Origin of the sequence: Streptomyces glomeratus, assembly GCF_021462825.1 — a bacterium.
In the GTDB taxonomy this organism is placed as follows: domain Bacteria; phylum Actinomycetota; class Actinomycetes; order Streptomycetales; family Streptomycetaceae; genus Streptomyces; species Streptomyces glomeratus.
Genome location: NZ_JAKEEB010000022.1, coordinates 57,672 through 114,231, shown reverse-complemented (window position 1 = coordinate 114,231; position 56,560 = coordinate 57,672). Strand labels below are relative to the sequence as shown.

Here is a 56,560-nt window from a genome sequence, read left to right as displayed (position 1 = left end):
GGCGCGGGCCGCGAGGACCAGGTTCTCCAGGGCGAGCGCATCCTGCTCGGCGGGGTCGACGCCCTCGACCCGGTTGCCGTACAGGGCGTTGAGGGCCTTGCAGCCCAGGGAGGCGGCGAAGCCGGCGGCCACGTCGATGTTGGCGCGGAACCTGTCCGACTCCTCGCCCGGGATCGACAGGGCGCCGCGGTCGGGTCCGGGCAGCCGTCCCGCGTAGAAGTTCAGTCCCGTCAGCTGCACGCCCGCGTCCTCGACGGCCTTCCTCAGGGCGTCGAGCTCGGACTGCCCGGGTGTGGGGGAATCGGTCCAGGGCCACCACAGCTCGACCGCCGCGAAACCCGCTGCGGCGGCGGCCGCGGGGCGCTCCAGGAGCGGGAGTTCCGTGAAGAGGATCGACAGGTTGACGTTGAAGCGCTGGTCTGCGAATCCCATCGGGGGCGGCGCTCCCTTCTGTGGGTGATCCGAGTCGCTTCCGTAATGTGGAATATATCTTCTACTTCATGGAAGGCTGCCGGTGATCGGACCCTACTGTCAAGAGCGCTCACGAAAATGTGCCCCCGCGCGGCCTGCGCGGGGGCACATCGGAGGCGAACGCCGGGATACTCCGGTGACGGTCAGAGGGCGTCGACGGCACTCACCTTCCAGCCCGTGGACGTACGGGCCAGTGTCATCCGCACCCGGTTCAGATCGAGGCGGGACCCCGACACCTGCGTGCTCCGGGTGACCTGATTGACGAACAGCAGCACGACGACCTTGTCCGGTGCGGCCGACACGACGGAGACCGCCGGGGTGCCGCCGCCCGAGGGCGCGGCCACCGTCGCCTTCACCACGCCGTGGTACTTGGCGGCGGTCGGCCCGACCACCGTCTTCGTCGTCCTGAGGTACTGGTCCCGGAAGGCGCCGGTCAGACAGGTACGGGCGCGCGCGAAGTCCCGGTCCAGATGCCGGTAGTCGTACGACAGCACGACCGGAGCCGCCTTGAGTGCCGCCGTGACCGCCTGGCGTCGCGCCTGCTCGGCCTGCTGACCCTGCCGGTACCGCCACCCGAGCACGGCGGCGGTGACCAGGCCCGCCACGAGCACGACGCACAGCACCGCGGTGAGCAGTCTGCGGGCGTCCCGACGCGGAGGAGTGCTCTTTTCGGGGATCTCGGAGGCCTCGGGAGTCCCGGGGGTCCCGGGGATGTCGGGGATCTCGGGGATCTCGGGCTCCGGTGGGTCGTCCCAGCCGTCCGCCGGGGGATCGATGAGCAGGGTGCGCCCGGACGGGGCCTCCTCCGCCGGGCCGGTGGAGGTGGGGGCACCACGCTCGGGGCGCGCCGGCCGCTCGGCGCGCTTGGCCGCCGCGCGGGCGGCCGCGGTCATCGTGCGGCGGGCCGGGGAGCCGGTGCCGCGGATGCGGGAGGTCGGGTTCGCCACGGTGTCTCTCCTCACTGGTGGGTCAGCCCACGAACTCGACGTCGGAGGTCAGCCAGCGGCCGTGCTCGCGCACGAGGTCGAGCTGGAGCCGGTACGTGCGCGACTGTCCCTCGGGAGCCGCGGTGTTGGTCACCTTGCTGTCGGCGACGACCAGGACCCGGGCCGAGTGCGCGTCCGACCGCACGATGCCCGCTTCCAGGATCTGTCCCTCGGACACCGACTTGTTCCGGGCGACGAGCTGGGTCAGCTCCTGGGTCTGCGCGGCGAACTGCTTCCTGAAGTCACCGGTGGCGTCCTTGAGCACGTTTCCGCTGTCGCGGTCGTAGTGCCGGTAGTCGAGCGAGGTGAAGTTCAGCGCCGACTGGCGGGCCGCCGCGAGAATGTCCTGGCGGCCCTGGTCCACCGCTCGCTGGTCCGCCAGCCGGACACCCAGCCAGACCGACAGCGCGCTTGTCATGACCGTCGCGGCGACGAGCGCCGCCGACAGCGCTCTGCGGCGCCCTCTGTTCCCGCGACCGGTCTTCATGCCATCGCTGTTCATGTCATCGCTGTTCATGTCGTCGGTGTTCGTGTCGTTGGTGTTCAAGCCGCCGGTGTTCACGTCATCGGTGGTCACGCCACCGGTATCCATGTCATCGGTGTTCAGGCCATCGGTCCCACGAGCAGCCATTGCCACGACTCCTTTCCGAAGACGGTCTGTTCGCCGCCCGTCGAGCCGATCTCGACGGGCCTTCCGTCCGGGCCGGTCGCGGTGCCGGTCTCCGGGTCGTACGGGGTGACGTACGCGGCCCGGCCGGGCCCGTCCCCACCGGCCGACGCACCAGGCGCGTTCTGGGCTCCGCGCACCGACGTCCTGCCGCCCCGCGGTGCCGTGCACCGCGCCTCGGTGTTCGCCGGACGTGTGCCGGTGTCCGAGGGATCGCGCCGCTGGGTGCCGTAGCCCTGGGTGCAGGGCGCAGGGTCGTCGGCGTTCACGGTGAGCCCGAAGTGGAAGGTTCCGTCCCCGGGGACGACGGTGTAGCTGCCCGCGACGGTGAGCGGGAGGGTGACCAGGGCCTGTTCCACGCCCGGCAGCCGGGCCACCGTGACCTGGCCGCCGCTGATGAGGTTGGCCAGCAGGACCGGCAGGTCCGCTCGCGTGGACTTCAGCAGGGAGTCGAGCTGCTCCGCGGCGGGTGCCCCGTTGCCGATCAACCGGCGCAGATCGCCGTCGTCGGCCTTCAGCTCCCCGGAGAGCGCCGCCAGATCGCGGGAGAACGACTTGATGGCCGAGCCCTTGTCGGCCTGGGTCTTGAGCACCGTCCGCGAGTCCTCGATCAGCGACACGGTCTGCGGCAGGGAGTCGGACGCCGACTCGACGAGCCGGTTGCCGGAGTCGACCAGACGGCTCAGCCCTGGTCCGGTGCCGGAGAACGCCTTGCCCAACTCGTCGACCGTGGTGCGCAGATCGTCCTTGCCGACAGAGTTCACCAGCCGGTCCAGGCTGAGGACGAGGTCGGTGACCGGGAGCGGCACCCGCGTGCGGCCGCGCGGGATCGGGCTCCCGTCGAGCAGATAGGGGCCGCCCGAGTGCCGGGGCTGGAGGTCGACGTACTGCTCGCCGACCGCCGACCGGTTGGCGACCACCGCCAGTGTGTCGGCCGGGATGCGGGGAGCGCCGTCCTCGATCTTCAGCGGCACCGACACCCCGGAGCCGTTCAGCCGCAGTTCGCCGACGCGGCCGACGGGCACCCCGCGATAGGTGACCTCCGCCCCGGGGAAGATGCCCCCCGAGTCGGCGAAATCGGCCGTCACGGTGTAGCCGCCGCCGAGCAGGTCGTCCGTCAGGCCCGTGTACCGGCCGCCCACGTAGGACACGCCCAGCGCGGTGACGGTCGCGAAGGCGAGCAGCTGGGCCTTGACCGTACGTGTGATCACGGCTGTATCCCCTTCAGCATGAGCTCCGCGAGGGCCAGGTCGACCCCCGGCGGGAAGCGGCCCGTATCGCCCAGGGCGGCGTAGCCCGCCGTGCACACCGGCGGGCACAGCACATCGCCCCCGCCCGCGGGCGCCGAGGGCGAGGCGGGGGCGCTCGGCACCTTCGGCAGGCCCGGTGTGCCGGGCGGCGCCGTGGGCAGCGGAATCTTCGGCACGTCCGGCAGCGAGGGAGTGGGGACCGGCTGCTTCCCGGATCCGCCGCCCTTGCCGGGCTTGCCGGGCTTGTCGGTGAGGTTGCCGTAGACGCCCGCCAGATCGAGGTCCGCGGTGATTCTGAGGTTGACGTAGTCGCCCTTGACGGCGTCCGCCGCGTTGCGCGGGAACGGATAGGTCGTCAGCAGCTCCAGGGCGTTGGGCAGGTCGTCGCCGGCCTTGTCCAGCTGCTCCAGGATCGGCCGCAACTGCCTGAGGTCGGCGACCGTGTCGTCTCGCGAGGCGTTGACGACCCTGGTGCCGGTCGTGCCGAGGTTCGACAGGGCCGTGAGCATCTTGGTGAGGTCGCGGCGCTGGTCTGCGAGGACTTTCAGGGCGGGCGGAATGGACTCGACGGCCCCGGCGATCGTCCTCCTCTCCGCCCCCAGCCGCTTGGCCAGCCGGTCGATGCCCTCGAGGGCGCGGACGATGTCGTCGCGCTGCCGGTCGAGGCCGCCGAGGAACGTGTCGAGCTGCTTGAGCAGGGATGCGACCCGGTTCTCGCGTCCCTCCAGGGCCTTGTTCAGCTCCACGGTGATCGTCTTGAGCTGCGCCACGCCGCCGCCGTTGAGAAGCGCGGACAGCGCGGACAGCACCTCCTCGATCTCCGGGTTGCGGCCGCTGCGGGACAGCGGGATCACGGCGCCGTCGCGCAGCCGTCCGACGGCCGTGGTGCCGGCCGGCGCGGACAGCGCCACGTACTTCTCGCCGAGCATGCTGGTCTGCCTGAGGTCGGCGACCGCGTTGGCCGGGAGCTTCACCGAGTCCGCCACGCGCAGTCGTACCCGCGCATGCCAGCCGTCCAGCTCCACCTTCTCGACCGCGCCCACGGTGACGTTGTCGACCTTGACCGCAGACTGCGGCACCAGGTCGAGCACGTCCCTGAACTCGACGGTGACGTGGTAGGCGTGGCCGTCGGCCGCGGCGCCTCCGGGGAGCCGGACGTCGTACCAGCCGTTGACGTCGCATCCGCACAGCAGCAGCGAACCGGCCGCCGTCCACGCGACCACCCGCGCCCTGCGTATCGCGCTCATGCCCGGGCCCCCAGGATTCCGCCGAGCGTCCGGTCGACCGAGCCGGTCCCCGACGGGGCTGCCGGAATCTCCGGCAGCGCGTCGAAGAGCTGCCGCAGTTCCTTGCAGCCGGGGCTCTTGCCGTTGTCGTCCCCGGTCGTCCTCAGCAGGGAACACAGCAGGGACGCGGGGTCCTGCGGGCTCTGCGGGTTGTTGCGGGTGTCGAGGGTGCCGGCGGACGGGTTGTAGGCGTTCTGGAGGTTCGACAGTCCTGTGGGAGCGACGGTCAACAGCTCCTCCAGTGCGGCCCGTTGGGTGACGAGGACCTTGGTGACCTTGCTGAGGTCCTCGACGTTCGAGGTCAGTGCCTTCTTGTTGTTCTTCACGAAGTCGGACACATCGCCGAGCGCCGCGGCCAGGTGCCGCAGCGCCGCCCTCAGGTCCGCGCGCTCCCCGGCGAGCTGCTCCGCCACCCGGGCGAGGCTGTCGTCGAAGGACCGCACGCTCTTGTCGTCGGCCGCCAGCGCGGCCGTGAACACCTGGAGGTTGCGCAGGGTGCCGAACAGGTCGCCCCGCCCGTCGGACAGCGTGGTGACCGCCTGCGAGAGGTCCTCGACCGTCCGGTTGAGGTTCGTGCCCTGGCCCCGGAGGTTGTCCGCGCTCACGCCGAGCAGCCGCGACAGGGCCCCGTCCTTGTTCGCGCCCTTGGGGCCGAGCGCCTCGGCCGTGGTGTGCAGGCTGTCGAAGATCCGGTCCAGTTCCACCGGGACGGCCGTGCGCGACTCGGGGATGACGTCGCCGTCCCGCAGCACCGGGCCCTTGCGGTACACCGGCAGCAGCTGCACATAACGGTCGCTGACCACCGAGGAGTTGATGATCGCGGCCTGTGCGCCCGCGGGGACCCTGCGCCCCTCGTCGTACTCCAGCTCCACCCTCACCCGGTCCCCCTCCGGCGTGATCTTCTCGACCTCGCCGATCCGGACACCGAGGACACGGACGTCCGAGCCGGGATAGATGCCGACGGTGCGCGGGAAATACGCCGTCACGCGTACGGTGCCGGAGCGCGGCCACAGCACGACGGCCAGCGTGGCGGAGACCGCGAGCACGGTGAGCAGTGCCAGGACGCGGACTGTGCGGAAGCGTTCGGTCATCGCGAGCCTCCCGTCCGCGGCACGACCGGAGCGGCGACCATGTTCTGGACGTAGGAGTCGAACCAGCGGCCGTTGCCCAGGGTGTTGGTGAACAGCCGGACGTAGGGCGCGAGCAGTTCGACGCTGCGGTCCAGGCTCGCCTGGTTGCGTTCGAGCATCGTGACGAACGTGTCGAGGTTCCTCAGGGCCGGCCCGATCTCCTTGCGGTTGTCCTCGACCAGACCGGAGAGCTGGATGCCCAGCAGGGCCGAGCTCTTGAGCAGGGCGTGGATCGCCTCGCGCCGCCTGCTGATCTCCTTGAGCAGCTTGTCGCCGTCCTTCACCAGCGCCGAGAAGTCCTCCGTGTGCGTGGCCAGCACCTTGGTGACCCCGTTCGCGTGGTCCAGGAGTTCTTGGAGCGCCTCGTCGCGCGAGGCGATCGTCTTGGAGATCCTCGACAGCCCGCTGATCGACGCCCGCACCTCCGCGGGCGAGTCCTGGAAGGTGGTGGAGAGGGTGTCCAGCGCCTTCGCCAGCCGCTGGGTGTCGATGTCCTCCGATGTGGTCGTCAGGTCGCTGAACGCCTGTACGACGTCGTACGCCGGCACCGTCCGCCGCAGCGGTATCTCGCTGCCCGGCTTCAGCCGGCCGGGACCTTGCGGGGTCAGTGCGAGGTACTTGGCGCCGAGGATCGTCTTGACCCGGATCGCCGCGCCGGTCCGGGTTCCGAAGGCCGGGTCGCCCTTGATCTTGAAGGTCACCTTGACGTGGTCGCCGTCCAGGTCGACGCCGTCGACCTTGCCGACCTTGACCCCGGCGATCCGCACCTCGTCGCCCGGCTTGAGGCCGCCCGCCTCCGAGAAGGCCGCGCTGTAGGTCCGGCCGTCGCCGATCAGCGGCAGGCTGTCGGCGTTGAACGCGGCGACGGTCAGCAGGGCGAGGACGGTGAGGCCGACAGCGCCGGCCACGACCGGGTTCCTGCCCGGACCACCGCCGGCAGACGCCCCCGGGCCCGGTCGCCGCAGCCGGATCCGCGGCAGCCTCGGCGGCAGGATGTGCACCCTGACCAGAGGCTCCGGGCGCCGCGGCCGGGTGCCGGGCCGCAGCAGCCGCGGCTTCGGCAGCCGGGGCAGCCGAGGTGGCAGTACGCGCACCTTGATCAGGGGTTCGGGACGCCGGCTCCGGCGCGGCGCGAAGCGTGTGCTCATCCGCCGCACCTCGCCTGCGCCACGTGCAGCTCCGGGGTGAGCACCTGCTTCGTCCTCGGCAGCACGACGCGGCCGTCGAAGTCGCAGAGGTAGAAGTTGAACCACGAGCCGTAGGACGCCGTCCCCGTCAGCTCGTCGAGCTTGTTCGGCAGCCGCTTCAGGGTGCCCTCCACGGTCTTCTCGTTCCTGTTCAGCGTTCCGGTGAGATCGGTCAGCCCGGCGATGTCGTCCTTCAGCGGCGGACGCGCGTCCTTCAGCAGGCCGGAGGTGGCCGCGGTGAGGTCGCCGATGCCGGCGAGCGATTCCCCGATGGGTTTGCGGTCGGCGGACAGCCCGGAGATCACCCGTCGCAGCTGTGTGATCAGCCCGGAGAACCGGGCGTCCCGCCGGTCGAGCGTCTCCAGCACGGTGTTCAGGTTGTCGATCACCGAGCCGATCAGCCGGTCGCGGTCGGCGAGCGTCGTGGTGAGCGACGCGGTGTGCGCGAGCAGGCTGTTCACCGTGCCGCCCTCGCCTTGGAGGGTCCTGATGATCTCGGTGGCGAGCTGGTTGACGTCGTCCGGGCTGAGCGCGGCGAACAGCGGTTTGAACCCGTTCAGCAGCGCGTTGAGGTCAAGCGCCGGCCGGGTCCGGGACAGCGGGATGGTGCCGCCGGGCCGCAGCCGGGTGCCGTCGCCCGCGCCCTCGGTCAGCGCGATGTACCGCTGTCCGACCAGGTTCCGGTAGCGGACGACCGCGCCGGTGCCGGTGAGCAGCGGGCGGTCGGCGGTCACGGTGAAGGTGACCTCGGCCAGCGTCCGGTCCTTGATGCGGATGTCCTGGACCTGGCCGACCCGTACCCCGGCCACCCGGATGTCGTCGCCCTGCTCCAGCCCCGTGACGTCGCTGAACACCGCGTGGTAGGTGTCCTTCGGCGTCAGCGAGATGTTGACGATGGTGGCGGCGAGCAGAGCCGTCGCCGCGATCGTCACCAGTGCGAAGAGGCTGAACTTGACCAGCGGTGCCGCGGTCCGGCGGGCTGCTGTCGTCCTCATGCGACGCTCACCGCCGTTCCGCGGGCCAGCGGCCCGAACAGCAGGGTCGCGACGGGCGGCACCCGGTCCGCGGGCACGCCCATGACGGGGGCCACCAGCGAGCCGACGGCCCGCTGCTCGGCCCGGGTGGCGGACACATCGACACCTCCGGGCAGTGCGCCGTCCGAACCACCGGACGACGTACCGTCGTTGAGCTTGGGTTTGGGGCCGGGCACCTGCGGATGCGGCAGTCCCCGGCAGTCGGGCCCCGACCGCTCCGCATAGCGCGGCTCCTCGCCGGGCCGGTACGCGCCCTGCGGGCGGACCACCTCGAGGCTGATCCGCATCTCGCCGCCCCGGAACGCGCCCTCGGAAGCCTTCTCCTGCCGGACCAGGCCGTCGAGGAGGCAGGGGTACTCGGGTGAGTAGCGGGCGAACAGCTCCAGCGTGGGGCGGGAGACCCGGCCGAGGGTGATCAGCCGGTCACCGTTCTCGTCGAGGAAGTCCCGCCCGGTGTCCGCGACGGTCGCGGTCGTGTGGAGCGCGGCGGCCAGCCGGTCCCGCTTCTCGACGAGGGTGCGGCTGGTGGTGACGGTATTACGCAGGATGCTCATCAGATCGGGTGCGGCGTCGCCGTAGACCCGGGCGACGTCGGCGAAGCGCGAGATGTCCTCCTCGAGGGAGGGCAGATGCGGGTTGAGGCGGCGTAGATAGGCGTCGACCCGGGTGAGGTTGTCGCCGATCCGGTCGCCGCGGCCCTCCAGCGCGGTGGCGAACGCCGACAGCGCGGCATTGAGTTCACCCGGCTTGACGGTCTGGAGCAGCGGCAGCAGGTCGTTCATCAGCTGCTGGACCTCGATGCCGACCTTCGTGCGGTCCTGGGTGATGACGTCCCCGGCGCGGACGGGGCGGGCCGTGGAGCCGGGTGGTGGCACGAGGTCGACGTACTTCTCGCCGAACAGCGTCTTGGGCAGCAGCCGGGCGTGCACGTCCGACGGGATGGAGGTGACGTACCGCGGCTTCAGCGCGATGTCGAGGGTCGCCTTCGTGCCGTCCGCATGCACCGCGCGGACCTCGCCGACCAGCAGCCCGCGCAGCTTGACGTCGGCGCGTTCATCGAGCTGGTTGCCGAGGCTGTCGGCCTGCAGCGTGATGCGCACGACCGGAGTGAACGCCTGCTGGTAGGCGGCCACCGCGAGCGACAGCAGCAGCGCCAGCAGGGCGATGAAGACGATGCCGTACAGCCTGAGTCTCAGCGCGCGCACCGGCCTCACCCCGCGATCCGGACGGTCGTGTTGGCGCCCCAGATCGCGAGGCTCAGGAAGAAGTCCAGGACGTTGATGGCGACGATCGACGTCCGCACCGCGCGGCCCACCGCGACGCCGACGCCGGCCGGGCCGCCGCTCGCGTGGTATCCGTAGTAGCAGTGCACCAGGATGATCAGGGCGGCGAAGACGATCACCTTGCCGAACGACCAGAACACGTCCACCGGCGGCAGGTACTGGTGGAAGTAGTGGTCGTACGTTCCCGTCGACTGCCCGTAGTAGCCGGTCGTGATGGTACGGGCGGCCAGGTACGACGACAGCAGCCCGATCACGTACAGCGGGATCGCGGCGACGAACCCGGCGATCATCCGGGTCGTCACCAGGAACGGCAACGAGGGGACGCCCATCACCTCGAGCGCGTCGGTCTCCTCGCTGATCCGCATCGCGCCGAGTTGCGCGGTGAACCCGGCCCCCACGGTCGCGGACAGAGCGAGACCGGCCACCAGCGGGGCGATCTCCCGCGTGTTGAAGTACGCCGACAGGAACGCCACGAAGTTGGAGGTGCCGAGCTGGTTGAGGGCCGCGTAGCCCTGGAGGCCGACCTCGGTGCCGGTGAAGAAGGAGAGGAAGGCGATCACGCCGACCGTGCCGCCGACGACGGCGAGCGCGCCGCGGCCGAAGCTCACCTCGGCGAGCAGCCGCAGGATCTCCTTCTTGTAGCGGCGCAGGGTGCGGCCCGTCCACGCCAGCGAGCGTCCGTAGAAGGACAGCTGTGTGCCCAGCTCCTCCAGGGAGCGCAGGGGGCGGTCGAGAAGTCTTTGAGGTCCCATGCACTTAACCCCTCTGCGGGACGACCTGGAAGTACACCGCGGTCATCACGAAGTTCGTCACGAACAGCAACATGAAGGTGATCACCACTGACTGGTTGACCGCGTCGCCGACGCCCTTGGGGCCGCCCTGCGCGTTCAGTCCCTTGTAGGAGGCGACGACCGCGGCGATCGCCCCGAACACCAGCGCCTTCAGCTCGGCCGCCCACAGGTCCGACAGCTGGGCGAGCGTGGTGAAGGAGGCCAGGTACGCGCCGGGTGTGCCGTTCTGGAGGACGACGTTGAAGAAATAGCCGCCCGCCACGCCCACGACCGACACCAGGCCGTTGAGCAGCACCGCCACCACCATCGAGGCCAGCACGCGGGGGACGACGAGCCGGTGGATCGGGTCGATGCCGAGCACCTGCATCGCGTCGATCTCGTCCCGGATCTTTCGCGCCCCGAGGTCGGCACAGATCGCCGTGCCTCCCGCGCCCGCGATGAGCAGCGCGGTGACGATCGGCGAGGCCTCGCGCAGCACCGCGAGGACGGAGGCGGCGCCGGAGAAGGACTGGGCGCCGAGCTGCCGGGTCAGGCTGCCGATCTGCAGCGCGATGACCGCACCGAACGGGATCGAGACCAGAGCCGTGGGCAGGATCGTGACACTCGCGACGAACCACGCCTGCTGGATGAACTCCCGCGCCTGGAAAGGCCGTCGGGGCAGGGCCCGTACGACGTCCAGCGCCATCAGGAACAGATTGCCGGAGTGCCGCAGCGCTCCGGCCGGGGACAGTCTCATGCGCCGGTCACCTCCTTCCGGCGCAGTTCTGCCTCCCGTCCGGCGATCGCCTGCCACCGGGGTGGCCGGGTGATACCGGGTCCAGGCAGCAGGCGTGGAGTGATCTCCCGGCTGCCGGGGGTGTCCGGGTGCGCGCTGTCGCCGAGCTGTGCCAGCTCCTGCTGGACCTGCGCGGCGTCCTTCTCCTCCGCCATGCCGATCGGCCCCTGCATACGGCCGTTCAGGAACTGGCGCACGACGGGCTCGTCGCTGGTCAGCAGCTGCTCGCGGGGCCCGAACATCACCAGCTCGCGCCGGAACAGCAGCCCGATGTTGTCGGGCACCTGGCGGGCGGAGGCGATGTCGTGGGTGACGATCAGGAAGGTCGCGTCGATCTGCGCGTTGAGGTCGACGATGAGCTGGTTCAGATACGCCACGCGCACCGGGTCCAGGCCCGAGTCCGGCTCGTCGAAGAGGATGATCTCCGGATCCAGCACGAGCGCGCGGGCGAGACCGGCCCGTTTGCGCATACCCCCGGAGATCGCGCCGGGAAGTTTCTCCTCGGCGCCGATCAGCCCGACCATGTCCATCTTCTCCAGCACGATCCGCCGGATCTCGCTCTCGGACTTGCGGGTGTGCTCGCGCAGCGGGAAGGCGATGTTGTCGTAGAGGTTCATCGAGCCGAACAGCGCGCCGTCCTGGAACAGCACTCCGAACAGCTTCCGCACCTCGTACAGGTCGTGCTCACGCAGCTTCGTGATGTCCCGGCCCGCGACCTTGACCGAGCCGCGGTCGGGCCTGAGCAGCCCGACGAGCGTCTTGAGGAACACCGACTTGCCCGTCCCCGAGGGGCCGAGCATGACCGATACCTCCCCGGCAGGGAGCGTCAGCGAGACGTCCTGCCAGATGACCTGGTGACCGAAGGACTTGGTCAGCCCTTCCACACAGATCTCGACACCCATCCGGTCCACCCTTCGTCCGCCTCAGCAGCTCGACATCTGCTCTACGGGGAGGGGCGGGGCGTCCGTCGCGCCGGGGACGAGATTTTTTCCGGACGGTCCGGGACTTTTCCCGGACGTGTCGACCGCGGGCTACGGCAGCTTCACCGAAGGCGTGCTCGGAGTGGGCACGGAGTGCGGAACGGACGGTACGGCGCGGACGGCGGGGAGCGAGGGGGCCGGGGGAACCGACGGGAGCGCTGAGGTGACCGGTGTGTCCGGCAGCTCGGGTACGTGGGGCACCTGTGCGGCGAGCCCCGGCTCCGGCAGGTCCGGCAGGGGGGAGACCTCCGGCAGGGAGGGCACGGACAGCGGCAGCACCGGTCCGTCGCCGTGCGACCGGCCTTCCTTCCGTACGGCCGTCGTCGACCTGGTGGCCGAAGGCCGGTGTGCCTCCGAGCCGCGCGCCCGGTCGGTGCTGTCGGGCCGGAGCACGTATGCGCTGGGGGACTGGGCCGGTCGTGGAGCCGGGCCGTGCGGGCTCCCACCCGCGTCGAGCGTCTGCGGCAGGATGAATCCGGCCACCACCAGGGTCGCCGCCGTCGACGTGACGGCCACGGCGTGCGCCTTCCCACCCCCGCGCGGCCGCCCGCGCCCGAGCAGGAACAGCGCGAACCCGAGCGTCCCCGCCAGCGAGGCGCGCAGCGTCCTGCGCGCGCGGGCCAGCAGGGACTCGACGGTCCGGTAGCTCAGCCCCATCCGCACGGCGACCTGGCCGACGTCCAGGTCCTCGGACTTCAGCCGCAGAGCCTCCGCCTGGCGGGCGGGCAGCTCCCCGCTCCGCACGGCCAGCCACTTGGCCTCGGCCCGGTCGCACACCGCCTCCTCGACGGGGACCGGGCCCGGCGCGATCAGTGTGGGGCTGGTGCGCACCTCGGCCTCGCGGTTGACCTGACGGTACCGGTCGACGCACAGCCGCATCGTGACGGTCGTCAGCCAGGCGCCGAGGCGCTCGTCGTCGAGGTCGGGGCGCTCGGCGGCGCGCAGCATCGCCTCGTGCACGGCGTCCTCGGCGTCCTCGAGACTCATCGAGCGGCGCCGGGCCACCTTGAGCAGTTGCTCGCGGTGGCTCCACATCCGCTGCCACCGCTCGTGGGCGGCCGGTATCTGCACAGACACGGCCGCTTCGGTCTCCGTAGGCATGTCCGTAGCCATGAGGGCCCCTTTGCGCTCACCCGCCGGTACCGCACCGCCCGGCGGGTGGCGACATTACCGCCCGGTATCCGCGGTTGTGGAGGGGGAGGAGTCCATTGTTTCCTCTCTGTTGCTGGTCAGCGGGCCGCCGGGCAGCACGCTGCCGGGCAGCCCGACGCCCGGGAGGGTCGGCACGGGCAGCGCCGGCTCCTGAGTCTCCCGCGGCACGACCGTCGTGTGCGAGGGGGTGGGCGAGGGCGTGGCAGGCGCCGCGGACGGTGTGCGGGACGGGCCCTCGGCCGGGCGGCGATGGGACGGCTTCGGTGTGGGCCTCGGTGTGCCCGGCCGGGAGGGATCCGGTCGGGGAGTGGAGACGCCGGGCAGGTCGGGCACCACGCGGTGCCCGTCGAGGAAGTACGTGTACCAGGCCCGGACCGTGCGCAGATAGGCCTCCGAGTGGTTGTAGCCGAGGATCGCCCGGTCCAGGTCGGCCGGGTCGGAGAGGTCGCGTCCGCCGGCGCACAGATAGCGTCCGGCGGCGAGCGCCGCGTCGTAGACGTTGTCCGGGTCGGCCCGTCCGTCGCCGTTGCCGTCCACGCCCCAGCGGGCCCAGGTCGACGGGATGAACTGCATCGGGCCGACCGCGCGGTCGTACATCGCGTCCCCGTCGTACGCACCGCCGTCGGTGTCCGGGACGACGGCGAAGGGGCCGCCGGTCAGCCGGGGCCCGAGGATCGGCGTCACGGTCGTGCCGTCGGCGGTGACCCGGCCGCCCCGCGCCTGTCCGGACTCCACCTGGCCGATCGCGGCCAGCAGCTGCCACTTCAGCCGGCATCCGGGTGCGCTGCGCCCGAGCTCGGCCTCGGCCCGCCGGTACGCGGCGAACACGGTCCGCGGCAGCGCGCCGCCCGTCACCGACGTCGGTGCGTTCCCCTTCGGCTCCCCGGCCGCCCGCCGCAGGGGCGGGAGTTCCGTGCGGTACGGGGTGTCGCCGGACACGCTCGGGCCGTGCTCGGCCGGTGCCGCCCGCCGGGCGGCTCCCGATTCTCCGGCCGAGACCGCCACCGAAGCCTGGGACGCGGTCAGCGCCGCCATCGCCGCCGCCGCGATCGCCGTACCCCTGGCACCTCTCAGTGCCCCTTTGAATGCGCGCACTGCCACCGTGCGGTCCCTCCCTGTGTGAATGCGGTCGTCTGCTCTACGTGGCCGGGCGACCGGTCCGTCGCGGGAAGCGGGGCGGATCGGGGGACGAATTCGGCGAGCCGAGTCGGGGGCGGACTCGGGGGGCGGACTCGGGGGGCTCGGGGGCGGTTTCAGGCGGCCGGGCCGGCGGGCGCGTCCGTTAAGGTCTCACCAAGCGGCCGGGGCGGTCCGGCCCCGGCGGCGGACCTGGCGGAACGCGCGGGTCGGAGCAGATGCCATGGGGGCGCAATGCGATTGAGAGTGGAGTTCACCACCGAACCCTTCGATCTCGACGAGGCCCCCGCGCACGCGCTGGTGGCCCGGGAGGTCGTCGAGGCGGCCGACCTGGACGCCGTGGACGTCGGCCCGTTCGGCAACACCGCGGAGGGCCGGGCCGACGCGGTGCTCACCGCCGTGGACGCGCTGCTGCGGAAAAGCCTGGAGGCCGGTGCCACCCGGATCTCGTTGCAGGTCAACGTGGTCGGGGAGGCCGAGAGATGACCCGGGCGGGGGACGAGCCCTTCATCGCGGCCGTGAAGCCGCTCATCGACGCGATAGGCGGCGAGATACTGCCGCCGGACCAGGCCGGTCCCGACGACGTCGTGCTCGCCTGGGAGGGCGCCGACGTCGTCGCCGTACGGCTGCCGCAGCTCGCCGACTCGCTCGACCACATCCTCGCCGCGATGGAGCGCAAGCGCGGCAAGCCGCTGGCCGAACTGGACCGCAAGGCCAAGCAGGAGGTCGTACGGGCTCTTGAGGCGCGTGGCGCGTTCTCCGTGCGCCATGGCGTCGAGACGGTCGCGAGCGCCCTCGGCGTGAGCCGCTTCACCGTCTACAACTACCTCAACCGCGAAAAGTCCTGACCAGACTCGGCGCGCTCCGTGCGCACCGTGTGCGGCGAGCCGCCGCCCGGCATCCGGGCGGCGGCTTTTGCCACTCCCAAATTTTCAACAAAGTGTTGACGGTGTCCTGGCGGAGGGCGTTAGCTGTTCGCAGCCCGTTCCGCCCCAAGGCCACGGAGGCACTCGTGACGTCGACTTCCACGCCGCCGGGCCTCGTCCGGTTCAACGCCCTCCAGGAGCGCGCGGCCGCCGCCGTCCTCCACGAGGTGTGCGCCTCCACGGCATGGGTCCGGCGGCTGCTCGCCGCACGCCCCTACCGCACCGCCGACGAGCTGTACGCCGCCGGCGACGCGGCCATGACCGAGCTGACCACCGCGGACCTGGAGGAGGCGATGGCCGGCCACCCGCCGATCGGCCGCCCGAAGCCGGGCGACCCCACGTCGGTCCGGGAGCAACGCGGAATGGCCGGCGCCTCCGAGGAGCTCAGGGCGGAGATGCTCGAACTGAACCTGGCGTACCAGGAGAGGTTCGGGCACGTCTTCCTGATCTGTGCGACCGGGAGGACCGCAGAGCAGATGCGCGACGCGGTCAAGGAGCGGCTCGGCAACGCGCCGGAACAGGAACGGGAGATCGTCCGCGCCGAGCTGGGGAAGATCAACCGTATCCGGCTCACCCGACTGCTCCACACCGCCTGAAGAGGTCACCGTATGAGCACCGAGACCACCGCCTCCGTGTCCACGCACATCCTGGACACCAGCGTCGGCCGTCCCGCCCGGGGCGTCGCCGTCCGGCTCTCCGCCCGCCCGGGCCGGGAAGCGGACTGGCAGGCGCTCGGCGGCTCCGCGACCGACGCGGACGGACGGTGCAAGGACCTCCCGGCCCTGCCGGAGGGAACCACCCACGTTCGCCTCGACTTCGCCGTCGAGGCGTACTTCGAAAGGTTCGAGAAGAAGCAAGCCGATGCGCAGCAGGACGCCCCCGCGAATCGGGACAGCGGTACCACCGGAGCGTTCTTCCCGGAGGTGACGGTCACGTTCACCGTCGTGCCGGGCGAGCACTACCACGTACCGCTGCTGCTCACCCCGTTCGGCTACTCCGTTTACCGAGGGAGCTAGCTATATGACCGTCAACTCCCGCCCTGCCCGCCCTGTGGTTCTGGGCCAGAACCAGTACGGCAAGGCCGAGAACCGAGTCGTCAGGATCACGCGGGACGGCGACACCCACCACATCAAGGACCTGAACGTGTCCGTCTCGCTCTCCGGCGACATGGACGAGGTCCACTACTCCGGCTCCAACGCCCATGTCCTGCCGACGGACACCACCAAGAACACGGTGTACGCGTTCGCCAAGGAGCACGGCATCGAGTCCGCCGAGCAGTTCGGCATCCACCTCGCCCGCCACTTCGTGGCGTCGCAGGGACCGATCCACCGGGCCCGCATCCGCATCGAGGAGTACGCCTGGGACCGGATCGAGCACGCGGGGCGGGGCGCGCACTCCTTCGTCCGCAGGGGCCAGGAGACCCGCCTGACGCAGATCACCCACGACGGCTCGTCCTGGGAAGTGGTCTCGGGCCTGAAGGACCTCACCGTGATGAACTCGACCGACTCCGAGTTCTGGGGCTATGTCAAGGACAAGTACACGACACTGCCCGAGGCGTACGACCGCATCCTGGCCACGTCCGTCACCGGCCGCTGGCGCTTCAACTGGAGCGACGACGCCCAGGAGACGCCTGACTGGGACCGGTCCTACGAGGAGACGAAGCAGCACCTGCTCCGAGCCTTCGCCGAGACCTACTCACTGTCGTTGCAGCAGACCCTGTACCAGATGGGCGCGCGCATCATCGAGCACCGCGACGAGATCGACGAGGTCCGCTTCTCGCTCCCGAACAAGCACCATTTCCTGGTGGACCTGGAGCCGTTCGGGCTGAAGAACGACCCCGCAGAGGGAGCCGTGTACTTCGCCGCCGACCGCCCGTACGGCCTGATCGAGGCCACGGTCCTGCGGGACGGCTGTGACGCGCGGATTCCCGTGGACCTCACCAACCTGTGACCCAACGGGGTGCTCCCGCCCCCCGACGGGCGCCTCTTCCTTCGGCACCCGCGGCCCGGGATCCGGCACCGGGCCGCGGCACTCAAACTCCCAGGGTCCTGCCGTGCCCTCTCCACAGAGCGAAAAGGACGAACCATGGCAGCAGCCCAGCGCATCGTCATCGAGAACGGTGCCATCGCGACCGTGGACGCCGACGACACCGAGTACCCCACGGGACATGTCGTCGTCGCCGGCAACCGCATCGAGGCCGTCGGCGCGGGCAAGGCTCCCGAGGGCCTGGAGAACGTCGTACGCCGCATCGACGCGACCGGGCACCTCGTCACCCCCGGACTGATCAACACCCACCACCACTTCTACCAGTGGATCACCCGGGGCCTGGCCACGGACCACAATCTCTTCGACTGGCTCGTCGCGCTGTACCCGACATGGGCACGCATCGACGAGACGATGCTGTACGCGGCGGCGCAGGGATCGCTCGCGATGATGGCCCGCGGCGGTGTCACCACCGCCATGGACCACCACTACGTCTACCCGAAGGACTCCGGCGACCTGTCCGGCGCGCTCGTCCGGGCCGCCCGCGAGACGGGGGTCCGCTTCACTCTCGCCCGCGGCTCCATGGACCGCAGCGAGAAGGACGGCGGCCTGCCGCCGGACTTCGCCGTCGAGACCCTCGAGGGCGCCCTGGCCGCCACCGAGGCCACCATCGACGAGCACCACGACCCCTCCTTCGACGCCATGACCCAGGTCGCCGTGGCGCCCTGCTCGCCCTTCTCCGTCTCGACCGAACTCCTGAGGCAGGGCGCCGAACTGGCGCGGCGCAAGGGAGTGCGACTGCACACCCACGGCTCGGAGACGGTGGAGGAGGAGAAGTTCTGCCACGAGCTGTTCGGGATGGGCCCCACCGACTACTTCGAGTCGACGGGCTGGCTCGGCGAGGACGTATGGATGGCGCACTGCGTCCATATGAACGACGCCGACATCGCCGCGTTCGCCCGTACGAGGACGGGGGTCGCCCACTGTCCGTCGTCCAACGCCCGCCTGGCCGCGGGCATCGCCCGGGTCCCCGACATGCTCGCGGCGGGCGTCCCCGTCGGCCTGGGCGTCGACGGCACGGCCTCCAACGAGTCCGGCGAACTCCACACCGAACTGCGCAACGCGCTCCTGATCAACCGCCTGGGCACGCATCGCGAAGCCGCCCTGAACGCCCGCCAGGCGCTGCGCCTCGGTACCTACGGGGGCGCCCAGGTCCTCGGCCGTGGCGCGGAGATCGGCTCCCTGGAGCCGGGCAAGCTCGCCGACCTCGTGCTGTGGAAGCTCGACACACTGGCCCACGCCTCGATCGCCGACCCGGTGACCGCGCTGGTCTTCGGCGCGGCCGCCCCCGTCACCCTCTCCCTCGTCAACGGCGAACCGGTCGTCGAGAACGGACGTCTGCTGCACGTCGACGAGGACGCCGTCGCCCGCTCCACGCGGGTACAGGCCCAGCGCCTGGCGCGGATCGCCGCGCAGGACTGAGCAGCCGAAGGCTCCGGCCGGGAGGGACGGCTCCCGGCCGGAAGCCGTGGACCGAGCGGGGTCCACGGCAACCGTCCCCGGGGCGCGCAGGGATGTGCGCGCCCCGGGACGGACTCCGTTCGCCCCCTCGAACGGACTCCGTCCCCGGTCCCGCACGACCGACCGCGCACCACCTCCCTGACACCCACGTCACAAGCCGACGTGGAAACCCACGTCACAAGCCGACGTGCCACCGACCGGAGGAGCCGCCGTGTCCGACCACCCAGTCGACGAGAGACTCCCCGCCCTCAAGACGGCGACCAGCGGTCTGCAACAGGTGGCCGCCGTGTACGCGGGAGTCGTCGCCCCGCCCCTGATCGTCGGCACGGCCGTGGGCCTGACCGGCACCGACCTGACCTTCCTCACCGGCGCCTGCCTGTTCACCGCGGGACTGGCCACCCTCCTGCAGACCCTCGGCATCTGGAAGATCGGCGCCCGGCTCCCGTTCGTCAACGGCGTCACCTTCGCCGGGGTGGCCCCCATGCCATGAGGGGGGCATCGCGCCCTGCCCGTGCGCCACTGCGTCGCCACCGCGCGCCTCCGCCGGTCATCCGCGCCGCGGTGACGCCAGCAGGTACCGCTCCCGGGCCCGCGGCCGCGCGTGCTCGCTCACCTGCCAGCCCGCGTTCTCCAGCGTGGCCGCACAGGAGCGCAGTGCCGCGAGGTCCGGCTGGTGCACGGCGACCGCCTCCGGCTGCGGGGTCGCCCGCACCCGGTAGCCGTCCCCCAGGTCCCCGGTCGCGGGCCGGTGCCCGGCCGCCTCGAGGGCCAGTGCGGCGGCCGGGACCAGATGGGTGCGCTCCCAGCCGCACGGGCGGTCCATGGCACCGCCCGGGTTGGTCATCCGACGCAGCTCCAGCAGCCCCTGCCAGGCGCTGTGCACCTCGCGCGCCCGCGCGGGCCCGGTGTCCCCGGACTCCTCACCGCCGACGCGCGCCGCGAACACGCCGGAACCCGCCGCCGGAGCGGGGGCATCCGGCACCGCTTCCTCGGGGGGCGCCTCCCGTATGCGATGACCCGCCGGGGTGAGGAAGTGGTCGTGCGGCGGACGCGGGTGACGGAAGGCCAGCCCCCGCTTCACCAGCGCGGCAAGCTGGGCGTCCGTCCCCCTCAGCCGCCCGGTGACGGGGTCGGCGGCTTCGATCACACGCCGCTGTGCGGCGGTCGGCGGTCGGGTCACGGCGTGCTCCTGCCCGCGGGGGAGGGGACGGACGCTCGTGTCCCCCTCAGTGTTCCTCGGACGGCCCCGCCTCCCCCGCGGAGAGGGACCCATGGGAACAGTACGCGTCGGGTCTGACATTCCAGCCGGCCACCACATGGCGGCGGTGCTCCGTGCTCAGCCGGCTCATCGTCCCCGTGGAGAGCTGGAACAGGGCGCCCGCCGAGGCCGGCAGACCGAGCCGCCGCGCGGTCAGCACCCGCAGGAAATGGCCGTGCGAGACGACGACCACGCTGCCCTCCGCCTCGGCGAGCGCCGCGTCGATCCTGGCGAGCATCCGGTCCGCGCGCGCCCCCACCTCCTCCGGGCCCTCCCCGGGGTGCTCAGGGGGACCGGGCGCGACGCCGTCCGTGAACAGGAACCAGTCCGGCAGTGTCCGTTGGATCTCGACTGTCGTGACGCCCTCGTACCCGCCGTAGTCCCACTCGGACAGGTCCGCGTCGACGCGCGCGCCCCCGATCCCGGCCAGCCGGGCCGTCTCCCGGGCCCGCTGCATCGGGCTGACGAACGCCGATGCGATGTGATGGCGGGCGATCAGCGGAGCCAGCCGGCGCGCCTGTTCCCGGCCGTGCTCGGTCAGCGGGACGTCGGTCCGCCCGGTGTGCCGCCCGGACAACGACCACTCGGTCTCACCGTGCCGGACCAGAATGAGGTCGCCCACGCCGTGCCGCCCTTCCTGTTCCGCCTCTGGGCGCACCGTGCCACACGGCGCCGCCTCCTACTGGCGGTAGCCGCTCAGAAAACGGCCTATCCGCCCGATCGCCGCCTCCAGATCGTCCGCGTGGGGCAGCGTGAGGATGCGGAAGTGGTCGGGGGCGGGCCAGTTGAATCCGGTGCCCTGGACCACCTGGATCTTCTCCCGCAGCAGCAGGTCCAGCACGAACTTCTCGTCGTCGTGGATCTTGTGCACCTTGGGGTCCAGACGCGGGAACGCGTACAGCGCGCCCTTGGGCTTCACACAGCTCACGCCGGGGATCTCGTTGAGCTTCCGCCAGGCGACTTCGCGCTGTTCGTGGAGGCGGCCGCCGGGCGCGGTCAGCTCGCTGATGGACTGCCGGCCGCCGAGCGCGGCCTGGATGGCGTACTGGGCGGGCGCGTTGGCGCACAGCCGCATGGAGGCCAGCATCGTCAGGCCCTCCAGGTAGTTGCGCGCGTGCTGCTTCGGCCCCGTCACGACCAGCCAGCCGGAGCGGAAGCCCGCCACCCGGTAGGTCTTCGACAGCCCGCAGAAGGTGAGGACCACCAGGTCGGGGGCGAGGGCGGCGGCCGAGTGGTGTACGGCGTCGTCGTACAGGATCTGGTCGTAGATCTCGTCCGCGAAGACCATCAGGCCGTGCCGGCGTGCCAGGTCGAGGATGCCCTCGACGATCTCCTTCGGGTAGACCGCGCCCGTCGGGTTGTTGGGATTGATGATCACGACGGCCTTCGTACGGTCCGTGATCTTCGCGGCCATGTCGTCCAGGTCCGGGTACCAGTCGGCCTGTTCGTCGCACAGGTAGTGCACGGCCTTGCCGCCCGCGAGGGTGGTCACGGCCGTCCAGAGGGGGAAGTCCGGTGCGGGGATGAGGATCTCGTCGCCGTCCTCCACCAGCGCCTGCACGGCCATCGAGACCAGCTCGGAGACGCCGTTGCCGAGGAAGACGTCGTCCACTCCGACCTCCAGGCCCTTCGCCTGGTAGCGCTGGGCCACGGCGCGGCGGGCGGAGAGGATGCCGCGCGAGTCCGTGTAGCCGTGCGCCTGCGGCAGCATCCGGATCATGTCCTGGAGGATCTCCTCCGGCGCCTCGAAACCGAAGAGCGCGGGATTGCCGGTGTTCAGGCGCAGCACGCTGTGCCCCGCCTCCTCCAGCGCGTTGGCGTGCTCGATCACCGGGCCGCGGATCTCGTAACAGACCTCACTGAGCTTGCTCGACTGCCGGAACTCCATGCGCCGTTTCCCCTCCGCTATCCGTGTTGCTTGGTTTTACCAAGTAGCGGCTTGGAAAGTCCAACAACATGTCTAGACTGCGTCGCATGTCACCTCGCCGAAGCTACGACCAGTACTGCTCCACGGCCCGGGCCCTCGACGCCGTCGGCGACCGCTGGACCCTTCTGATCGTCCGCGAGCTGCTCGCCGGTCCCCGCCGCTACACGGATCTGCACGCGGACCTGCCGGGCGTGAGCACCGACGTCCTGGCGTCCCGGCTGAAGGACATGGAGCGCGACGGACTGACCACACGGCGCAGACTGCCGCCTCCCGGAGCCGCGTACGTGTACGAACTCACCAGGCAGGGGCGGGAGTTGCTGCCCGTGATCCAGGCGCTCGGGGTGTGGGGAGCGCCCGCGCTGGCGGAACGCAGGCCGACGGACGCGGTGCGTGCGCACTGGTTCGCACTGCCGCTGCTGCGTGCGCTGCCGGGTGAGGGGCTGGTCCAGGTACGGCTCGACGAGGGGGAGTTCCACCTGTGGCTCGGCGCCGAGGACGGTCCGGCGTACGGCGACGGGGCCGCCCCCGAGGAGCCCGATGCCCGGCTCGCCCTCGACGCGGAGACCTGCATCGCCCTCGGCCAGGGCTCCTTGACGCTCCATCAGGCCATCGCCGAGGGGCGCGTCACGGTGTCGGGGGACAGCACGCTCGCCAAGGTGCTGCGCGGGGACTGAATGGGGATGGAACGGGGGTGACTGGGGATGAAACGGGGGTGACTGAGGACGGAAGGGGGACGGAACGAGGCTGAAGGGGGGACGGAACGGAGCTGGAAGGGCTTGGAGGGCGAGGGCCCGCCGAGTCCGCAGGGACGCGGCGGGCCCGCCTGGCGGGCAGCGGGCTTCAGACGCCCGGCGGCACCCGGGAAGGCCGCCCCGAACCGCGCGTCAGCGCATAGCCGCCGATGCCCGCGAGCGCCGCGAGGACGCCGCCGATCGCCGTCCACAGCCAGCGGTCCGACCACCAGCCGGACGTGTCGGGCTTCAGCGAGGAGAGCGTGGGCGCATCCGACGCGGAGTCCGAGGACTTCCGCGCGATCCCCGGCACGAGAGGCTGCCCCAGCGAACCGTCCACCGCCGCCGAACCGCCGATGTCCTTGGAGTCCACCCGGACTTCGGCGTTCACCGGCAGCCCGAGGTCGGCCGTGCCGAGTCCCACGGCGGTCAGACGGACGTAGTACGTGCCCGGCAGCGGGTCGTCGGCCCAGGTCTCCGACCAGGCGCGGACCGTGCGCAGCGTGCAGGCGAGGTCGACGGAGGCCGCGCCCTGGGCGGCGGTGCGCGTCTGCGCCCCGTACTGGCACGCCTGGCGCCGCCGCAGCCCGTCGTACACGTCCAGCTGCCAGGTCTGCGTCCCGCTCCGGGACGAAGAGGGCAGTTTCACCGTCGCCTTCACCGTGGGCCGCTGCCCCGCGTCCGCGGGGAACTGCCAGTACAGGTAGTCGCCCGTGGAGGCGCTCGCCGTGGCCTGCTGCCCCTGCTCGATCTCCGCCGCCGTACGGAACGACGTGCCCGCCGACGTGGGCGCGGCACTGTCACCCGACGGGCTCGCGGACGGCGAGGCGTCGGCGACGGCCGGTGATGCGGCGGCGCCCAGCAGCAGAGCCGCCGCGGTCAACGCTCGTGCAATACGCATCAGTTGGTCCTCCAGACCGCGATCCGCCAGCGCGACAGCCAGCCCCACAGCACACCGGCGAGGAAGCCGGTCAGCACCAGGGCGCCGAGCAGCCACCAGCCGCGTCCCAGACCGAAGGAGGCCACATCGCTCGCCTGGTCGGGACCGTCGACGACGTCGACCGTCAGCTCCAGCGGGAGGCCCGGCGTGGTCTTCACACCGGCCGCCGGGGAGAAGGAGTCGGCGACCTGGAGGCACACCGTCTCGGCGGGCGCGTCCTCGTCGTCGCTCTCGGCCCTCGGGTACCGCAGGCCCGTCGACACGACGTCCGTACGGCCCGAACCGGTCGCCTCACCGCGTACGATCTCCCGTCCGTGCACGGTGACCGCGCGCAGCGTCACCCCGTAGTCGGGGTTCACCTGCCGGTCGTCGGAGACGCTCACCGAGGCGCGCAGCTCCTGACCCGGTTTCACGTCCACACGGTAGAAGCGGTGCTGCCCGAACTCCTCGCGGTCGGTGTACAGGCCCGACTTCAGCGTGGGCGCCGTCGTGCACTGCCCTGTGCCGTCCACGGCGACCGGAGTGACCACCTTGTCCGCCGTGCGGTCCACCAGCTGGTTCACCTTGTGGGAGAGTTCCGCCTTGTGCTGCACCGACGTGTACGTGCCGCCGGTGGCCTCGGCGATGCAGCTCAGCTGCTTGCTCAGCTTGCTGTCCGGCACGAGCCCCAGCGTGTCGATGGTCAGCCCGATCCCCTTGGCCGCTATCTCCCGGGCCACCTCGCACGGGTCGAGCGGGGCGCAGGTGTCCTCGCCGTCGGTGATGAGGACGATACGGCGGGTGCCGTTGCCGCCGTCGAGGTCGTCCGCCGCCTTCAGCAGGGCCGGGCCGATCGGCGTCCAGCCGGTGGGCTGGAGCGTCGCCACGGCCGTCTTGGCGTCGGTCCGGTTCAGCGGCCCCACCGGGTACAGCTGAGCGGTGTCCTTGCAGCCCGTCTTGCGGTCGTTGCCCGGGTAGTTGGCGCCGAGCGTCCGGATGCCGAGCCGCACCTCCTCCGGTGTCGCGTCGAGAACCTCGTTGAAGGCCTGCTTCGCCGCGGCCATCCGCGAGCCGCCGTCGATGTCCCGGGCCCGCATCGAACCGCTGACATCGAGGACGAGATCGACCTTGGGCGCGTCCTGGGCCGTCGTCTCGTCGGCGACGGCCCCGGCCGGGACGGCGATCCCGGCCGCCAGGGCGGCGAGCAGGGCGCAGACCCCCACCGCCAGCCGTTGTCTTGTGATCATCGGCGGATCTTATTGATCAATGGGGGCGCGCTTCAAAACGATCTCGTTGATCTCAGGGGGCGGACTCTTGAACGAGGGGGTTCGGCAGCCGTGTCCACAGGTCCCCGGGACACTCGGGGGACAGCCGCATCAGCGTCAACGCCTTGGCGTGCAGCGGCTCCTCGCGGAGCGCCGTCAGATCGGATGTGACCGGCAGATCCCCTGACACGGCCTCCAGCGCCGTCCCCAGCGCGCGGCCCGCACCCGCCGTGGAGGCCAGTGCGCCCGCGACGAGCGAGGCGAACAGCTTGCGGCGCAGGGCCGTTTCGTCGTCGGTGACGATCCGGCCGGCCACCTCCGGGAGCTTGATGCCGTGCCGGGCCAGCCGGGCCGGGCTCACCCGGATGTCCGCCAGATCGCGGTAGACCAGCCGCCGCGGGGCCCCCGCGGCCGAGAGCACCACCAGCAGGTTCTGGCCGTGCGCCTCCAGCGCCACTCCCAGGTCGAGCATGCGCAGCCCCGCGGTGAGCGCCAGACGGGTGAACGCGGCGAGCCAGCCCGGGGAGGCGGGAAGGCCCGTGACCGGCAGCGCGGCCACCGGGACCACCCACTCGCCCGCCGCCGGGTCCGCGTACGTCTCGGGCGACTCGCGCACCATCGCGGCGAGGTCCGGCGAGTGGGCGCTGAACGCCCCCAGGGTGCGGACGACCCGCAAGAGGCCGCCGGTGCGCTCGGCGACCGACTCCACGAACCGGGAGACGACCAGCGCGGTCTCCACGGACGAGACCGAGATGTCCCGCACGGACGACGTCAGCCGGGTACTGAGCGCGGTCTTCACATGCGGGCCCCCGTCGGGCAGGGCCAGGGTGCGCAGGGACAGCAGCGGATGCGCCAGCGGACCGTCCTTGGCCGGACCCCCGAGCACATGCGCCCTCTGCCAGGGGTGCACCGGCATCAGCGGGCGCTCGCCGTCCCACAGCCAGGACGGCCACTCGCCCCGCATCAGACCGTCGTCCACGGGCACCAGGCCGAGGCGCACCAGGGGCCGGTGCTCGGGCCCGTAGGCGAGCTGCTCGGCGACGGAGAAGCCGGGCCGGGAACGGCAGGCGGGATGGTACGGGTGCCCGTCCACCACCCGCTGTTCCCACGCCCAGCTCGTCGCCGGCTCGGGCACGTCCTGCGGCCGGCCGGCCCGCGACAGCGCCAGCGAGGCCGTGCTGTCGTCGAGCTCGGCGGAGAACGCGGCGCCGTGCGGCACACCGAGGGCCGTGAGCAGTTCCGCCGCACGGTCGTATCCGCGCCCGTCCAGCAGCACCTGGGTGGCGTACGGGGCGGTGGCGTACGGGTCGGCGGGCGGCCCGTGCAGCCGGCGCCCGTCAGCCAGATGAAGGACCAGCCCTTCGCGCGTCGGCTCCCGGCGGACGATCCACGGCAGCGGCTCATGGGCCAGGGACCGCCACAGGCGCGTCAGGACGGCGGCCCGGGCACCGGGAAGCTCGGCCGCATACGCCTCCGACAGATCGGGCCGTACGGCGTCCAGCTCGCGGCTGAGCCGAACCTCGGCGGAAGAGGAAGGGGACACGGGAGGGCTCCTCGGGGACGAGCGTGCATTCGTGGTGCCGGACCACCACAGACATACTGATCTTCAGTGCACCGTACGGAACGAATGGAGCGCGTGGACCGCATGCACCACAGGGACCGCGTCCCCGAGCGCGCCGACGCCTACGCGGCGGCCCCGCTGCTCAACTGCCTGCTCAGGGAGGTGGCGGAGCCCGCGGGCGAGCAGGGCGTCCACCGGCTGCGGGCCGGTGGCCGGCTGCTGCGCGTGCGCGGCGGGCGGCGCCCCCGCGACCCCGAGGTACACGTCGGCGGGGCCTGGCATCCGCTCACCCATGGCGAGCTGGTCAAGCTCATTGCCGAGGAGCTGCGCCGGGCCACCGGCCTGTCCAACGCCGACCTCCCCGAAGAGATGATCGACAGCCGGGACGCGGTGGCCGCGATCCTGGCCGCACGCGCCCGCGCGACACCGCCGAGGGACCTGTATGTGCGCTCCGAGCAGTCCCTGATCACCGGGCACCCCCACCATCCGGCGCCCAAGGCGCGCGGCGGCGGCCCCGTCGCGAGGTGGCTGCCGTACGCCCCCGAGGCCCATGCCTGCTTCCCGCTCACCCTTCTGGGCGTACGCGAGGACACGGTCGTCGAGGAGGGCGACACCAGCGCACTCGACACGCTGGCCGCGGCCCCGCCCGGCTACCGGGTGCTGCCCGCGCACCCCTGGCAGCTGGACCTGGTCGGGGGTCGCCCGGAGATCCGCGCAGCGTTCGAGGACGGGCGCCTCGTGCGGCTCGACGGCGCCCCGCGGACCGTGTGGCCCACGGCCGCGATCCGTACCGTGTACGCCCCTGGCCACGATCACTTCCTCAAGTTCAGCCTGGACGTGCGGATCACCAACGACGTCCGCCGACTGTGGCGCCACGACCTGCTCAACCTGCGCCGCACCGACGCGGCGGCGACGGCCGCGTTCGCCGCGCACAGCGGCCCGGCGGCCTGGCTGAGCGACCGCGGCTACCGTACGGCCGGCTTCGCCTTCGAGGAACTCGCCGTCCTGGTCCGCGACGGTCTGGCCCCCCACCTCCGGCCAGGGGCCACCCCGCTGCTCGCGGCGGCCCTTGTGGAGGGCTTCGACGGCAGCCCGCTCGAGCGGCTCACCGAGCCGGCGGCCTGGTGGACCGAGTATCTGCGCCAGGTCGTGCCCCCGGTCCTGGAGGCGTTCGAGCGCCATGGGGTCGTCCTGGAGGCACATCTGCAGAACACCCTGGTGGCGGTGGACGCCGCGGGGCTTCCCGTGCAGGCGCTGTTCCGGGACGCGGAGGGCGTGAAGCTCCTCACGGAGGTGCCCCGAGCGGCGGGCTGGGAGCGGCTCGTGTACTGCCTGGTCGTCAACAACCTCACGGAGATGGCCGCGCTGCTGGCGGAACGCCACCCCGGCTGGAACCCCTGGCCCGCCGCCCGCGCGGAACTGGCCCGCCACCCCGTCCCCGAGATCCCCGCCCTGCTGGCCTCGCCCACCCTCCCCGGCAAGACGAACCTGCTGCTGCGCTGGACGGGCGCAGACGGCGCGGACGCACGCTACCTGCCCCTGCCGAACCCACTGGCGTGCCGCTGACCGACGCCCGCCGGTGGCTTCCGGGCCGGCGCCGGCCGTCGCCCGCCGGGCCGGTCGGCTCGCCGCCGGCTGGCCTACAGTGGCCCGTGTGCTGCGCGACGTGACTGCTGTTCGATACGTGACCCCGCTGAGGTCCGGCGGCTCCGTGCCGGGGATCGTCGAGGCCGACGACCTCGGGACGTACGTCGTGAAGTTCACCGGCTCCGCGCAGGGCGTGAAGGCGCTGGTCGCCGAGGTGATCGTCGGGGAACTGGCCCGCAGGCTCGGCCTGCGCGTCCCCGAGCTGGTGCTCGCCCACTTCGACCCCGCGATCGCCGCGCACGAGCCGCACCAGGAGGTGCGCGACCTGCTGAACGCCAGCCCCGGTCTGAACCTCGGTATGGACTACCTGCCGGGCGCCCGGGACTTCACCCCCGAGGTCGCGAGGGCCTGCACGGTCGACCCGGTGGAGGCGGGCCGCATCGTCTGGCTCGACGCCCTGACCGTGAACGTCGACCGCACGGTCCACAGCTCCAACCTCATGGTCTGGCCCACCTTCGGCACCGCATCCCCGCGGCTGTGGCTGATCGACCACGGTGCCGCCCTCGTCTTCCACCACCGCTGGGACGCCTCCGCGCCCGAGAAGGCCTACGACTTCCGCCACCACGCCCTCGGTCACTCCGCCCCGGACATGCGGGCCGCCGAGGCGGAACTCGCGCCCCGGGTGACCGAAGAACTGCTGCGCGAGATCACCGAGGAGGTGCCGGACGCCTGGCTGACCGGCGAGCCGGGCTTCTCGACGCCCGGCGAGCTCCGCAACGCCTACGTGGAGTACCTCTCCGCGCGGGCGAAGGCGTCCGAGGCGTGGCTGCCCACCGACTTCCCCACCCGGGAGGAACTCGCCGCCGAGGAGGCCCTGCGCGCGGCACGGACACAGCAAGGCCGGCCGGCCTGGCTCAAGCGGGTCCCCGACCTGCACGGCAAGCCGGCCGCGGAACAGGATTGGTCGGTGCACCTGGGATGACGGACACCCCTGGGGGAGAGCCCCACCGCGTCCAGATCGAGTACTGCACCCAGTGCCGCTGGCTGCCCCGCGCGGCCTGGCTGGCGCAGGAGCTGCTGACGACGTTCGAGACCGAGCTGACGGAACTCGCGCTCAAGCCGGGCAAGGGCGGTGTCTTCGTCGTGCGGGTGAACGACGAGGTGGTCTGGGACCGCCGCGAGCAGGGTTTCCCCGAGCCCACGGCGGTCAAGCGCCTCGTACGCGACCGAGTGGCCCCGGGGAAGCCCCTGGGCCACTCGGAGAGGCCGGCGCAGTGACTCAGCCGGCGAGCTGCTCGTAGGCGGGGAGGGTGAGGAAGTCCGCGTAGTCCTCGTCCAGCGCCACCTTCAGGAACAGGTCGTGGGCCTGCTGCCAGTGGCCGGCCGCGAAGGCTTCCTCTCCGGTCTCGGCCCTGATGTTCGCGAGTTCCTCTGCGGCGACCCTGCGGGCAAGCTCCGGGGTCGCCTTCTCGCCGTTCTCGAACTCGACGCCCGCGTTGATCCACTGCCAGATCTGGGAGCGGGAGATCTCCGCGGTGGCCGCGTCCTCCATGAGGTTGAAGATGGCGACCGCGCCGAGGCCGCGCAACCAGGCCTCGATGTAGCGGATGCCGACCTGGACCGCGTTGACCAGGCCCCCGTACGTCGGCCTGGCGTCCAGGGAGTCGACGGCGATCAGGTCGGCCGCCTTGACGTCGACGTCCTCGCGCAGCCGGTCCTTCTGGTGCGGCCGGTCGCCGAGAACCTTGTCGAAGGACTCCGTCGCGATGGGCACGAGGTCGGGGTGGGCGACCCACGAGCCGTCGAAGCCGTCGGCCGCCTCACGGTCCTTGTCGGCGCGGACCTTCTCGAAGGCGACCCGGTTGACCTCGGGGTCCCTGCGGGAGGGGATGAAGGCCGCCATGCCGCCGATCGCGTGCGCACCGCGCTTGTGACAGGTACGGACGAGGAGTTCGGTGTACGCGCGCATGAACGGCGCCGTCATCGTGACCGCGTTGCGGTCCGGAAGGACGAACTTCGGCCCGCCGTCACGGAAGTTCTTGACGATGGAGAACAGGTAGTCCCAGCGGCCCGCGTTCAACCCGGAGGCGTGGTCGCGGAGTTCGTAGAGGATCTCCTCCATCTCGTACGCCGCCGTGATCGTCTCGATCAGGACGGTGGCGCGGATGGTGCCCTGAGGGATGTCGACGTGGTCCTGGGCGAACACGAAGACGTCGTTCCAGAGGCGGGCCTCCAGGTGCGACTCCGTCTTCGGCAGGTAGAAGTAGGGGCCCTTGCCGAGGTCGAGCAGGCGCTGGGCGTTGTGGAAGAAGTACAGGCCGAAGTCGACGAAGGCACCCGGCACCTGCTCTCCCTCCACCAGGAGGTGACGCTCGTTCAGGTGCCAGCCGCGGGGCCGCATGACGACCGTCGCAAGTTCCTCCGCCGGGCGCAGGGCGTAGGACTTGCCCGTCGCCGGGTCGGTGAAGTCGATGGCCCGGGTGTAGGCGTCGATCAGGTTGAGCTGGCCGAGGACCACGTTCTCCCAGGTGGGAGCGGAGGCGTCCTCGAAGTCCGCTAGCCAGACCTTCGCCCCCGAGTTGAGGGCGTTGATGGTCATCTTGCGGTCGGTGGGGCCGGTGATCTCGACGCGGCGGTCGTCGAGGGCCTCGGGGGCGGGGGCCACCCGCCAGGAGTCGTCCGCGCGGATCGCGGCGGTCTGAGGGAGGAAGTCGAGCGCCGAGGTGCGGGCGATCTCCGCGCGGCGCCGGGCCCGGCGGGCGAGCAGTTCGTCGCGCCGGGGGGTGAACCGGCGGTGCAGCTCGGCCACGAAGGCGAGGGCCGCGTCGGTGAGGACCTCGTCCTGCCGCGGCAGGGGCTCGGCGTCGATGACGACCGGCGACGGCGCTGGTGCGGGCATGAGCTGTCACTTCCTTCGGCGAACTGACGTGTCGGGCGCCGCGGCAGGGGACGGCACCGGATGCCACAGGGGTCGGGGTGCGGCTGACTGCGCCTGCCGGCGGTCAGGCCCTTCTGATCAGTGGATACTAGTTTCCTCATGGTGGAAGTTCAATGATCTGTTGACGTCGAGATTCTCCGCTTCGAGGGAAGGTGGCGCAGCGTGCCACCGTGCTCACTCGAGGTGCGCCAAGTCCTCCTCGGTGTCGATGTCGTAGGGCCGCGCCACGTCCCCGCACTCGACCAGCCGGAGCGCATCCTCGTGCTCCTTCAGATAGGCACGGGCCCCGCGGTCCCCGGTGGCGGACGCCGCGACGCCGGTCCAGTGGGCGGTTCCGAAGAGGACCGGATGGCCCCGGACGCCCCCGTACGCGGCCGCCGCCAGAGAGGACTCGTCCTCGTACGCGGCGAGGACCCGGGCCGCCGCCTCCGGGCCGATGCCGGGCTGGTCGACGAGCGAGACCAGGGCGGCCCATGCGCCCGTCCCGGCGAGCGAGCCGAGTCCGGCGCGCAGCGAGGACCCCATGCCCTGCTCCCAGTCCGGGTTGTCCACCAGGACGCAGCCGGACAGGTCCGCGCGCTCCCGGACGTCCTCGGCCGCCGCCCCGAGGACCACATGGACGCGGCCGCATCCGGCCGCACGCAGGACCCCCACCGCGTACTCCACCAGCGGCCGCCCCCGGTGCACGAGCAGCGCCTTCGGGCGTCCGCCCAGCCGGCGTCCTCCGCCTGCCGCGAGCAGCAGCCCGGCGACCCCGTCTCGACCGCCCTCACTTCGCGTCATATGTCCTGCATACCTGAGCCGCGGCGGCCGCGTGGTACCCAGGACTGAATTTCGGTCCCCATGCTGGCGCCCGGCCCGCCGAGTGGCGTTTACTGGCCATCCCTCGGCGCCCGACCGACGCCATGGGGCGCCGGGCGTCGGTGCGGAGCACCGCACAAAGGCGTGCGAGGGGGGAGCTGTGTTGCGGAGCTTGGGGCAGATGCCGGTGACCGGCAGCGACGAGGATCAGAGGGTGGCCGAACTGCGGACCGCCGTGTCCCGGCTGCGCCGTGAACTCGCCATACTGCCCGCCGAGTTCCCCGACCGGGGCATCGCCGAGGACGAACTGGCGGTGCTCGCCGCGATGGCCGCCGGCGGCGTCCCGGAGATCCCGCGTCTGCGCCGCTCCCTGCTGCTGATCGCGGGCGCGATCGGTTCGGTCAGCGCCCTCGCCAGGGGTCTCGCGGAGGTTCGCAACGCGGTCGAACTGTTCGGGGATCCGCCGCGCGACTGAGCCGGACCGCCACGTGACTGAGCCGGACCGCCACGCGACCGAGCCGGACCGCCGCGCGGCCGGGTCGGCCGCACGGCTGAGTCGAGGGGCGCACAGCCCCGCGGCCGGCCGCGGACGTCCGGCGATCCCCCGCTCCGAGGACCTGTCGTGCGCTCAGCTTCCCGTGCCGGCCAGGGCCTCGGACAGTTCCGCCGCCACCTGCTGCAGCACCGGCACGATCCGCTCCGTCGCCGCGTCCGTGACCCGGCCCGCCGGGCCGGAGATGGAGATCGCCGCGGCGGTCGGGGAGTCGGGTACGGACACCGCGAGGCACCGGACCCCTATCTCCTGCTCGTTGTCGTCGACCGCGTACCCGAGCCGGCGCACCTCCGCCAGCGCCGCGAGGAAGGCGTCCGGCGTGGTGATGGTCTTCTCGGTCGCGGCGGGCATGCCGGTGCGGGCCAGCAGGGCGCGCACCTCGTCGTCCGGCGTGGTGGCGAGCAGCGCCTTGCCGACGCCCGTCGAGTGCGGCAGCACCCGGCGGCCCACCTCGGTGAACATCCGCATCGAGTGCTTGGACGGCACCTGCGCCACGTAGACGATCTCGTCGCCGTCCAGCAGCGCCATGTTCGCGGTCTCGCCGGTCTCCTCCACCAGCTGTGCCAGATAGGGGCGCGCCCAGGTCCCGAGCAGCCGGGAAGCCGACTCGCCGAGCCGGATGAGCCGGGGGCCGAGCGCATAGCGGCGGTTGGTCTGCTGGCGGACGTAACCGCAGGCCACGAGCGTGCGCATCAGGCGGTGGATCGTCGGCAGCGGAAGCCCGCTGCTCGCGGACAGCTCGCTGAGGCCGACCTCGCCGCCCGCGTCCGCCATCCGCTCCAGCAGGTCGAAGGCGCGCTCGAGGGACTGCACCCCACCCGTGGCGGACTTGGCGGGGGCGTCGCTGGCGCTGGACGTCGACGTCGGCACGGCGCGTTCCTTTCGGGGCTGGCGGGAAGGGCAGCAGCCTACCCGGCAGCCGGTTGACTCCCTGCTGGTGCGTGGCTACGTTCTGCTGATTGGAACTCTAATTCCGCCTTGTGGAAGCGTCTAGAGGGGCGGGCCGCCGCGTGTGCCGGATGGCGGTCCACCCTTGACGACGCGGGGGTCGGAGTGAAGACTTCTTCAACAGAACGTTGAATTTCGCTCTGTGGGTGTCCATCCCGTTTCCCGGAAGTGGAACGGCACGGAGGAAGGGGCCCGGGTGTCCGACGCCGAACTGGTGCTGCGCTCGAGACGCGTCATCACTCCCGACGGGACGCGTGCCGCATCCGTCGTGGTCGCCGGGGGCACGATCACGGACGTCCTGCCCCACGACGCGGACGTACCGGCCGGGGCGCGCCTCGAGGACTTCGGCGACGACGTGCTGCTGCCCGGACTGGTCGACACCCACGTGCACGTCAACGACCCGGGCCGCACCGAATGGGAAGGCTTCTGGACGGCCACGCGGGCCGCGGCGGCCGGCGGCATCACCACCCTCGTCGACATGCCGCTCAACTCCCTGCCGCCGACCACGACGGTCGAGCACCTCCGCACGAAGAAGGAGGCCGCGGCCGGGAAGACCCACATCGACGTCGGCTTCTGGGGCGGCGCGCTGCCCGGCAACGTGGAGGACCTGCGGCCGCTGCACGATGCGGGCGTCTTCGGCTTCAAGGCGTTCCTGTCACCCTCGGGCGTGGACGAGTTCCCGCACCTCGACCAGGAGCAACTCGCCCGGTCCCTGGCCGAGATCGCGGGCTTCGGCGGTCTCCTCGTCGTGCACGCCGAGGATCCGCACCACCTCGCCGCCGCCCCACAGCAGGGCGGCCCGAAATACGCCGACTTCCTGGCCTCCCGCCCGCGAGAAGCCGAGGACACCGCCATCTCCCGACTGATCGCACAGGCCAGGCGGTTCGACGCGCGCGTGCATGTGCTGCACCTGTCCTCCGGCGACGCACTGCCGCTGATCGCCGCCGCCCGGGCGGACGGCGTGCGCATCACGGTGGAGACCTGCCCGCACTACCTGACCCTGACGGCCGAGGAGGTCCCGGACGGGGCCAGCGAGTTCAAGTGCTGCCCGCCCATCCGCGAGGCCGCCAACCAGGACCCGCTGTGGCACGCGCTGGCCGACGGCACGATCGACTGCGTCGTCACCGACCACTCCCCGTCGACCGCCGACCTCAAGACCGGCGACTTCGCCACGGCCTGGGGTGGCATAGCGGGTCTGCAGCTGAGCCTTCCCGCCGTCTGGACCGAGGCACGCCGGCGCGGCCACGGTCTTCAGGACGTGGTCCGCTGGATGTCCGCGCGCACGGCGCGGCTCGTGGGACTCGACTCCCGCAAGGGCGCCATCGCTCCGGGCCACGACGCGGACTTCGCGGTGTTCGCGCCCGACGAGACGTTCACCGTCGACCCGGACGCCCTCCAGCACCGCAACCGCGTCACCGCGTACGCCGGCCGGACTCTGTCCGGGGTGGTGAGATCGACCTGGCTGCGCGGCGAACGCATCGTGGCCGACGGCGAGTTCACCGAGCCGAAGGGCAGGCTGCTCACCCGGGCCCACTGACCACCCCCGCACCCGCCGACTCCCGAAAGGACGAACTGATCACCGTGACGGCGCAGCAGCACGACGGTCCGGCCCGCTTCACCGGCGACGCCAACCCCTACGGAGGCGGTGACCCGTACGCGGACTACCGCAGCGCCGACTTCCCCTTCACCCGCCACGCCAACCTCGCCGACCGCCGGCTCGGCGCCGCCGTCCTCGCCGCCAACGACGAGTTCTTCGCCCCACGCGAGAACCTGCTGGTCCCCGAGCGCGCCGAGTTCGACCCCGAGCACTTCGGGCACAAGGGCAAGGTCATGGACGGCTGGGAGACCCGGCGCCGCCGCGGCGCCTCCTCCGAGCACCCGTGGCCCACCGAGGAGGACCACGACTGGGCACTGATCCGCCTGGGCGCGCCGGGTGTCGTACGGGGCATCGTCGTGGACACCGCGCACTTCCGGGGCAACTACCCGCAGGCGGTGTCCATCGAGGGCACGTCGGTGCCGGGCTCACCCTCGCCGGAGGAACTCCTCGGCGACGACGTGAAGTGGACGACGCTCGTCCCGCGCACGCCGGTCGGCGGACACGCGGCCAACGGTTTCGCCGTGGAGGTCGAGCAGCGCGTCACGCACCTGCGCGTCAACCAGCACCCCGACGGCGGCATCGCGCGCCTGCGGGTGTACGGCGACGTGGTGCCCGACCCCCGGTGGCTCCGGGCGCTGGGCACCTTCGACGTCGTCGCCCTGGAGAACGGCGGCCGGGTCGAGGACGCGTCCGACCTCTTCTACTCGCCCGCCACCAACACCATCCAGCCGGGCAGGTCCCGCAAGATGGACGACGGCTGGGAGACCCGGCGCCGTCGCGACCGGGGCCACGACTGGATCCGTTACCGGCTGGCCGCCGAGGCGCGGATCCGGGCGATCGAGATCGACACCGCGTATCTGAAGGGGAACGCGGCGGGCTGGGCGTCGGTCTCGGTCACGGGCGGCGGCGAGAACACCGCGGACACGGAGTGGCGGGAGATCCTCCCGCGCACCCGTCTCCAGCCCGACACCAACCACCGCTTCGTCCTTCCGGAACCGGTCGTCGGCACGCACGCGCGCGTGGACATCCATCCGGACGGCGGCATCTCCCGGCTGCGCCTGTACGGGGGCCTCACCGAGCGGGGCGCGGCGGACCTCACGACACGGCACCAGGAACTCGGCGGCTGACCGCCACGACCGCGGACTCCGGAGGCCGGAACCGTGCCTCCGGTGGGCCCGGATCCATGCCTCCGATGGGCCCGGATCCATGCTTCCGGTAGGCCCGGATTCATGCCTCCGGTAGGCCGGATCCATGCTTCCGGAGGACCAGGAAGCATGTCTCCGTAGGGCCCGGAACCAATCGCCCCGTATCCCGCGTTCTCCCCACGTGACTCTTCAGCAAGAAATCGTCGGCAACGCCATGCAGATGGCGGTCGTCAACCTGAGCCCCGGCCAGACCGTGTACTGCGAGGCGGGCAAGTTCCTCTTCAAGACCACGAACGTGACGATGGAGACCCGCCTGTCCGGCCCGTCGAACAACGGCGGCCAGTCCCAGGGCGGGGGCGCGAGCGGCGGCATGGGCGGCTTCCTGCGCCAGGCGATGGGCACCGCCATGCAGGTCGGTCAGCGTGCGCTCGCGGGCGAGTCGCTGGCCTTCCAGTACTTCACGGCGCAGGGCGGCGAGGGCACGGTCGGTTTCGCCGGAGTGCTCCCCGGCGAGATGCGCGCGCTGGAGCTCGACGGCAGGCGCGCGTGGTTCGCCGAGAAGGACGCCTTCGTGGCCGCCGAGTCGACCGTCGACTTCGGCATCGCCTTCCAGGGCGGCCGCACGGGCATGAGCGGCGGCGAGGGCTTCATCCTGGAGAAGTTCACCGGGTACGGCACGGTGATCATCGCCGGCGCCGGCAACTTCATCGACCTCAACCCCGCGGACTTCGGCGGCCGTATCGAGGTCGACACCGGCTGTGTCGTCGCCTTCGAGGAGGGGATCCAGTACGGCGTCCAGCGCGTCGGAGGCCTCAACCGCCAGGGGATCATGAACATGGTCTTCGGAGGCGAGGGCCTGTCCCTGGCGACCCTGGAGGGCAACGGCCGCGTCATCCTGCAGTCGCTCACCATCGAGAGCCTCGCCAACGCCCTGAAGAAGGCCCAGGGCGGAGACAAGCAGGGGCCGACGGGCGGCCTGTTCTCCACGCACGCGGGCTGAGGCGGACGCCCGGTCCAGGGCCGGAGGTTAACTTCCCGAGAACTCAGGGGACGGGACGGGAAACATTGTTGATTTGTCATTGACATGCCATTCTCTACGCGCGTCATCATGGCGTCATGAGAACCCCCCCACGCGCCACCCGGATCGGCGCCGCAGCCGCGCTCCTGTCCGCCCTCGTCATGGGCGGCACGGTCTCCGCCACCACCGCGGACGCCGCAGCCGCCTACGTCGGCAGCATCTGCTACAGCGACCTGCCGTCCCAGGCCTACGACACGCTCGACCTGATCGACCGTGGCGGCCCCTTCCCCTACTCGCAGGACGGGATCGTCTTCCAGAACCGTGAGAGCGTGCTCCCCAGGCAGCCGAGCGGTTACTACCACGAGTACACGGTCAAGACGCCCGGTTCCTCCACGCGCGGCGCCCGCCGCATCGTCACGGGCGAGAGGTACGAAGAGGACTACTACACCTCCGACCACTACGCGACGTTCGACCTGATCGACTTCGACTGCTGAGCCCGTGGCGCGCCCGCAACCCAGGGGACCGATGGTCGCCCCGGGGCGGGCGCGCCTGCCTGGCCACTCCCGGACGGGCCTGGCAGCAAGTCCCCACCTCCGGGCGCCTCCGGCCTCCGGGCCTCCGGGCCTCGCCTCCGGGGCCTCCGGGCCCCACCCCAATACCTTGACCTTGCGCAGCAATCCGGCGGGCGCCTACGAGTCGGCGGGGGATCTGGGCCGGGCCATTCCGCTCTATGAGCAGACGCCGGCCGACCGTGTGCGGGTGCTGTGAGCCGAGCAGCAGCCCGGCACAGCAACGCCGGTGGCCTCTCCCGGCCCGCAACGTCCCCTCCAAAGCCTCGCAGTGACCCCCGGGCCCGGCCGAAAGTCCCGTCTCCGCGGGTGGCGCGCGCCGAAAGTCTTCGGTGGTGCGACTTCGGTCGCAGATCACGGCCGGGGGGCGGTGTCCGCGCCGTGGGCCGCATAGATTTGTCGGCCGTGAGTGGAGACGAGTCGGCACGTACGGCAGAGCGGACGGCGCCGCGTCCCGAGACGGCCATGAAGGGATTTCGGCCCCTTCCACGCCCGTCGCGGGCAGCGTGGCCGCTGCGTTCGCGACGGTCCACGGGCACACCCGCGGCCACCCGGGCCGACGGCCGCGCGGCCCGTGCCGCCGCCCCTTCCGCGATGCCGCCCCTGCCCTCCCCGGCCTCCCCGAGCCGGGCCCCGGGCGCACACGGACTGCCCCGGCGTCGCTGGTTCCTGCCCTCGGCCGTGATCGCGGAACTCGACCCCGAAGCCGGCCGTGGACGGCGGCCCCGCCGTACCGTGCGGGACTGGGTCGTCGACTCCGGGTGCTTCCTGCTGGCCGTGCTCCTCGCGTTCGCCGCCGCCGTCTCCGTGGCGAACGACTCGGACATCCCCAAGGCCCTCCTGGTCGCCGACGTGGGACTCGGCGCCCTCGCCTGTGCCGCGGTCTGGCTGCGTCGCCGCTGGCCGCTTGCGCTCGCCGTGGCGATGGTCCCGGTGTGCCTGGTCTCCGACACCGCCGGGGGAGCGGGCCTGATCGCGCTCTTCACCGTCGCCGTGCACCGGCCGTTCCGGTACGCCGGCTGGCTGGGCGGCGCACAGGTCGCGCTCATCCCGCTGTTCTTCTGGCTGCGCCCCGACCCGGACCTCCCCTATGTCGCCGCCGTCATCGTCACCGCGCTGTGCACGGTCGCGGTCGTCGGCTGGGGCATGTTCGTACGGTCCAAGCGGCAGCTCATGCTGAGCCTGCGGGACCGGGCGCGGAGGGCCGAGACCGAGGCGGCGCTCCGCGCCGAGCAGGCCCAGCGGCTGGCCCGGGAGGCGATCGCGCGTGAGATGCACGACGTCCTGGCGCACCGCCTGACCCTGCTGAGCGTGCACGCGGGCGCCCTGGAGTTCCGTCCCGACGCGCCCCGGGAGGAGATCGCGCGAGCGGCGGGGGTGATCCGGGAGAGCGCGCACGAGGCCCTGCAGGACCTCAGGGAGATCATCGGTGTGCTGCGGGCCGGGGACTCCGACGACACGGGCCGGCCCCAGCCGACGCTGGCCGCGCTGGACGCCCTGGTCGCCGAGTCCCGGGAGGCCGGCATGAAGGTCGTGCTCGACCGCCGGGTCGCCGACCCCGCCGCCGTGCCCGCCTCCGTGGGCCGCACCGCGTACCGCATCGCCCAGGAGGGTCTGACGAACGCCCGCAAGCACGCCCCCGGGGCCGAGGTGACGGTGACGGTGACGGGCGCGCCCGGAGACGGCCTCACCGTCACCGTGCGCAACCCGGCCCCGCCCGGCGAGGTCCCGCATGTCCCCGGCTCCGGCCAGGGCCTGATCGGCCTCACCGAACGCGCGACCCTGGCGGGCGGAAGCCTCGACCACGGCGTCACAGGGGACGGCGGCTTCCGGGTGCACGCCCGGCTTCCGTGGCCGGCGTGAGCCCCTCGGGACCGCGCCGTTCCCGGCCGGTTCAGACGAGCCGCAGCGTGTGCCACACCTCGTCGACCGCGGCCACATGGCGGTCGACCTCGACGAAACCCTGCCTGCGGGCGAACTCCAGCCCGTCGGGGCTGGTGCCGAGCACGATCGTCTCGGTCGTCTCGGCCCCCAAGACCCGGGCGCGGTCGAGGCCCCGCTCGTAGAGCCGCTCACCGAAGCCCTGCCGACGGTGGGCGGGCAGTACACGTGCGATCAGGGTGGCGGTGCCGTCCTTCGGGGGACGAACCGTCGAACAGCCGACGAGGACGTCATCGAGGTACGCGACCTCCAGGTGATGGCGGGTCACACGTTCCCGCAGGTCGTCGAGGGAGAGCGGGTCCGCGGTGACGATCCGGTTGTGCACGTGCCGCCACTCCTCGAGCGTGGCGTCGTCGTGCGGCTCGGCGAAGCGAAGATTCGGCATCGCAGCAGGAAAGCCGGGGATGTCCCCGCCGTCAACGGAAAAGGATCCGCGCGCACTCGCCCCGGGGCGCCCCGAACCCTCCCTGCCCCGGTGCGGGCCGCGGGCACAGCAGCCACCCCTCCACGAGCGGGCCCGGGAGACGGATCACTACCGTATGGCCCATGACCGCGATCCGACTGCTCCTGGCCGACGACGACCCCCTCGTGCGGGCCGGCCTGTCCTTGATGCTGGGCGGTGCCGACGACATCGAGATCGTCGGCGAGGCCGCCGACGGCAGCGAGGTCGAGCAACTCGTCGACCGCGTCCGGCCGGACGTCGTCCTGATGGACATCCGGATGCCGGTGGTCGACGGACTGACCGCCACCGAGCTGCTCCGCCGCCGTGCCGACGCCCCCCAGGTCGTGGTCCTCACCACCTTCCACGCCGACGACCAGGTGCTGCGGGCGCTGCGCGCCGGCGCCGCCGGGTTCGTGCTCAAGGACACCCCGCCCGCCGAGATCCTGGACGCGGTAAGGCGAGTCGCGGCCGGCGACCCGGTGCTGTCACCCGCCGTCACCCGCCAGCTGATGGCGCACGCCGTGGGCGCCGGGACGGGCTCCCCCCGGCGCGCCGGCGCCCGCGAGCGGATCGCGGCCCTGGGAGACCGCGAACGCGAGGTCGCCGTCGCCGTCGGCCGGGGCTCCTCGAACGCGGAGATCGCCGCCGAGCTGTTCATGAGCGTCGCGGGCGTCAAGACGCACGTCTCCCGGATCCTCGCCAAGCTCCAGCTCAACAACCGCGTGCAGATCGCCCTGTTGGCGTACGACGCGGGACTCGTGGAGGAGGACGGGCACTGAACGGGCGCCCCGTTCGTTGCACGGGTGACGGGAGGGGGAGCGGTCGTGATCGATCTGGGGGAGTACGGCGCGCGGTTCGCGGACGACCCGCACCAGGTCTACGCGGAGCTGCGCGAGCGCGGGCCGGTGCACCAGGTGCGGACGCCGCCGCCCGGCGCGTGGGAGACCTGGCTGGTCGTCGGGTACGAGGAGGCGCGTGCCGCCCTCGCCGACCCCAGACTCTCCAAGGACGGCACCAAGCAGGGGGTGTACACCACCGAGGACGAGGTGATGGGCCGGCATCTGCTGATCGTCGACCCGCCGGAGCACACCCGGCTCCGCTCCCTCGTCGCACGTGCGTTCACCATGCGCCGGGTGGAGGCGCTGCGCCCGCGCATCCAGCGGATCACCGACGAGCTGGTCGAGGAGATGCTGCCGAAGGGCCGGGCCGACCTGGTGGAGGCCCTCGCCTATCCGCTGCCCATCACGGTCATCTGCGAGCTGCTCGGCGTTCCGGACATCGACCGGGTGGCCTTCCGCGCCCTGTCGAACGAGATCGTGACCCCGACCAGTGCGGGGGCCGGTCTCGCCGCCATGCGGCAACTGTCCGTCTTCCTGGACGAGTTGATCGAGGACAAGCGCTGCGCGCCCCCGGCCGGTGACCTGCTCGGCGACCTCATCCGCACCCGCGCGGAGGACGACGACCGGCTCTCGGCCGGCGAACTGCGTGCGATGGCCTTCCTCCTGCTCGTCGCGGGCCACGAGACGACGGTCAACCTGATCACCAACGCCGTGCACACGCTCCTCACACACCCGGAGCAACTCGCCGCGCTGCGCGCCGACATGACCCTCCTGGACGGCGCCGTCGAGGAGGTGCTGCGCTTCGAGGGGCCGGTGGAGACGGCGACATACCGCTACGCGTCCGAGCCGCTGGAGATCGCCGGTACGGCCATCGCCCAGGGCGAGCCGGTGATCATCGGGCTCGACGCGGCCGGCCGGGACGGGTCCCGCTATCCCGACCCCCACCGCTTCGACGTGCGCCGCGCCCCGCAGGGCCACCTCGCCTTCGGACACGGCATGCACTACTGCCTCGGGGCACCCCTGGCCCGGCTGGAGGCCCGCACGGCCCTGCGCACCCTGCTGCAGCGCTGCCCGGACCTGTCCCTCGACGGCCCGCCCGGCCCCTGGCTGCCCGGAATGCTGATACGGGGAGTGCAGGCCCTTCCGGTGCGCTGGTAGCGGCCGCACGGGGGCCGGGTCGCGGGGGACTGGCGGGTCAGTCGCGAGTGCCCTCGATCTCACCGAGGTTCACGGGGCGGCGCTCGTGCCGGGACAGCTCGCAGGCCTCCGCGATCCGCAGCGCCTGGAGGGCCTCGCGGCCGTCGCACGGATTGGCGCGTTCACCCCGCACCACCTCGACGAAGGCGGCGACCTCCGCCTCGTACGCGGGGGCGAAGCGCTCCAGGAAGCCGGTCCACGGCTTGTCCGCGGGCGGCGGACCGGCCGGTTCGGTCGAGGTGATGGGCGTACGGTCGTCCAGGCCCACCGCGATCGTGTCCAGTTCGCCGGCCAGTTCCATGCGGACGTCGTATCCGGCGCCGTTGGTGCGGGTCGCGGTCGCCGTGGCCAGCGTGCCGTCCTCCAGAGTGAGCACCACCGCCGCCGTGTCGACGTCATGCGCCTCGCGGTACATCGCCCCGCCGGCGTCCGATCCGGCCGCGTACACCTCGACGACCTCCCGGCCGGTGACCCAGCGCAGGATGTCGAAGTCGTGGACGAGGCAGTCGCGGTAGATCCCGCCGGAGAGGGGCAGATACGCGGCCGGCGGCGGCGCCTGGTCCGCCGTCGTCGCGCGGACCGTGTGCAGCCGTCCGAGCCGCCCGGAGCGCACGGCCTCCCGCGCGGTCGTGTAACCCGTGTCGAAGCGGCGCTGGAAACCCATCTGCAGCACCGTTCCCGCGGCGTCGACCTCGGCGAGCGCGGTCAAAGTGCCCGGCAGGTCGACCGCGATGGGCTTCTCGCAGAACACCGGCAGTCCCGAGCGCGCGGCCCGGCCGATCAGTTCCGCGTGGGCCGCGGTGGCCGCCGTGACGACCATGGCGTCCACGCCCCAGGTGAAGATCTCGTCCACACCGGGCGCGGCGGTCGCGCCCAGCCGGTCCGCGAGCGCTTGGGCCCGGGCCCTGTCGACGTCGGTGATGATGAGCGAGCCGACCTCGCGGTGGCGGCTGAGCGTGGTCGCGTGAAAGGTTCCGATCCGGCCAGCTCCGATGAGTCCGATGCGCATGGGAACAAACTGGGGGCGCACCCCCCATCCTGTCAATGGTTTGTCCGGACAACCGGACTACACAACTTCCCGTCATCAGGTACCGGAGCTACGCTCGGCCCGTGCCGAAACCAGATGTGGATCCGACCGTCTCGCTCCAGCTCGGTGTCGACCGGACCAGCCCGGTGCCGCTGTACTTCCAGTTGTCCCAGCAGCTCGAGGCTGCGATCGAGCACGGGCGGCTCACGCCGGGCAGCCTGCTCGGCAACGAGATCGAACTGGCCGGGCGCCTCGGCCTGTCCCGGCCCACCGTCCGCCAGGCCATCCAGTCCCTCGTCGACAAGGGGCTGCTGGTGCGCCGCCGGGGCGTCGGCACCCAGGTCGTACACAGCCAGGTCAAGCGCCCGCTGGAGCTCAGCAGTCTCTACGACGATTTGGAGGCGGCCGGGCAGCGGCCCGCGACCCGGGTCGTGGTCAACGCCTTCGCACCCGCCTCGGCCGAGGTCGCCGCCGCGCTCGGGGTGCCCGAGGGCATGGAGGTGCACCACATCGAGCGGCTGCGCCTCGCGCACGATGAGCCGATGGCGTACCTGTGCAACTACCTGCCGACCGGCCTGCTGGACCTGGACTCCGAGCACCTGGAGTCCACAGGGCTGTACCGGTTGATGCGGGGGGCCGGCATCACCCTTCACAGTGCCCGGCAGACCGTCGGGGCCCGCGCCGCCACGCCCGTCGAGGGTGAGCGGCTCGGCGAACCCGAGGGCGCTCCCCTCCTCACGATGCAACGCACGACGTTCGACGACACGGGCCGTGCCGTGGAGTTCGGCACCCACACCTACCGCGCCTCGCGCTACTCGTTCGAGTTCCAACTGCTCGTCCGCCCCTGAGTGTTCGGGCGCCTGTCTCCGTGCCAGGCCCCGGCCTTCCCGGGGCCAAGGCGTCCGCCCGCCGTCCGCACACGCCCCCTGAGCCCGCCCGTACCAGCCCCCTGACCTGCGGCGTCGATCCGCTGTCGGTGATACTTGGGGGTTCCAAGCAACTACGCAGGAAGGGCACGGGCTCGTGGCACGGTTTCGGACCTGGGCAACCATCGCGCTCGCAGGGGCGCTCGGCCTATCCCTGGCGGGATGCAGCAGCCACGGCGGGAAGCGTGCCGAGGACGCCCGCAAGGCCGCCGCCGCCCAGGGCCGGGCCGCGGTGGACACACCCCGCTGGACGTTCGCGATGATCACTCACTCGGGTGATGGCGACACCTTCTGGGACATCGTGCAGAGCGGCGCCGAGCAGGCCGCCGTCAAGGACAACATCAACTTCCTGTACTCGCACGACGCCAATGCCCAGCAGCAGGCCCAGCTCGTCGACGCGGCCGTGGACCAGAAGGTCGACGGCATCATCGTCACCCTGGCCAAGCCCGACGCGATGAAGGCCGCCGTCGCCCGCGCCGAGAAGGCCGGCATCCCGGTGGTCACGGTGAACTCCGGCTCGGCGGAGTCCAAGGAGTTCGGCGCTCTCACCCACATCGGCCAGGACGAGACGATCGCCGGCGAGGCCGTCGGCGACGAGCTGAACAAGCGCGGCCGCAAGAAGGTCCTGTGCGTGCTGCACGAGCAGGGCAACGTGGGCCACGAGCAGCGCTGCTCGGGCGTGAAGAACACGTTCCACGGCACCGTGGACAACCTGTACGTCAACGGCACCAACATGCCGGACGTGCAGTCCGCCCTCGAGGCGAGACTGCAGTCGGACAAGTCCGTCGACACCGTCGTCACCCTCGGCGCCCCCTACGCCGACACCGCCGTGAAGGCCAGGTCGGATGCGGGCAGCCGGGCGGAGGTCGACACCTTCGACCTGAACGCCAAGGTGGCGGGCGAGCTGAAGGACGGCACCCTCGGCTTCGCCGTCGACCAGCAGCCCTACCTCCAGGGCTACGAGGCGGTCGACCAGCTCTGGCTCTACAAGTACAACGCCAACGCCCTCGGCGGCGGCCGGCCCGTCCTCACCGGACCGCAGATCATCACCAGGGACCAGGCCGCGGCGCTCGAGCAGTACACGAAGCGGGGGACGCGATGACCGCGACGGCACCGGCATCCGCACCGCAGAGCCCGAGGACGGCGGCGGACGAGCGCCTGCTGAGGAGTTCGCCGCTGAAGCGGCTCCTCGGCCGGCCCGAGCTGGGCTCGGTGGTCGGCGCGCTCGCCGTCTTCGTGGTCTTCTCGATCGTCGCCGACAGCTTCCTGCGGGCGTCGAGCCTCAGCACGGTCCTGTACGCGGCGTCCACGATCGGGATCATGGCCGTCCCGGTCGCGCTGCTGATGATCGGCGGCGAGTTCGACCTGTCGGCCGGAGTCATGGTGACGTCGTCCGCGCTGGTGTCGTCGATGTTCAGCTACCAGCTGACCGCGAACGTCTGGGTCGGCGTCGGAGTGTCCCTCCTGGTCACGCTGGCGATCGGCGCCTTCAACGGCTTTGTGCTGACCCGCACGAGACTGCCCAGCTTCATCGTCACGCTCGGCACCTTCCTGATGCTGACCGGGATGAACCTGGGCCTCACCAAGCTGATCAGCGGCACGGTCTCCACCAAGTCGATCTCCGACATGGACGGCTTCTCCTCGGCGCAGGCCCTCTTCGCCTCCACGCTCACCGTCGGCGGTGTCCAGTTCAAGATCACCATCCTGTGGTGGTTCGCCCTGGTCGCCCTCGGCTCCTGGATCCTGCTGCGCACCCGCGCCGGCAACTGGATCTTCGCGGTCGGCGGCAACAAGGACGCGGCCCGCGCGGTCGGAGTACCGGTGGAGCGCACCAGGATCGGCCTGTACATGGGCGTCGCCCTCGGCGCCTGGATCTCCGGCCAGCACCTGCTGTTCTCGTACGACGTCGTCCAGTCCGGCGAGGGCGTGGGCAACGAGCTCATCTACATCGTCGCGGCCGTCATCGGCGGCTGCCTGATCACCGGAGGCTACGGCTCCGCGATCGGCTCGGCGGTGGGCGCGTTCCTGTTCGGCATGACCAGCAAGGGCATCGTCTTCGCCGAGTGGAACCCCGACTGGTTCAAGTTCTTCCTCGGAGCGATGCTGCTCCTCGCGACCCTGCTCAACGCCTGGGTCCGCAAGCGCGCGGAGGCCACGACATGACCACGGACGTCGACGTCACGGAGCGCACCCCGCTCGTCGCCCTGACCGACATCGGCAAGCGCTACGGCAACGTACGCGCCCTCGAAGGCGTCTGCCTGGACGTCCACGCGGGCGACGTCACCTGTGTCCTCGGCGACAACGGCGCGGGCAAGTCCACCCTCATCAAGATCGTGGCGGGGCTGCACCGGCACGACACCGGCTCCTTCCGCATCGAGGGCGAGGAGGTCCGTCTGTCCTCCCCGCGCGAGGCCCTGGACCGCGGTATCGCCACGGTCTACCAGGACCTGGCGGTGGTCTCGCTGATGCCGGTCTGGCGCAACTTCTTCCTCGGCTCCGAGCCCCGCAAGGGCGCCGGCCCCTTCAAGCGCCTCGACGTCGACTTCATGCGCCGGACGACGCGCGAGCAGCTGCTGCGCATGGGCATCGACCTGCGCGACGTCGACCAGCCCATCGGCACCCTGTCCGGGGGCGAGCGCCAGTGCGTGGCGATCGCGCGGGCGGTGTATTTCGGTGCCAAGGTGCTGGTCCTCGACGAGCCGACCGCGGCCCTCGGTGTCAAGCAGTCGGGTGTGGTCCTCAAATACGTGGCCGCGGCACGAGACGAGGGTCTGGGTGTTGTTTTCATCACCCACAACCCGCATCACGCGTATCTCGTGGGCGACCGTTTCGTCCTGCTCAAGCGCGGCACGATGGCGGGAAGCCACACCCGTGACGAGATCACCCTCGAGGAGCTGACCAGCCAGATGGCGGGCGGCGACGAGCTGGACGATCTGCGTCATGAACTCGAGAACCGCGCCCCCGCGGGAGCACGCGGCTGAGCCGTACCGTCGCTCCGCCGCATGGGCACGGCCGGCCACGGACGGCCCGGAGCGAGCCGGCGGCGAACAGGGCGCCCGAGGCGCGCCGGGGACGGTCCACGGCGCGGCCCCCCGGACGGTCCACGGTGCAGCCCGGCGGCGGCGTGAGGCAGAATCGGGCCCGATGAGCACCTACCGCGACCTCACCCACCGCGGCTCCGCCCGGGCCACCGTCCTGCGGACCGTGGGCACACGCGAGCGCCGCTCCCATCTGACGGCCCCGCGCGTCCCCACGGTCGGCATCGACATCGGCGGCACCAAGGTGATGGCGGGCGTCGTCGACGCCGACGGCAACATCCTGGAGAAGCTCCGCACCGAGACGCCCGACAAGTCCAAGAGCCCCAAGGTCGTCGAGGACACCATCGTCGAACTGGTCCTGGACCTGTCCGACCGGCACGACGTGCACGCCGTCGGCATCGGCGCGGCCGGCTGGGTGGACGCGGACCGCAACCGCGTCCTGTTCGCCCCGCATCTGTCCTGGCGCAACGAGCCCCTGCGCGACCGCCTCGCCGGGCGGCTCGCCGTCCCCGTCCTGGTCGACAACGACGCCAACGCCGCCGCCTGGGCGGAGTGGCGCTTCGGCGCCGGCCGCGGTGAGGACCACCTCGTGATGATCACCCTCGGCACCGGCATCGGCGGCGCCATCCTGGAGGACGGCCAGGTCAAGCGGGGCAAGTTCGGCGTCGCCGGCGAGTTCGGCCATATGCAGGTCGTGCCCGGCGGCCACCGCTGCCCGTGCGGCAACCGCGGCTGCTGGGAGCAGTACAGCTCCGGCAACGCCCTGGTGCGCGAGGCCAGGGAGCTGGCCGCCGCGGACTCCCCGGTGGCGTACGGGATCATCGAGCACGTCAAGGGCAACGTCTCCGACATCACCGGCCCGCTGATCACCGAGCTGGCCCGCGAGGGCGACGCGATGTGCGTCGAGCTGCTCCAGGACATCGGCCAGTGGCTCGGCGTGGGCATCGCCAACCTGGCGGCGGCCCTGGACCCGTCCTGCTTCGTGATCGGCGGCGGCGTCAGCGCGGCCGACGACCTGCTCATCGGCCCCGCCCGGGACGCCTTCCGCCGCCATCTGACCGGTCGTGGCTACCGCCCCGAGGCCCGTATCGCGCGCGCCCAGCTCGGGCCCGAGGCCGGCATGGTCGGCGCCGCGGACCTCGCCCGGCTGGTCGCCCGCCGCTTCCGGCGCGCCAACCGGCGCCGCGTGGAGCGCTACGAACGCTACGAGCGCTACGCGCAGGCCCGCCGCACCACCAAGGGGGCGCTGTGACGGCCACCACGTCCATACCGCGACAGGCGTCACCGCCGGACGAGCCCTCGCGGCCCCCGGAGGGCCGTGGGCACATGATCCGGCGCCGGGCGCTCACCCTGCTGATCATCGTCCTGCTCATCGGGGTTCCCGCCGGTTACCTGGTGATCTCCGCCAACCAGAGCCGCAACAGCGGCAAGGACAAGGAGGCCAAGTACACGGCGACCGGACTGACCGAGGGCTGGCCCTCGCGCGTACAGCGCCGCCTGTACCGGGTCTGGATCCCGTGGAACGCCACGGACGTCGCGTCGTACGAGACGAACAACTGGAAGACCAGCCGTCTCTATGTGCAGTTCAGCACCACGGACGACGGCCTGGACCGCTTTCTCAGCACCCTGAAGGCCACGCGCGCCTCGCTGAAGAAGGACGACATCGCCATCGGCGAGCGCGACCGGCACGTCGTCGGCTGGAGCTTCACGGGACCGGGCCCCTGGGACGGACTGACCCACGAGCAGAAGAACCCGGCACCCACCCTGGACGTCGTCGTGAACACGTCCGAACCGCAGCACCCGACGGTGTACGTGGTGTCGCGCACGATCCCCTGACGCAGCCGGACGGTCCGGGCCGGCCCCTCGCCGGAGCCGGTTGTCAGACCCCGCCCGTAGAGTCGAAGACGTCCGATGCGACGTGACGGCGGGAGGTGACCGGACGTATGGCCGACCAGGTGGCCGAGAGGGGCCTGCCCGGGGGACTGGCCGCCGTGTTCCTGCCCGAGCCGCTGCCCCGCCGCGGCCGGGTCGCCTTCTGGGACCCGGCGGACGGGCGACTGCCGTCGGGGCCCACCGGGGAACTGACGGTCGTACGCCGGCACGGATCCGGAGTGCGCAGAAGCACCGTCCCCGCGGTGTCGCTCCCGGTCGCCGAGGCCCTGCCGCTGCTCACCCGGGCCCGCCGCGACCCCGCCGCACACCCCGCCACCGCCTGCTGGGGCGCGGCCGCCCTGCACGCCCTGCGGCTCGTCGCGCGCGGGCGTCTCCTGCCCGGACTCACCCCCGACGGATACGACGCCTGGCGCGCCGGCCCGCTGGAACCGGACGACATCACCCACCTCCGGGCGATCGCCGCCGCCCTGCCGTACGAGGGCCACGCCGTCCCGCTCCCGGGCAAGGGCCCCCTTCTGCTGCCCGAGCCCGAAGCAGTCGTGAGGGCCTTCCTCGACGCGGTCGCGGACACCTTGCCGCGCACCCCGGCGGCCGCCCACGCCGTGGGCCGGCCCTTCGCGGCGCCCGGACCGCAGCGACTGCCCGGGGCCCACGCCTGGGCCGCCGAGGTGGCGGCCGGCATGGACGCGGGCGTACGGATCTCGCTGCGCCTGGACCTGTCGGCATACGACCTGTTCGACGACGCGGAGGGCGCCCGCCGCTCGGGAGCGGCGGTCGTGCAGGTCCACAGCCTCGCCGACCCGACCCTCGTCGTGGACGCGTCGGCTCTGTGGGCGGGCGAGGCGGACACCGCGTTCGGCCCCCGCGCGCGGGTGGACGCGGCCCTCGCCGTCCGCAGGGCGGCCCGCGTCTGGCCGCCGCTGGAGCGGCTCTCCGGGCAGGAGGTGCCGGACGTCCTGGCGCTGTCCGAGGAGGAGCTGGGCGAGCTGCTGGGCGTGGCGGCCACCCGGCTGGCCGCGGCCGGGGTCGCCGTGCACTGGCCCCGGGACCTGGCACAGGATCTGACCGCCACCGCCGTCGTCCGGCGCGCCCCCGGCTCGGCGGCCGACGGCACGGGCTTCTTCGAGAGCGAGGACCTGCTCCGGTTCCGCTGGCAGCTGGCGCTCGGCGGCGATCCGCTCACCGAGGCCGAGATGGACGCGCTCGCGGAGGCCCACCGCCCCGTGGTCCGGCTGCGTGACCGCTGGGTGCTGGTCGATCCGGCCCTCGTCCGCAAGGCCCGCAAGCGCGAGCTGGGCCTGCTCGACCCGGTCGACGCACTGTCCGTCGCGCTCACCGGCAGCACGGAGGTCGACGGCGAGACGGTGGAGGCGGTGCCGGTCGGCACGCTGGCCGCACTCCGGGACCGGCTGACGGCGGGCGTCGGCCCGGTCGAACCGCCCCCGGGCCTCGCCGCCCGGCTGCGGGACTACCAGCTGCGGGGCCTCGGCTGGCTCGACCTGATGACCTCCCTGGGCCTCGGCGGCTGCCTCGCCGACGACATGGGCCTCGGCAAGACGGTCACCGTCATCGCCCTGCACCTGCGCCGGGCCCACCGCGAGCCGACCCTGGTGGTCTGCCCGGCCTCGCTGCTGGGCAACTGGCAGCGGGAGATCACCCGCTTCGCCCCCGGCGTCCCGGTCCGCCGCTTCCACGGCCCCGAGCGCACCCTGGACGGCCTGGACGGCGGCTTCGTGCTCACCACGTACGGGACGATGCGCGCGGCCGCCCCCCGACTGGCCGAGCAGCCCTGGGGCCTGGTCGTCGCGGACGAGGCACAACACGTCAAGAACCCCTTCTCGGCGACGGCGAAGGCCTTGCGCACGATTCCCACCCCCGCCCGCGTGGCCCTCACCGGCACCCCCGTGGAGAACAACCTCTCCGAACTGTGGGCCCTGCTGGACTGGACGACTCCGGGACTGCTCGGCCCGCTGAAGTCCTTCCGCGCCCGGCACGCACGCGCGGTGGAGAACGGCGAGGACGAGCAGGCGGTGGAGCGGCTGGCCCGCCTGGTACGTCCGTTCCTGCTGCGCCGCAGGAAGTCCGACCCGGGCATCGTCCCGGAGCTTCCCCCGAAGACGGAGACCGACCATCCGGTGCCGCTCACCCACGAGCAGGCCGCGCTCTACGAGGCGGTCGTACGGGAGTCCATGCTGGCGATCGAGACGGCGGACGGCATCGCACGCCGGGGCCTGGTCCTCAAGCTCCTCGGCTCGCTCAAGCAGATCTGCGACCACCCCGCGCTCTATCTGAAGGAGGACACCGCGACGGCGGCGGGCCTCATCGCGCGGTCCGGGAAACTCGCCCTGCTCGACGAACTGGTGGACACGCTGCTGACGGAGGACGGCTCGGCGCTCGTCTTCACGCAGTACGTCCGCATGGCCCGCCTGATCACCACCCACCTGGCCTCCCGCGCGGTGCCCGTCGAGCTGTTGCACGGGGGCACGGCGGTGCCCGACCGCGAGCGGATGGTGGACCGCTTCCAGAGCGGGGCGACCCCGGTGCTGGTCCTCTCCCTGAAGGCGGCGGGCACGGGTCTGAACCTCACCCGCGCGGGCCATGTCATCCACTTCGACCGCTGGTGGAACCCGGCGGTGGAGGAACAGGCCACGGACCGTGCCTACCGCATCGGCCAGACCCAGCCAGTCCAGGTGCATCGCCTGATCACCGAGGGCACGGTCGAGGACCGCATCGCCGGAATGCTGGAGTCCAAGCGCGCCCTGGCCGACGCGATCCTCGGCTCCGGAGAGTCGTCCCTGACGGAACTGACCGACCGTGAGCTGAGGGACCTGGTGTCGCTGAGGAGGACGGAGTGAACGGGGCGGGGGAGGAGGTGCGCCCGGAGGAGACACCCGGCGTCGAAGGGCGGCCCGCCGACGCGGCGCGGCGTGCGCTGCGCGCCGCGAGGGAACGGGAGCGTGCCGCAGGGGAGGGCCGGGACGGAGAGCCCCCCACCGGGGAAGCGGACCTCACCGTGCCCGAGGGGAAGACGGCGGGGACGGCCCGGCCGGGCGATGTGGCACGTGCGGCGCTGCGGCGGGCGAACTCCAGCCGCCGCAGCGCCGCGGGGACAGCGTCCCCGCCGGAGCCCGCAGAGGGGGCTCCGCCCGTGGCGAGGGCAGTGCCGAGGGCCGTCGATACACCCCCGCCCTCCGCCGCCCCTGCCACCCGCCCCGGCGACGCCGCCCGCGAGGCGCTGCGCGCCGCACGAGCGGAGGCGGAACGGAAGCAGGGAGAGGAACAGGAGCGGGGACAGGGACCGGAGCGGGGACAGGGAGAGGAACAGGAGCGGGGACAGGAACGGGAGCGGGGACAGGGAGAGGAACGGGGGCGGGAGCGGAACAAGGAAACAGCCGAGACCCGCGAGCCCCAACGCCTCCGTGCAGCTTCCGAGCTGACGGATGGTCACGGTCATGGTCCATCCCGGATCGCCCGGTTGTCCGCTGCGCGGAGGCGCCGGGACGTCCGTGCGCGGGGGACCGGCGACCGGGCCCGGGAGGTTCGGGAACTGCTCGCCGGTGCTTTCGGGCTGCCCGCGTCGTCGGCACCGCAGGGCAGGACCGCTTCCGCCGCGCGGACCCCCCGCGGTGGGCGCGAGGAGACCTCCCCACACCGCCGGCACGGGGTGGCGGACCCGGTGGTGGACCCGGTCCCGAGACGCGGACAGGCCGGACCGGAACCGTCCGAGGGTGTCGGGGACACGGCTCCCGGCACGCCTCCGGCTGCCCGCTACCCCCGTTCCATGGCGGCCCCGGGTCGCGACGGCGAGCTGCGGCGCACGTTCGCCCCACTCCCCACGCCGACTTCGGGTACCGCGGACGGCTTCGCGGGGACGTGGTGGGGCAACGCCTGGGTCGCCGCGTTGGAGAAGGGCGCCCTCGACGCGGCCCGGCTGACGCGGGGACGGGCGTACGCGGACCGGGGGAACGTGGACGCCATCACCGTCACCCCGGGGCTCGTCCTGGCATACGTCCAGGGGAGCCGCCCGCGCCCGTACCGGGTGCAGGTGCGGTTGCGGACGTTCGCCGACGAGGAATGGGACCGCTTCCTGGACGCCGCCGCGGAGCAGCCGGGGCACATCGCCGCACTGCTGGACAAGCAGGTGCCGCACTCCCTCGCCGAGTGCGGAGTCCGGCTCCTGCCCGGGCCCGGCGACCTGGAACCGCACTGCAACTGCCCCGATGCCGGGCACCCTTGCAAGCACGCCGCCGCGGTCTGCTACCAGACGGCCCGCCTGCTGGACCGGGACCCCTTCGTGCTGTTCCTGCTCCGCGGCCGCGGCGAGCGCGAGCTGATCGACGCGCTGTCCCGGCGCAACGCGGCGCGCGCGGCCCGCGCCGCCCGGGAACAGCGGCCGGCGTCCCTGCCCGGGGTCCGGGCCCGCGACGTCGTGGCCCATGGCGCGCGGCCGCCGCTCCCGGCCCCCTTGCCGCCGCTCGCCCATCCCGAGCAGCCGCCGGTCTACCCGGCGGCGCCGGGCGGCCCGGACCCGTTCGCGCTGGACCAGCTGGCCACGGACGCGGCGGCCAGGGCGCACGCCCTGCTCACCACCGGGGACGATCCGGTCGGAGAGCTGACGCTGTGGCAGGACGCGGTGCGACTGGCCGCAGCCCGCCCGGGCTCGGGCCTCACGGCGACGACCCGGCCGCTGTACTCGGCGCTGGCCGCCGCGACCGGGCGGGCCCCCGCCGACCTGGCGCGGGCGGTCGCCGCGTGGCGGCAGGGCGGACGGGAGGCCCTGGCCGTCCTGGAGGAGCCCTGGGATCCGCCGGCGGGCCGCTTCGACCGCGCCCGCCCCCAGCTGCTGGCCGCGGATTTGCCCGCGTTCCGGCCCTGGCGCAACCGCCTCACCCACCCGGACGGCCACGCCCAGCTCCGGCTCGGCCGGGACGGCCTGTGGTACGCCTACGAGTCGGAACCGGGCCAGGAGGACTGGTGGCCACGCGGCACCCCCGACCCGGACCCCGTCGGCGCGCTGACCGGACTGGGAACCACCGACGAGCGATGACCGGCAACGAGCGCCGAGGGGGTCAGTCCCAGCCGCCGAGCAGACCGGCGTTCAACTGGGCGTCACAGATGTTGTAGCCGCCGGACGCGTGCCCCTTCTTCGTCTTGCCGTCGATGGTGACGGAGCAGTTGATGTCGCCGCCGCCGTTGAGCTGGCCCATCACGTTGAAGTACAGGGCGCCCTTGGTGACCGGCAGGGTGGCCTGGAAGGTGCCGCTCTTGAAGTGGCCCTGCCGGGTGTCGCTGTCACTGCCGTAGGTGATGTCCACACCGCCGGGCGCGGTGCCCCACACCTTGAACACGGCGGTCTTCTTCGCCTTGTCGTCCTCGGCCGCGCCGGTCTTGGCCTTGTCGCCGGTCTTGTCGCCGGCGGCGGCCTTCTTCTCCTTGGGCGCGGTGGCCGCGGACTTGGCCCCGGCGGCGTCATGGGACTTGGTGGAGCCGCCCCCACCGGCGGCCGCGGAGATGATTCCGATCAGGACGAACAGGGCGACGACTCCGAGACAGCCGAAGCCGAGGATCTTCCCGGTCTTCGACTTCTTCGGGGGCTGGGGCGGCGGCGGGGCGCCGTAGCCCGGCTGCTGGGGGTTGCCCCAGCCGGGCTGCTGGGGCTGCGGGTACTGCTGCTGGCTCATGGTCCCCCTGGGACTGGTGCTGTGGCTTGGATCGCCCGCGCCCCGGTCAGGACGCCCGCGACGGAGCCCGCGGTGGCGCCGTTGGAGTCGGTGTCCGGTGCGCGGGGATCGCCCGCGCCACTGTCAAGCCGGATCTCGATCAAGGGCAGCGGACACCGGTACGCGGACATCGTCCGCGTCCACCGGGGGCACAGACGGCGAGCGGCGTGCCCCGCCACCGCCGGGCCGCCTGAGCCGGGCCCGGACGGCTGGTGGACGCAGGGTGGGGGAGCCCGCGTCCACCGGCCGGTAGGACCTTGGCGCTGCACCCCACGCGTTCGTCCATCGGATTGACCATCTGGTTTAGCTGTTAACGATGTCAACGACATGCTTCGTTGAGGATCGGATACGCTGCTGTGTACGGTGGCAACCATGGCAGACAAACCCGCGGCACCGGCCGGTTCTCTGGTCACCGGTTCCGAGATCGCCCGGATAGCAGGCGTCACTCGTGCCGCGGTCTCCAACTGGAGGCGGCGGTACGACGATTTCCCTGTGCCCGCCGGCGGTGGGGTGCACAGCCCGCTCTACGATCTGGCCGAGGTGCAGGCCTGGCTGGACAAGCAGCGCAAGGGCCAGGAAGTCTCGCGGGAGGTCCAGCTGTGGCAGACGCTGCGCGGAGCCTATGGTGACGACATACTCGGCGGTGTCGCCGATGTGGCTCAGCTACTCGCCAGCAGCACAGGGGATGCGCCCGAGGCGTTGCCGGCGGATGCAATGCGCTTGGCGCGATCCCTGGCGGAAAGTGAATCCGCGGGCGAGGTGGTGAACGCCCTCGCAGAGCGCTTCACCGACTCCGTGCGCCGGGCCGGATCGGATCAGGTCACCTCCCCGCGCATCGTCCGGGCCGTGCGGCACTTCGCCGGTGAGGTGGCGCCCGACGCCACCATCTTCGACCCGGCGTGCGGCATCGGCACTCTGCTGCTCGCCGTCGGACCAGGGCAGGGCCCGAGGCGATACGGCCAGGAGTCTGACGAACGCAGTGCGCGCTTCGCCCAATTGCGGGCCGACCTCACGCATCGCGCAGATGTGCACGTCGTCGCCGGAGACTCCCTGCGGTGCGACCAGTGGGCGGAACTGAGGGCCGATCTCGTCGTCAGCGATCCGCCGGTGGGTGTCACCGACTGGGGGCGTGAGGATCTGCTTCTCGATTCGCGATGGGAGCTCGGGACACCCTCACGCGCCGAAGGAGAACTTGCCTGGCTGCAGCACGCCTACGCCCACACAGCGCCCGGCGGCCGGGTGATCATGGTCATGCCCGCCTCAGTCGCCTACCGTAAGGCAGGCCGCCGCATCCGCGCCGAACTCGTACGGCGCGGGATCCTGACGCAGATCATCGCTCTTCCGCCGGGCGTCGCCGCGTCGCACGCGCTCCCTGTGCACCTTTGGCAGCTGCGACGCCCGCGCGCTCTCGGCGACTCGGCCACCAGCGTCCGCATGGTCGATCTGACAGCGAACGACCCGGACGGCTCACTGGACGCGCAGCCTGAGCAGGTGACGGACGTCTCGCTGATCGAATTGCTCGACGATGCCGTGGACCTCACCCCAGGGCGCCGTGTCGCTGACTCGCACCGCGACTACGCGGCGGAGTACCAGTCGTTGAAACAGGAGCTGACCGCGCAGGTGCGGCACCTGGCCGAGCTGCTACCCGCGCTGACCGCGGGAGCGAACGCGAGTGTGCTGGACGGGCCGACCGTCAGCGTCGCCGACCTTGCACGCGCCGGACTGGTCCAGTACCGCGATCCCGAACCGGTCTCGGTCAGCGACCAGCTCGACACCGACTTTCTCCAGGGGTTTCTGCGTAGTTCGGCGAATACGCGCAGGTCCACGAGTGACAGTGGAACGTTTCGGCTTGACGGCAAGGGCGCCCGGATCCCGCAGATGGACATCGCCGAACAGCAACGGTACGGAGCGGCTTTTCGCGCACTGCAGGAGTTCGAGGAACTGGCCCGGCGCGTTGCCGAGCTGAGCAAGCAGGCATCCCATGTGGCGCGCGACGGCCTGGGCAATGGAGCACTGGCCCCCAGCGAGTGAGGGGTGTCGTGCCGCTGCGCTCACCGAATCAGTTCTCCTGCGGCACGAATGGACTGACCGTCCCGCTCCAGGACACCGCCAGTGCCTCCCGCGCACGCGTGCACGCCACGAACAGCAGACAGCGTTCGCG

54 protein-coding genes and 1 pseudogene (2 of these 55 only partly in view) are annotated in these 56,560 nt (G+C 72.0%); 28 read left to right on the top strand and 27 right to left on the bottom strand.

Translation table 11 applies throughout. From position 1 onward, the window contains the following. The 14 genes from LZ604_RS23755 to LZ604_RS23690 form a co-directional block, all read right to left on the bottom strand. A protein-coding gene (locus LZ604_RS23755; protein ID WP_234517465.1) for a TIM barrel protein crosses the window boundary here: on the bottom strand, window positions 1-432 show its 5' portion. Its footprint begins 399 nt before the window's first position; the window shows 432 of its 831 coding nt (coding positions 1-432); it begins with the start codon at window positions 430-432; its stop codon lies off the left edge, out of view. Window positions 433-614: 182 nt separating this feature from the next. Continuing rightward, entirely contained in the window at window positions 615-1,418 is an 804-nt protein-coding gene (locus tag LZ604_RS23750; protein ID WP_234517464.1) for a hypothetical protein, read from the bottom strand. A 22-nt stretch (window positions 1,419-1,440) separates the two neighbouring features. Further along, window positions 1,441-2,034, bottom strand: a complete 594-nt coding sequence (locus tag LZ604_RS23745; protein WP_234517463.1) for an Rv1363c family protein — start codon at window positions 2,032-2,034, stop codon at window positions 1,441-1,443. Window positions 2,035-2,060: 26 nt separating this feature from the next. Next, a complete protein-coding gene (locus tag LZ604_RS23740) occupies window positions 2,061-3,335 on the bottom strand; it encodes an MCE family protein (protein ID WP_234517462.1) in 1,275 nt (424 codons plus the stop codon). Further along, a complete protein-coding gene (locus tag LZ604_RS23735; RefSeq protein WP_234517461.1) occupies window positions 3,332-4,621 on the bottom strand; it encodes an MCE family protein in 1,290 nt (429 codons plus the stop codon). Before LZ604_RS23735 ends, LZ604_RS23740 begins: the two co-directional genes overlap by 4 nt. Continuing rightward, window positions 4,618-5,751, bottom strand: coding sequence for an MCE family protein (locus LZ604_RS23730; RefSeq protein ID WP_234517460.1), 1,134 nt, complete (start codon window positions 5,749-5,751; stop codon window positions 4,618-4,620). Before LZ604_RS23730 ends, LZ604_RS23735 begins: the two co-directional genes overlap by 4 nt. Continuing rightward, window positions 5,748-6,938, bottom strand: coding sequence for an MCE family protein (locus LZ604_RS23725; protein WP_234517459.1), 1,191 nt, complete (start codon window positions 6,936-6,938; stop codon window positions 5,748-5,750). The genes LZ604_RS23730 and LZ604_RS23725 overlap by 4 nt, the downstream gene beginning before the upstream one ends. Then, entirely contained in the window at window positions 6,935-7,972 is a 1,038-nt protein-coding gene (locus tag LZ604_RS23720; RefSeq protein WP_234517458.1) for an MCE family protein, read from the bottom strand. The genes LZ604_RS23725 and LZ604_RS23720 overlap by 4 nt, the downstream gene beginning before the upstream one ends. Beyond that, window positions 7,969-9,216 (bottom strand): MCE family protein, encoded by a 1,248-nt coding sequence (locus LZ604_RS23715; protein WP_234517457.1) that lies wholly within the window; start codon window positions 9,214-9,216, stop codon window positions 7,969-7,971. The genes LZ604_RS23720 and LZ604_RS23715 overlap by 4 nt, the downstream gene beginning before the upstream one ends. Window positions 9,217-9,221: 5 nt before the next feature. Then, window positions 9,222-10,046, bottom strand: a complete 825-nt coding sequence (locus LZ604_RS23710; protein WP_234517456.1) for an MlaE family ABC transporter permease — start codon at window positions 10,044-10,046, stop codon at window positions 9,222-9,224. A 4-nt stretch (window positions 10,047-10,050) separates the two neighbouring features. Continuing rightward, window positions 10,051-10,821 carry an MlaE family ABC transporter permease gene (locus LZ604_RS23705; protein ID WP_234517455.1) on the bottom strand — a complete coding sequence of 257 codons (771 nt, stop codon included), beginning with the start codon at window positions 10,819-10,821 and terminating at the stop codon, window positions 10,051-10,053. Further along, window positions 10,818-11,762: an ABC transporter ATP-binding protein gene (locus LZ604_RS23700; protein WP_234517454.1), complete on the bottom strand. Its 945-nt coding sequence runs from the start codon at window positions 11,760-11,762 to the stop codon at window positions 10,818-10,820. Before LZ604_RS23700 ends, LZ604_RS23705 begins: the two co-directional genes overlap by 4 nt. Before the next feature lie 129 nt (window positions 11,763-11,891). Continuing rightward, complete coding sequence (locus LZ604_RS23695) at window positions 11,892-12,953, bottom strand: RNA polymerase sigma factor (RefSeq protein WP_234517453.1); 1,062 nt, start codon at window positions 12,951-12,953, stop codon at window positions 11,892-11,894. Window positions 12,954-13,007: 54 nt separating this feature from the next. Further along, complete coding sequence (locus LZ604_RS23690; protein ID WP_425577891.1) at window positions 13,008-14,093, bottom strand: lytic transglycosylase domain-containing protein; 1,086 nt, start codon at window positions 14,091-14,093, stop codon at window positions 13,008-13,010. A 270-nt stretch (window positions 14,094-14,363) separates the two neighbouring features. Between LZ604_RS23690 and LZ604_RS23685 the strand changes: the two genes are divergently transcribed. The 7 genes and pseudogenes from LZ604_RS23685 to LZ604_RS23655 form a co-directional block, all read left to right on the top strand. Continuing rightward, on the top strand, window positions 14,364-14,615 hold the full coding sequence (locus tag LZ604_RS23685; protein WP_234517452.1) for a YkoF family thiamine-binding protein: 252 nt from the start codon (window positions 14,364-14,366) through the stop codon (window positions 14,613-14,615). Next, a complete protein-coding gene (locus tag LZ604_RS23680) occupies window positions 14,612-14,977 on the top strand; it encodes a helix-turn-helix domain-containing protein (protein WP_234517451.1) in 366 nt (121 codons plus the stop codon). Before LZ604_RS23685 ends, LZ604_RS23680 begins: the two co-directional genes overlap by 4 nt. A 164-nt stretch (window positions 14,978-15,141) precedes the next feature. Further along, window positions 15,142-15,651, top strand: a complete 510-nt coding sequence (gene uraD, locus LZ604_RS23675) for a 2-oxo-4-hydroxy-4-carboxy-5-ureidoimidazoline decarboxylase (protein ID WP_234517450.1) — start codon at window positions 15,142-15,144, stop codon at window positions 15,649-15,651. Between the two features lie 12 nt (window positions 15,652-15,663). Further along, window positions 15,664-16,071, top strand: coding sequence for a hydroxyisourate hydrolase (gene uraH, locus LZ604_RS23670; protein ID WP_234517449.1), 408 nt, complete (start codon window positions 15,664-15,666; stop codon window positions 16,069-16,071). 4 nt (window positions 16,072-16,075) lie between these two features. Then, window positions 16,076-17,005, top strand: a complete 930-nt coding sequence (pucL, locus tag LZ604_RS23665; protein WP_234517448.1) for a factor-independent urate hydroxylase — start codon at window positions 16,076-16,078, stop codon at window positions 17,003-17,005. 135 nt (window positions 17,006-17,140) lie between these two features. Then, window positions 17,141-18,520 carry an 8-oxoguanine deaminase gene (locus LZ604_RS23660; protein ID WP_234517447.1) on the top strand — a complete coding sequence of 460 codons (1,380 nt, stop codon included), beginning with the start codon at window positions 17,141-17,143 and terminating at the stop codon, window positions 18,518-18,520. Between the two features lie 250 nt (window positions 18,521-18,770). Next, window positions 18,771-19,043, top strand: a pseudogene (locus LZ604_RS23655) (solute carrier family 23 protein); the annotation flags it as partial. 63 nt (window positions 19,044-19,106) lie between these two features. On the opposite strand, the gene LZ604_RS23650 reads toward LZ604_RS23655, so the two are convergent. Genes LZ604_RS23650 through LZ604_RS23640 form a run of 3 tightly spaced genes read right to left on the bottom strand, consistent with a single transcriptional unit; the run spans window position 19,107 to window position 21,705 of the window. Further along, complete coding sequence (locus LZ604_RS23650; RefSeq protein ID WP_234517446.1) at window positions 19,107-19,739, bottom strand: hypothetical protein; 633 nt, start codon at window positions 19,737-19,739, stop codon at window positions 19,107-19,109. A 46-nt stretch (window positions 19,740-19,785) separates the two neighbouring features. After that, window positions 19,786-20,439, bottom strand: coding sequence for a histidine phosphatase family protein (locus tag LZ604_RS23645; RefSeq protein WP_234517445.1), 654 nt, complete (start codon window positions 20,437-20,439; stop codon window positions 19,786-19,788). A gap of 57 nt (window positions 20,440-20,496) precedes the next feature. Continuing rightward, a complete protein-coding gene (locus tag LZ604_RS23640) occupies window positions 20,497-21,705 on the bottom strand; it encodes a pyridoxal phosphate-dependent aminotransferase (RefSeq protein WP_234517444.1) in 1,209 nt (402 codons plus the stop codon). 68 nt (window positions 21,706-21,773) lie between these two features. Here LZ604_RS23640 and LZ604_RS23635 point away from each other — a divergent pair, with 68 nt between their 5' ends. Next, window positions 21,774-22,418 carry a winged helix-turn-helix transcriptional regulator gene (locus LZ604_RS23635; RefSeq protein ID WP_234517443.1) on the top strand — a complete coding sequence of 215 codons (645 nt, stop codon included), beginning with the start codon at window positions 21,774-21,776 and terminating at the stop codon, window positions 22,416-22,418. Window positions 22,419-22,584: 166 nt separating this feature from the next. On the opposite strand, the gene LZ604_RS23630 is transcribed toward LZ604_RS23635, so the two are convergent. From LZ604_RS23630 to LZ604_RS23620, 3 genes are read right to left on the bottom strand one after another with little or no spacing between them, the layout of a single operon-like run. Then, a complete protein-coding gene (locus LZ604_RS23630; RefSeq protein WP_234517442.1) occupies window positions 22,585-23,376 on the bottom strand; it encodes a hypothetical protein in 792 nt (263 codons plus the stop codon). Then, complete coding sequence (locus tag LZ604_RS23625) at window positions 23,376-24,641, bottom strand: VWA domain-containing protein (protein WP_234517441.1); 1,266 nt, start codon at window positions 24,639-24,641, stop codon at window positions 23,376-23,378. The genes LZ604_RS23630 and LZ604_RS23625 overlap by 1 nt, the downstream gene beginning before the upstream one ends. Window positions 24,642-24,693: 52 nt before the next feature. Further along, on the bottom strand, window positions 24,694-26,202 hold the full coding sequence (locus tag LZ604_RS23620; RefSeq protein WP_234517440.1) for an IucA/IucC family protein: 1,509 nt from the start codon (window positions 26,200-26,202) through the stop codon (window positions 24,694-24,696). An 84-nt stretch (window positions 26,203-26,286) separates the two neighbouring features. On the opposite strand from LZ604_RS23620, the gene LZ604_RS23615 reads away from it, so the two are divergent. The 3 genes from LZ604_RS23615 (at window position 26,287) to LZ604_RS23605 (ending at window position 29,085) form a co-directional block, all read left to right on the top strand. Continuing rightward, the gene (locus LZ604_RS23615; protein WP_372482189.1) at window positions 26,287-27,786 is read left to right on the top strand and encodes an IucA/IucC family protein; all 1,500 of its coding nucleotides are present in this window, start codon (window positions 26,287-26,289) and stop codon (window positions 27,784-27,786) included. 88 nt (window positions 27,787-27,874) lie between these two features. Further along, complete coding sequence (locus tag LZ604_RS23610; protein ID WP_234517438.1) at window positions 27,875-28,789, top strand: HipA family kinase; 915 nt, start codon at window positions 27,875-27,877, stop codon at window positions 28,787-28,789. Then, on the top strand, window positions 28,786-29,085 hold the full coding sequence (locus LZ604_RS23605) for an Rdx family protein (RefSeq protein WP_234517437.1): 300 nt from the start codon (window positions 28,786-28,788) through the stop codon (window positions 29,083-29,085). Before LZ604_RS23610 ends, LZ604_RS23605 begins: the two co-directional genes overlap by 4 nt. A 1-nt stretch (window position 29,086) precedes the next feature. Here LZ604_RS23605 and aceB read toward each other — a convergent pair whose 3' ends face one another. Continuing rightward, complete coding sequence (aceB, locus tag LZ604_RS23600; protein WP_234517436.1) at window positions 29,087-30,706, bottom strand: malate synthase A; 1,620 nt, start codon at window positions 30,704-30,706, stop codon at window positions 29,087-29,089. A 213-nt stretch (window positions 30,707-30,919) separates the two neighbouring features. Beyond that, window positions 30,920-31,528, bottom strand: a complete 609-nt coding sequence (locus LZ604_RS23595; protein ID WP_234517435.1) for a nucleotidyltransferase family protein — start codon at window positions 31,526-31,528, stop codon at window positions 30,920-30,922. A 178-nt stretch (window positions 31,529-31,706) separates the two neighbouring features. On the opposite strand from LZ604_RS23595, the gene LZ604_RS23590 reads away from it, so the two are divergent. Then, entirely contained in the window at window positions 31,707-32,021 is a 315-nt protein-coding gene (locus tag LZ604_RS23590) for a DUF5955 family protein (RefSeq protein WP_234517434.1), read from the top strand. A 153-nt stretch (window positions 32,022-32,174) separates the two neighbouring features. Here LZ604_RS23590 and LZ604_RS23585 read toward each other — a convergent pair whose 3' ends face one another. Next, window positions 32,175-32,969 (bottom strand): IclR family transcriptional regulator, encoded by a 795-nt coding sequence (locus LZ604_RS23585; RefSeq protein WP_234517433.1) that lies wholly within the window; start codon window positions 32,967-32,969, stop codon window positions 32,175-32,177. Window positions 32,970-33,243: 274 nt separating this feature from the next. Between LZ604_RS23585 and allB the strand changes: the two genes are divergently transcribed. From allB to LZ604_RS23560, 5 genes are all read left to right on the top strand, one after another. Continuing rightward, window positions 33,244-34,584, top strand: a complete 1,341-nt coding sequence (gene allB, locus LZ604_RS23580; protein ID WP_234517432.1) for an allantoinase AllB — start codon at window positions 33,244-33,246, stop codon at window positions 34,582-34,584. 44 nt (window positions 34,585-34,628) lie between these two features. Then, on the top strand, window positions 34,629-35,771 hold the full coding sequence (gene alc, locus LZ604_RS23575) for an allantoicase (protein ID WP_234517431.1): 1,143 nt from the start codon (window positions 34,629-34,631) through the stop codon (window positions 35,769-35,771). Between the two features lie 199 nt (window positions 35,772-35,970). Next, window positions 35,971-36,789 (top strand): AIM24 family protein, encoded by an 819-nt coding sequence (locus LZ604_RS23570; protein WP_234517430.1) that lies wholly within the window; start codon window positions 35,971-35,973, stop codon window positions 36,787-36,789. A gap of 116 nt (window positions 36,790-36,905) precedes the next feature. Continuing rightward, on the top strand, window positions 36,906-37,301 hold the full coding sequence (locus LZ604_RS23565; RefSeq protein WP_234517429.1) for a guanyl-specific ribonuclease: 396 nt from the start codon (window positions 36,906-36,908) through the stop codon (window positions 37,299-37,301). 669 nt (window positions 37,302-37,970) lie between these two features. Further along, a complete protein-coding gene (locus LZ604_RS23560; RefSeq protein ID WP_234517428.1) occupies window positions 37,971-39,239 on the top strand; it encodes a sensor histidine kinase in 1,269 nt (422 codons plus the stop codon). Window positions 39,240-39,270: 31 nt separating this feature from the next. On the opposite strand, the gene LZ604_RS23555 is transcribed toward LZ604_RS23560, so the two are convergent. Further along, on the bottom strand, window positions 39,271-39,702 hold the full coding sequence (locus LZ604_RS23555; protein ID WP_234517427.1) for a GNAT family N-acetyltransferase: 432 nt from the start codon (window positions 39,700-39,702) through the stop codon (window positions 39,271-39,273). A gap of 161 nt (window positions 39,703-39,863) precedes the next feature. Between LZ604_RS23555 and LZ604_RS23550 the strand changes: the two genes are divergently transcribed. Continuing rightward, a complete protein-coding gene (locus LZ604_RS23550; protein WP_234517426.1) occupies window positions 39,864-40,538 on the top strand; it encodes a response regulator transcription factor in 675 nt (224 codons plus the stop codon). Window positions 40,539-40,583: 45 nt separating this feature from the next. Beyond that, the gene (locus LZ604_RS23545) at window positions 40,584-41,756 is read left to right on the top strand and encodes a cytochrome P450 family protein (RefSeq protein WP_234517425.1); all 1,173 of its coding nucleotides are present in this window, start codon (window positions 40,584-40,586) and stop codon (window positions 41,754-41,756) included. Window positions 41,757-41,793: 37 nt separating this feature from the next. Here LZ604_RS23545 and LZ604_RS23540 read toward each other — a convergent pair whose 3' ends face one another. Continuing rightward, complete coding sequence (locus LZ604_RS23540) at window positions 41,794-42,804, bottom strand: Gfo/Idh/MocA family protein (protein WP_234517424.1); 1,011 nt, start codon at window positions 42,802-42,804, stop codon at window positions 41,794-41,796. A 116-nt stretch (window positions 42,805-42,920) separates the two neighbouring features. Here LZ604_RS23540 and LZ604_RS23535 point away from each other — a divergent pair, with 116 nt between their 5' ends. From LZ604_RS23535 to LZ604_RS23500, 8 genes are all read left to right on the top strand, one after another. Then, window positions 42,921-43,670 carry a GntR family transcriptional regulator gene (locus LZ604_RS23535; RefSeq protein WP_234517469.1) on the top strand — a complete coding sequence of 250 codons (750 nt, stop codon included), beginning with the start codon at window positions 42,921-42,923 and terminating at the stop codon, window positions 43,668-43,670. 175 nt (window positions 43,671-43,845) lie between these two features. Next, window positions 43,846-44,850 carry a sugar ABC transporter substrate-binding protein gene (locus LZ604_RS23530; protein ID WP_234517423.1) on the top strand — a complete coding sequence of 335 codons (1,005 nt, stop codon included), beginning with the start codon at window positions 43,846-43,848 and terminating at the stop codon, window positions 44,848-44,850. Then, a complete protein-coding gene (locus tag LZ604_RS23525; protein ID WP_234517422.1) occupies window positions 44,847-45,911 on the top strand; it encodes an ABC transporter permease in 1,065 nt (354 codons plus the stop codon). Before LZ604_RS23530 ends, LZ604_RS23525 begins: the two co-directional genes overlap by 4 nt. Then, entirely contained in the window at window positions 45,908-46,729 is an 822-nt protein-coding gene (locus LZ604_RS23520; RefSeq protein WP_234517421.1) for an ATP-binding cassette domain-containing protein, read from the top strand. Before LZ604_RS23525 ends, LZ604_RS23520 begins: the two co-directional genes overlap by 4 nt. Window positions 46,730-46,892: 163 nt before the next feature. Continuing rightward, window positions 46,893-48,038 (top strand): ROK family glucokinase, encoded by a 1,146-nt coding sequence (locus tag LZ604_RS23515; protein ID WP_234517420.1) that lies wholly within the window; start codon window positions 46,893-46,895, stop codon window positions 48,036-48,038. Then, the gene (locus LZ604_RS23510; RefSeq protein WP_234517419.1) at window positions 48,035-48,622 is read left to right on the top strand and encodes a sugar kinase; all 588 of its coding nucleotides are present in this window, start codon (window positions 48,035-48,037) and stop codon (window positions 48,620-48,622) included. Before LZ604_RS23515 ends, LZ604_RS23510 begins: the two co-directional genes overlap by 4 nt. 107 nt (window positions 48,623-48,729) lie before the next feature. Then, a complete protein-coding gene (locus tag LZ604_RS23505; RefSeq protein ID WP_234517418.1) occupies window positions 48,730-51,534 on the top strand; it encodes an SCO1167/SCO6262 family helicase in 2,805 nt (934 codons plus the stop codon). Window positions 51,535-51,551: 17 nt separating this feature from the next. Next, a complete protein-coding gene (locus LZ604_RS23500) occupies window positions 51,552-53,726 on the top strand; it encodes an SWIM zinc finger family protein (RefSeq protein WP_234517468.1) in 2,175 nt (724 codons plus the stop codon). A 22-nt stretch (window positions 53,727-53,748) separates the two neighbouring features. Here the strand turns inward: LZ604_RS23500 and LZ604_RS23495 are convergent, their stop codons facing one another. Next, the gene (locus tag LZ604_RS23495) at window positions 53,749-54,360 is read right to left on the bottom strand and encodes a hypothetical protein (protein ID WP_234517417.1); all 612 of its coding nucleotides are present in this window, start codon (window positions 54,358-54,360) and stop codon (window positions 53,749-53,751) included. 411 nt (window positions 54,361-54,771) lie between these two features. Between LZ604_RS23495 and LZ604_RS23490 the strand changes: the two genes are divergently transcribed. Then, entirely contained in the window at window positions 54,772-56,430 is a 1,659-nt protein-coding gene (locus LZ604_RS23490; protein ID WP_234517416.1) for an N-6 DNA methylase, read from the top strand. 28 nt (window positions 56,431-56,458) lie between these two features. Here the strand turns inward: LZ604_RS23490 and LZ604_RS23485 are convergent, their stop codons facing one another. After that, window positions 56,459-56,560, bottom strand: partial view of a UvrD-helicase domain-containing protein gene (locus tag LZ604_RS23485; RefSeq protein ID WP_234517415.1) — the final stretch only. 2,034 nt of this gene lie beyond the right edge of the window; 102 of the gene's 2,136 nt are visible here — the last part of the coding sequence; the start codon falls outside the window, past its right edge; the stop codon is at window positions 56,459-56,461.

What these genes read in the sequence shown, in the direction of transcription:
- LZ604_RS23735 (WP_234517461.1), bottom strand. Translation starts at nt 4,621, where the DNA reads ATGAGCGCGATACGCAGGGCGCGGGTGGTCGCGTGGACGGCGGCCGGT.
- LZ604_RS23730 (WP_234517460.1), bottom strand. Translation starts at nt 5,751, where the DNA reads ATGACCGAACGCTTCCGCACAGTCCGCGTCCTGGCACTGCTCACCGTG.
- LZ604_RS23725 (WP_234517459.1), bottom strand. Translation starts at nt 6,938, where the DNA reads ATGAGCACACGCTTCGCGCCGCGCCGGAGCCGGCGTCCCGAACCCCTG.
- LZ604_RS23720 (WP_234517458.1), bottom strand. Translation starts at nt 7,972, where the DNA reads ATGAGGACGACAGCAGCCCGCCGGACCGCGGCACCGCTGGTCAAGTTC.
- LZ604_RS23710 (WP_234517456.1), bottom strand. Translation starts at nt 10,046, where the DNA reads ATGGGACCTCAAAGACTTCTCGACCGCCCCCTGCGCTCCCTGGAGGAG.
- LZ604_RS23705 (WP_234517455.1), bottom strand. Translation starts at nt 10,821, where the DNA reads ATGAGACTGTCCCCGGCCGGAGCGCTGCGGCACTCCGGCAATCTGTTC.
- LZ604_RS23700 (WP_234517454.1), bottom strand. Translation starts at nt 11,762, where the DNA reads ATGGGTGTCGAGATCTGTGTGGAAGGGCTGACCAAGTCCTTCGGTCAC.
- LZ604_RS23695 (WP_234517453.1), bottom strand. Translation starts at nt 12,953, where the DNA reads ATGGCTACGGACATGCCTACGGAGACCGAAGCGGCCGTGTCTGTGCAG.
- LZ604_RS23685 (WP_234517452.1), top strand. Translation starts at nt 14,364, where the DNA reads ATGCGATTGAGAGTGGAGTTCACCACCGAACCCTTCGATCTCGACGAG.
- LZ604_RS23680 (WP_234517451.1), top strand. Translation starts at nt 14,612, where the DNA reads ATGACCCGGGCGGGGGACGAGCCCTTCATCGCGGCCGTGAAGCCGCTC.
- uraH (WP_234517449.1), top strand. Translation starts at nt 15,664, where the DNA reads ATGAGCACCGAGACCACCGCCTCCGTGTCCACGCACATCCTGGACACC.
- pucL (WP_234517448.1), top strand. Translation starts at nt 16,076, where the DNA reads ATGACCGTCAACTCCCGCCCTGCCCGCCCTGTGGTTCTGGGCCAGAAC.
- LZ604_RS23660 (WP_234517447.1), top strand. Translation starts at nt 17,141, where the DNA reads ATGGCAGCAGCCCAGCGCATCGTCATCGAGAACGGTGCCATCGCGACC.
- LZ604_RS23640 (WP_234517444.1), bottom strand. Translation starts at nt 21,705, where the DNA reads ATGGAGTTCCGGCAGTCGAGCAAGCTCAGTGAGGTCTGTTACGAGATC.
- LZ604_RS23635 (WP_234517443.1), top strand. Translation starts at nt 21,774, where the DNA reads ATGTCTAGACTGCGTCGCATGTCACCTCGCCGAAGCTACGACCAGTAC.
- LZ604_RS23630 (WP_234517442.1), bottom strand. Translation starts at nt 23,376, where the DNA reads ATGCGTATTGCACGAGCGTTGACCGCGGCGGCTCTGCTGCTGGGCGCC.
- LZ604_RS23625 (WP_234517441.1), bottom strand. Translation starts at nt 24,641, where the DNA reads ATGATCACAAGACAACGGCTGGCGGTGGGGGTCTGCGCCCTGCTCGCC.
- LZ604_RS23615 (WP_372482189.1), top strand. Translation starts at nt 26,287, where the DNA reads ATGGAGCGCGTGGACCGCATGCACCACAGGGACCGCGTCCCCGAGCGC.
- LZ604_RS23605 (WP_234517437.1), top strand. Translation starts at nt 28,786, where the DNA reads ATGACGGACACCCCTGGGGGAGAGCCCCACCGCGTCCAGATCGAGTAC.
- aceB (WP_234517436.1), bottom strand. Translation starts at nt 30,706, where the DNA reads ATGCCCGCACCAGCGCCGTCGCCGGTCGTCATCGACGCCGAGCCCCTG.
- LZ604_RS23595 (WP_234517435.1), bottom strand. Translation starts at nt 31,528, where the DNA reads ATGACGCGAAGTGAGGGCGGTCGAGACGGGGTCGCCGGGCTGCTGCTC.
- LZ604_RS23565 (WP_234517429.1), top strand. Translation starts at nt 36,906, where the DNA reads ATGAGAACCCCCCCACGCGCCACCCGGATCGGCGCCGCAGCCGCGCTC.
- LZ604_RS23560 (WP_234517428.1), top strand. Translation starts at nt 37,971, where the DNA reads ATGCCGCCCCTGCCCTCCCCGGCCTCCCCGAGCCGGGCCCCGGGCGCA.
- LZ604_RS23555 (WP_234517427.1), bottom strand. Translation starts at nt 39,702, where the DNA reads ATGCCGAATCTTCGCTTCGCCGAGCCGCACGACGACGCCACGCTCGAG.
- LZ604_RS23550 (WP_234517426.1), top strand. Translation starts at nt 39,864, where the DNA reads ATGACCGCGATCCGACTGCTCCTGGCCGACGACGACCCCCTCGTGCGG.
- LZ604_RS23540 (WP_234517424.1), bottom strand. Translation starts at nt 42,804, where the DNA reads ATGCGCATCGGACTCATCGGAGCTGGCCGGATCGGAACCTTTCACGCG.
- LZ604_RS23525 (WP_234517422.1), top strand. Translation starts at nt 44,847, where the DNA reads ATGACCGCGACGGCACCGGCATCCGCACCGCAGAGCCCGAGGACGGCG.
- LZ604_RS23520 (WP_234517421.1), top strand. Translation starts at nt 45,908, where the DNA reads ATGACCACGGACGTCGACGTCACGGAGCGCACCCCGCTCGTCGCCCTG.
- LZ604_RS23515 (WP_234517420.1), top strand. Translation starts at nt 46,893, where the DNA reads ATGAGCACCTACCGCGACCTCACCCACCGCGGCTCCGCCCGGGCCACC.
- LZ604_RS23505 (WP_234517418.1), top strand. Translation starts at nt 48,730, where the DNA reads ATGGCCGACCAGGTGGCCGAGAGGGGCCTGCCCGGGGGACTGGCCGCC.
- LZ604_RS23495 (WP_234517417.1), bottom strand. Translation starts at nt 54,360, where the DNA reads ATGAGCCAGCAGCAGTACCCGCAGCCCCAGCAGCCCGGCTGGGGCAAC.
- LZ604_RS23490 (WP_234517416.1), top strand. Translation starts at nt 54,772, where the DNA reads ATGGCAGACAAACCCGCGGCACCGGCCGGTTCTCTGGTCACCGGTTCC.